This window comes from Rhodoferax sp. SPJ4 (assembly GCF_058216275.1).
The window spans coordinates 1,444,607-1,499,608 of the sequence record NZ_JBYZMN010000001.1 but is presented as its reverse complement, the minus strand read 5'-3'; the positions used below and the strand labels follow the sequence as shown (position 1 = coordinate 1,499,608).

At 67.4% G+C, this 55,002-nt stretch carries 54 protein-coding genes and 1 tRNA gene (2 of these 55 only partly in view); 29 read left to right on the top strand and 26 right to left on the bottom strand.

The window, feature by feature from the left end:
• Positions 1–360 carry the 5' portion of a transcriptional repressor LexA gene (gene lexA / locus AC4BAR_RS07290; RefSeq protein WP_490627213.1) on the bottom strand. It extends 318 nt beyond the left edge of the window, so the window shows 360 of its 678 coding nt (coding positions 1–360); it begins with the start codon at positions 358–360; its stop codon lies beyond the left edge, outside the window.
• 114 nt (positions 361–474) lie between these two features.
• Here lexA and AC4BAR_RS07285 point away from each other — a divergent pair, with 114 nt between their 5' ends.
• Positions 475–1,413 carry an asparaginase gene (locus AC4BAR_RS07285; protein WP_490627138.1) on the top strand — a complete coding sequence of 313 codons (939 nt, stop codon included), beginning with the start codon at positions 475–477 and terminating at the stop codon, positions 1,411–1,413.
• Between the two features lie 63 nt (positions 1,414–1,476).
• Here the strand turns inward: AC4BAR_RS07285 and adk are convergent, their stop codons facing one another.
• From adk to AC4BAR_RS07255, 6 genes are all read right to left on the bottom strand, one after another.
• Positions 1,477–2,133 (bottom strand): adenylate kinase, encoded by a 657-nt coding sequence (gene adk, locus AC4BAR_RS07280; protein ID WP_490627137.1) that lies wholly within the window; start codon positions 2,131–2,133, stop codon positions 1,477–1,479.
• A gap of 143 nt (positions 2,134–2,276) precedes the next feature.
• Positions 2,277–3,038, bottom strand: coding sequence for a 3-deoxy-manno-octulosonate cytidylyltransferase (gene kdsB, locus AC4BAR_RS07275; protein WP_490627136.1), 762 nt, complete (start codon positions 3,036–3,038; stop codon positions 2,277–2,279).
• Positions 3,039–3,040: 2 nt separating this feature from the next.
• Positions 3,041–3,229 carry a Trm112 family protein gene (locus AC4BAR_RS07270; RefSeq protein ID WP_490627135.1) on the bottom strand — a complete coding sequence of 63 codons (189 nt, stop codon included), beginning with the start codon at positions 3,227–3,229 and terminating at the stop codon, positions 3,041–3,043.
• Positions 3,210–4,226 carry a tetraacyldisaccharide 4'-kinase gene (gene lpxK, locus AC4BAR_RS07265; RefSeq protein ID WP_490627212.1) on the bottom strand — a complete coding sequence of 339 codons (1,017 nt, stop codon included), beginning with the start codon at positions 4,224–4,226 and terminating at the stop codon, positions 3,210–3,212. Before lpxK ends, AC4BAR_RS07270 begins: the two co-directional genes overlap by 20 nt.
• Positions 4,227–4,241: 15 nt before the next feature.
• Complete coding sequence (locus AC4BAR_RS07260) at positions 4,242–4,673, bottom strand: ExbD/TolR family protein (protein WP_490627134.1); 432 nt, start codon at positions 4,671–4,673, stop codon at positions 4,242–4,244.
• Positions 4,670–5,302 (bottom strand): MotA/TolQ/ExbB proton channel family protein, encoded by a 633-nt coding sequence (locus AC4BAR_RS07255; RefSeq protein WP_490627133.1) that lies wholly within the window; start codon positions 5,300–5,302, stop codon positions 4,670–4,672. The genes AC4BAR_RS07260 and AC4BAR_RS07255 overlap by 4 nt, the downstream gene beginning before the upstream one ends.
• A 299-nt stretch (positions 5,303–5,601) precedes the next feature.
• On the opposite strand from AC4BAR_RS07255, the gene xseA reads away from it, so the two are divergent.
• The gene (gene xseA / locus AC4BAR_RS07250; RefSeq protein ID WP_490627132.1) at positions 5,602–7,011 is read left to right on the top strand and encodes an exodeoxyribonuclease VII large subunit; all 1,410 of its coding nucleotides are present in this window, start codon (positions 5,602–5,604) and stop codon (positions 7,009–7,011) included.
• A 48-nt stretch (positions 7,012–7,059) separates the two neighbouring features.
• The gene (locus tag AC4BAR_RS07245) at positions 7,060–7,641 is read left to right on the top strand and encodes a superoxide dismutase (RefSeq protein ID WP_490627131.1); all 582 of its coding nucleotides are present in this window, start codon (positions 7,060–7,062) and stop codon (positions 7,639–7,641) included.
• A 64-nt stretch (positions 7,642–7,705) separates the two neighbouring features.
• Here the strand turns inward: AC4BAR_RS07245 and AC4BAR_RS07240 are convergent, their stop codons facing one another.
• Together AC4BAR_RS07240 and AC4BAR_RS07235 are read right to left on the bottom strand one after the other, a co-directional pair.
• Positions 7,706–8,164 (bottom strand): DUF192 domain-containing protein, encoded by a 459-nt coding sequence (locus AC4BAR_RS07240; protein WP_490627130.1) that lies wholly within the window; start codon positions 8,162–8,164, stop codon positions 7,706–7,708.
• An 82-nt stretch (positions 8,165–8,246) separates the two neighbouring features.
• Positions 8,247–8,471: a cell envelope biogenesis protein TolA gene (locus AC4BAR_RS07235; RefSeq protein WP_490627129.1), complete on the bottom strand. Its 225-nt coding sequence runs from the start codon at positions 8,469–8,471 to the stop codon at positions 8,247–8,249.
• Positions 8,472–8,642: 171 nt separating this feature from the next.
• Between AC4BAR_RS07235 and icd the strand changes: the two genes are divergently transcribed.
• The 3 genes from icd (at position 8,643) to clpA (ending at position 12,806) form a co-directional block, all read left to right on the top strand.
• Positions 8,643–9,896 (top strand): NADP-dependent isocitrate dehydrogenase, encoded by a 1,254-nt coding sequence (icd, locus tag AC4BAR_RS07230; RefSeq protein ID WP_490627128.1) that lies wholly within the window; start codon positions 8,643–8,645, stop codon positions 9,894–9,896.
• A gap of 195 nt (positions 9,897–10,091) precedes the next feature.
• A complete protein-coding gene (gene clpS, locus AC4BAR_RS07225) occupies positions 10,092–10,451 on the top strand; it encodes an ATP-dependent Clp protease adapter ClpS (RefSeq protein WP_490627127.1) in 360 nt (119 codons plus the stop codon).
• 42 nt (positions 10,452–10,493) lie between these two features.
• A complete protein-coding gene (gene clpA, locus AC4BAR_RS07220) occupies positions 10,494–12,806 on the top strand; it encodes an ATP-dependent Clp protease ATP-binding subunit ClpA (RefSeq protein WP_490627126.1) in 2,313 nt (770 codons plus the stop codon).
• Positions 12,807–12,887: 81 nt separating this feature from the next.
• On the opposite strand, the gene AC4BAR_RS07215 is transcribed toward clpA, so the two are convergent.
• From AC4BAR_RS07215 to AC4BAR_RS07195, 5 genes are read right to left on the bottom strand one after another with little or no spacing between them, the layout of a single operon-like run.
• Entirely contained in the window at positions 12,888–13,373 is a 486-nt protein-coding gene (locus AC4BAR_RS07215) for a DUF1499 domain-containing protein (protein WP_490627125.1), read from the bottom strand.
• A gap of 10 nt (positions 13,374–13,383) precedes the next feature.
• The gene (locus AC4BAR_RS07210; protein WP_490627124.1) at positions 13,384–14,550 is read right to left on the bottom strand and encodes a HupE/UreJ family protein; all 1,167 of its coding nucleotides are present in this window, start codon (positions 14,548–14,550) and stop codon (positions 13,384–13,386) included.
• Positions 14,547–15,755, bottom strand: coding sequence for a tetratricopeptide repeat protein (locus tag AC4BAR_RS07205; RefSeq protein WP_490627123.1), 1,209 nt, complete (start codon positions 15,753–15,755; stop codon positions 14,547–14,549). Before AC4BAR_RS07205 ends, AC4BAR_RS07210 begins: the two co-directional genes overlap by 4 nt.
• A 29-nt stretch (positions 15,756–15,784) precedes the next feature.
• Positions 15,785–16,219, bottom strand: coding sequence for an EVE domain-containing protein (locus AC4BAR_RS07200; protein WP_490627122.1), 435 nt, complete (start codon positions 16,217–16,219; stop codon positions 15,785–15,787).
• 42 nt (positions 16,220–16,261) lie between these two features.
• Entirely contained in the window at positions 16,262–17,776 is a 1,515-nt protein-coding gene (locus AC4BAR_RS07195; protein WP_490627121.1) for a helicase HerA-like domain-containing protein, read from the bottom strand.
• A gap of 68 nt (positions 17,777–17,844) precedes the next feature.
• On the opposite strand from AC4BAR_RS07195, the gene AC4BAR_RS07190 reads away from it, so the two are divergent.
• The 10 genes from AC4BAR_RS07190 to AC4BAR_RS07145 all read left to right on the top strand — a co-directional run bounded on the left by AC4BAR_RS07190 (position 17,845) and on the right by AC4BAR_RS07145 (position 26,669).
• Positions 17,845–18,564, top strand: coding sequence for a YebC/PmpR family DNA-binding transcriptional regulator (locus tag AC4BAR_RS07190; protein WP_490627120.1), 720 nt, complete (start codon positions 17,845–17,847; stop codon positions 18,562–18,564).
• 66 nt (positions 18,565–18,630) lie between these two features.
• Positions 18,631–19,920, top strand: coding sequence for a phosphoribosylamine--glycine ligase (gene purD / locus AC4BAR_RS07185; protein WP_490627119.1), 1,290 nt, complete (start codon positions 18,631–18,633; stop codon positions 19,918–19,920).
• Positions 19,921–19,930: 10 nt separating this feature from the next.
• Positions 19,931–20,839 carry an oxygen-dependent coproporphyrinogen oxidase gene (gene hemF / locus AC4BAR_RS07180; protein WP_490627118.1) on the top strand — a complete coding sequence of 303 codons (909 nt, stop codon included), beginning with the start codon at positions 19,931–19,933 and terminating at the stop codon, positions 20,837–20,839.
• Positions 20,836–21,459, top strand: a complete 624-nt coding sequence (gene nadD, locus AC4BAR_RS07175) for a nicotinate (nicotinamide) nucleotide adenylyltransferase (protein ID WP_490627117.1) — start codon at positions 20,836–20,838, stop codon at positions 21,457–21,459. Before hemF ends, nadD begins: the two co-directional genes overlap by 4 nt.
• Positions 21,459–22,139, top strand: coding sequence for a ribosome silencing factor (gene rsfS, locus AC4BAR_RS07170; protein ID WP_490627116.1), 681 nt, complete (start codon positions 21,459–21,461; stop codon positions 22,137–22,139). Before nadD ends, rsfS begins: the two co-directional genes overlap by 1 nt.
• A gap of 19 nt (positions 22,140–22,158) precedes the next feature.
• Complete coding sequence (gene rlmH, locus AC4BAR_RS07165) at positions 22,159–22,626, top strand: 23S rRNA (pseudouridine(1915)-N(3))-methyltransferase RlmH (RefSeq protein WP_490627115.1); 468 nt, start codon at positions 22,159–22,161, stop codon at positions 22,624–22,626.
• 58 nt (positions 22,627–22,684) lie between these two features.
• On the top strand, positions 22,685–23,287 hold the full coding sequence (locus AC4BAR_RS07160; protein WP_490627114.1) for a Maf family protein: 603 nt from the start codon (positions 22,685–22,687) through the stop codon (positions 23,285–23,287).
• A 4-nt stretch (positions 23,288–23,291) separates the two neighbouring features.
• A complete protein-coding gene (gene rng / locus AC4BAR_RS07155; RefSeq protein ID WP_490627113.1) occupies positions 23,292–24,779 on the top strand; it encodes a ribonuclease G in 1,488 nt (495 codons plus the stop codon).
• A 17-nt stretch (positions 24,780–24,796) separates the two neighbouring features.
• The gene (locus AC4BAR_RS07150) at positions 24,797–25,567 is read left to right on the top strand and encodes a glycosyltransferase family 2 protein (RefSeq protein ID WP_490627112.1); all 771 of its coding nucleotides are present in this window, start codon (positions 24,797–24,799) and stop codon (positions 25,565–25,567) included.
• Positions 25,557–26,669, top strand: coding sequence for a glycosyltransferase family 9 protein (locus AC4BAR_RS07145; RefSeq protein WP_490627111.1), 1,113 nt, complete (start codon positions 25,557–25,559; stop codon positions 26,667–26,669). Before AC4BAR_RS07150 ends, AC4BAR_RS07145 begins: the two co-directional genes overlap by 11 nt.
• Positions 26,670–26,673: 4 nt before the next feature.
• Here AC4BAR_RS07145 and msbA read toward each other — a convergent pair whose 3' ends face one another.
• Positions 26,674–28,467, bottom strand: a complete 1,794-nt coding sequence (gene msbA / locus AC4BAR_RS07140; RefSeq protein ID WP_490627110.1) for a lipid A export permease/ATP-binding protein MsbA — start codon at positions 28,465–28,467, stop codon at positions 26,674–26,676.
• Positions 28,468–28,699: 232 nt separating this feature from the next.
• On the opposite strand from msbA, the gene tolB reads away from it, so the two are divergent.
• The 7 genes from tolB to AC4BAR_RS07105 all read left to right on the top strand — a co-directional run bounded on the left by tolB (position 28,700) and on the right by AC4BAR_RS07105 (position 33,902).
• Positions 28,700–29,935: a Tol-Pal system beta propeller repeat protein TolB gene (gene tolB, locus AC4BAR_RS07135; RefSeq protein WP_490627211.1), complete on the top strand. Its 1,236-nt coding sequence runs from the start codon at positions 28,700–28,702 to the stop codon at positions 29,933–29,935.
• Positions 29,936–29,965: 30 nt separating this feature from the next.
• Positions 29,966–30,508, top strand: a complete 543-nt coding sequence (locus AC4BAR_RS07130) for an OmpA family protein (protein ID WP_490627109.1) — start codon at positions 29,966–29,968, stop codon at positions 30,506–30,508.
• Between the two features lie 13 nt (positions 30,509–30,521).
• Complete coding sequence (gene ybgF / locus AC4BAR_RS07125; RefSeq protein ID WP_490627108.1) at positions 30,522–31,319, top strand: tol-pal system protein YbgF; 798 nt, start codon at positions 30,522–30,524, stop codon at positions 31,317–31,319.
• A gap of 21 nt (positions 31,320–31,340) precedes the next feature.
• Positions 31,341–32,084: a tRNA threonylcarbamoyladenosine dehydratase gene (locus tag AC4BAR_RS07120; protein ID WP_490627107.1), complete on the top strand. Its 744-nt coding sequence runs from the start codon at positions 31,341–31,343 to the stop codon at positions 32,082–32,084.
• A gap of 67 nt (positions 32,085–32,151) precedes the next feature.
• Positions 32,152–32,227: transfer RNA gene (locus AC4BAR_RS07115), tRNA-Lys, on the top strand.
• 207 nt (positions 32,228–32,434) lie between these two features.
• Positions 32,435–33,556 carry a phosphate ABC transporter substrate-binding protein PstS gene (pstS, locus tag AC4BAR_RS07110; RefSeq protein WP_490627106.1) on the top strand — a complete coding sequence of 374 codons (1,122 nt, stop codon included), beginning with the start codon at positions 32,435–32,437 and terminating at the stop codon, positions 33,554–33,556.
• Positions 33,557–33,692: 136 nt separating this feature from the next.
• Complete coding sequence (locus tag AC4BAR_RS07105; protein ID WP_490627105.1) at positions 33,693–33,902, top strand: hypothetical protein; 210 nt, start codon at positions 33,693–33,695, stop codon at positions 33,900–33,902.
• A gap of 81 nt (positions 33,903–33,983) precedes the next feature.
• Here the strand turns inward: AC4BAR_RS07105 and AC4BAR_RS07100 are convergent, their stop codons facing one another.
• From AC4BAR_RS07100 to dapC, 8 genes are all read right to left on the bottom strand, one after another.
• Entirely contained in the window at positions 33,984–34,787 is an 804-nt protein-coding gene (locus tag AC4BAR_RS07100; protein WP_490627104.1) for an ankyrin repeat domain-containing protein, read from the bottom strand.
• A gap of 96 nt (positions 34,788–34,883) precedes the next feature.
• On the bottom strand, positions 34,884–35,399 hold the full coding sequence (locus AC4BAR_RS07095; protein ID WP_490627103.1) for a hypothetical protein: 516 nt from the start codon (positions 35,397–35,399) through the stop codon (positions 34,884–34,886).
• Positions 35,400–35,430: 31 nt separating this feature from the next.
• Entirely contained in the window at positions 35,431–37,407 is a 1,977-nt protein-coding gene (locus tag AC4BAR_RS07090) for an ABC-F family ATP-binding cassette domain-containing protein (RefSeq protein ID WP_490627102.1), read from the bottom strand.
• A 1-nt stretch (position 37,408) separates the two neighbouring features.
• Positions 37,409–38,293, bottom strand: coding sequence for a 50S ribosomal protein L3 N(5)-glutamine methyltransferase (gene prmB, locus AC4BAR_RS07085; RefSeq protein ID WP_490627101.1), 885 nt, complete (start codon positions 38,291–38,293; stop codon positions 37,409–37,411).
• Positions 38,290–39,474 carry a succinyl-diaminopimelate desuccinylase gene (gene dapE, locus AC4BAR_RS07080; RefSeq protein WP_490627100.1) on the bottom strand — a complete coding sequence of 395 codons (1,185 nt, stop codon included), beginning with the start codon at positions 39,472–39,474 and terminating at the stop codon, positions 38,290–38,292. Before dapE ends, prmB begins: the two co-directional genes overlap by 4 nt.
• Positions 39,474–40,616, bottom strand: coding sequence for a PilT/PilU family type 4a pilus ATPase (locus AC4BAR_RS07075; protein ID WP_490627099.1), 1,143 nt, complete (start codon positions 40,614–40,616; stop codon positions 39,474–39,476). Before AC4BAR_RS07075 ends, dapE begins: the two co-directional genes overlap by 1 nt.
• 115 nt (positions 40,617–40,731) lie before the next feature.
• Entirely contained in the window at positions 40,732–41,556 is an 825-nt protein-coding gene (gene dapD, locus AC4BAR_RS07070) for a 2,3,4,5-tetrahydropyridine-2,6-dicarboxylate N-succinyltransferase (protein ID WP_490627098.1), read from the bottom strand.
• A gap of 16 nt (positions 41,557–41,572) precedes the next feature.
• Complete coding sequence (gene dapC / locus AC4BAR_RS07065; RefSeq protein ID WP_490627097.1) at positions 41,573–42,781, bottom strand: succinyldiaminopimelate transaminase; 1,209 nt, start codon at positions 42,779–42,781, stop codon at positions 41,573–41,575.
• 174 nt (positions 42,782–42,955) lie between these two features.
• On the opposite strand from dapC, the gene smc reads away from it, so the two are divergent.
• The 5 genes from smc to def all read left to right on the top strand — a co-directional run bounded on the left by smc (position 42,956) and on the right by def (position 50,607).
• Entirely contained in the window at positions 42,956–46,474 is a 3,519-nt protein-coding gene (gene smc, locus AC4BAR_RS07060; RefSeq protein WP_490627096.1) for a chromosome segregation protein SMC, read from the top strand.
• A gap of 7 nt (positions 46,475–46,481) precedes the next feature.
• The gene (locus AC4BAR_RS07055; RefSeq protein WP_490627095.1) at positions 46,482–47,561 is read left to right on the top strand and encodes a cell division protein ZipA C-terminal FtsZ-binding domain-containing protein; all 1,080 of its coding nucleotides are present in this window, start codon (positions 46,482–46,484) and stop codon (positions 47,559–47,561) included.
• Between the two features lie 2 nt (positions 47,562–47,563).
• Positions 47,564–49,702 (top strand): NAD-dependent DNA ligase LigA, encoded by a 2,139-nt coding sequence (ligA, locus tag AC4BAR_RS07050; RefSeq protein WP_490627094.1) that lies wholly within the window; start codon positions 47,564–47,566, stop codon positions 49,700–49,702.
• A 108-nt stretch (positions 49,703–49,810) separates the two neighbouring features.
• Complete coding sequence (locus AC4BAR_RS07045) at positions 49,811–50,032, top strand: hypothetical protein (protein WP_490627093.1); 222 nt, start codon at positions 49,811–49,813, stop codon at positions 50,030–50,032.
• Positions 50,033–50,067: 35 nt separating this feature from the next.
• Positions 50,068–50,607 (top strand): peptide deformylase, encoded by a 540-nt coding sequence (def, locus tag AC4BAR_RS07040; protein WP_490627092.1) that lies wholly within the window; start codon positions 50,068–50,070, stop codon positions 50,605–50,607.
• A 77-nt stretch (positions 50,608–50,684) separates the two neighbouring features.
• Here def and AC4BAR_RS07035 read toward each other — a convergent pair whose 3' ends face one another.
• From AC4BAR_RS07035 to map, 3 genes are all read right to left on the bottom strand, one after another.
• Positions 50,685–51,011, bottom strand: a complete 327-nt coding sequence (locus AC4BAR_RS07035; RefSeq protein ID WP_490627091.1) for a hypothetical protein — start codon at positions 51,009–51,011, stop codon at positions 50,685–50,687.
• A gap of 180 nt (positions 51,012–51,191) precedes the next feature.
• Positions 51,192–53,843, bottom strand: a complete 2,652-nt coding sequence (locus tag AC4BAR_RS07030; protein WP_490627090.1) for a [protein-PII] uridylyltransferase — start codon at positions 53,841–53,843, stop codon at positions 51,192–51,194.
• 28 nt (positions 53,844–53,871) lie between these two features.
• Complete coding sequence (gene map, locus AC4BAR_RS07025) at positions 53,872–54,702, bottom strand: type I methionyl aminopeptidase (RefSeq protein ID WP_490627089.1); 831 nt, start codon at positions 54,700–54,702, stop codon at positions 53,872–53,874.
• 112 nt (positions 54,703–54,814) lie between these two features.
• Between map and purL the strand changes: the two genes are divergently transcribed.
• Positions 54,815–55,002, top strand: the beginning of a protein-coding gene (gene purL, locus AC4BAR_RS07020; protein ID WP_490627088.1) for a phosphoribosylformylglycinamidine synthase. The gene runs 3,895 nt beyond the window's last position; 188 of the gene's 4,083 nt are visible here — the first part of the coding sequence; it begins with the start codon at positions 54,815–54,817; the stop codon falls past the right edge of the window.

Below are 55,002 nucleotides of genomic sequence, written 5' to 3'. Positions count from 1 at the left end.
CTGGTCCACATGCTCCTGGGCCAGGATGGGCGAGCCGGCCGCGACCCGGCCGACCAGCGGCAGCGCCAGCTGGGCCAGGCTGGGCAGGGGCAGCGAGAACTGCTTGATGCGCGACTCGTGGATGGCGCGCAAGGTCTCGCCTTGCAGGCGGATGCCACGCGAGGTGCCGCTGACCAGCTCGATGACACCCTTGCGGGCCAGTGCCTGCAAATGCTCCTCGGCCGCGTTGGCCGATTTGAAGCCCAGCTCCGAGGCGATTTCGGCGCGGGTGGGCGGCGCACCGGTGCGGGCGATGGCGCTCTGGATCAGATCCAGAATTTGTTGCTGCCTTGCGGTGAGCTTCACGGGAAAATGCTGCATGTCGGACATGGTGGCTCCTTGGTCGCCTGGGTCGGCCGGCCCGCGTTGGATTAGCGGATCGGCTGTTTGGATATCCAGTAACTGTATTTTTGACCAGTTTTTGAAAGTTTGCAAGTGAACTCTTCCACCGTGCTGGTCTTGGGCACCGGCGGCACCATTGCCGGCGAGGCCGTCGCCGCTGGCGAAGGTGCCACTTACCGTGCCGGCGTGCGCGGCGTGGCGCAGCTGCTGAGCGAGGCCGGCGTGGCGGCGGCGGGTGTGCATGTGGTCAGCGAGCAGCTGGCGCAGATCGACAGCAAGGACCTGGACTTCAGTGTGTGGACCCTGCTGGCCGAGCGCATCACGGCCGGACTGGCCCAGCCCGACACGCAGGCGGTGGTGGTGACCCATGGCACCGACACGGTGGAGGAAACCGCTTACTTCCTGCAGCAGGCCTTGCAGCCCACCAAACCGGTGGTGCTGGTTTGCGCGATGCGGCCGGCCAGCCACCCGGAAGCCGATGGCCCGCAGAACCTGCGTGACGCTCTCACCGTGGCCTGCACCCCCGGCGCCCAGGGGGTGCTGGTGGTGTGTGCCGGGGCGGTGTTTGCGGGGTCCGAGGTGCGCAAGCTGCACCCGACCCGGCTGGACGCCTTTGGTGCTGGCGAGGCCGGACCGCTGGCCCAGGTGGTGGGTGGGCGGCTGGTGCAGAGGCGGCCTTGGCCCTTGGCGGGCCGCGCCGTCTGGCCGGTGGTCGCGCCGGTGGCCGGCCAGGGGGCCTGGCCCTGGGTCGAGGTGCTGATGAGTGGCGCCGGTGCGCGGACCGAGGGTGTGTCGGCGCTGGTGGCGGCTGGGGTGAAGGGGCTGGTGGTGGCCGGCACCGGCAACGGCACGCTGCACCAGGCCTGGGTGGCGGCCCTGCAGCAGGCCGAGACGGCCGGGGTGATTGTGTGGCGCACCACCCGTTGCCCGCTGGGTCAGGTGGTGGCCGAGGCCGGCGCCTGGCCACCCGCGGTGGCCTTGCCCCCGGCCCAGGCCCGGGTGGCCTTGATGCTGGCGCTGATGGCCGGTTGAGGCCCGCGAGCAGCCACAAAAAAGCGGGCCCGCAGCCCGCTTTCAGAGGGGCGTGATGCCCGCTCAGTTGGCCAGTGCGGCGAAGGCGCGGGCCTTGATCTCGTCCACGCTGCCGGTGCCGGAAATGGCGCGGTACTTGGGGGCGCCGGCGGCATCGGCCTGGGCCCAGCTGGAGTAGTAGTCGACCAGCGGACGGGTCTGGGCGCTGTAGACCTCCAGGCGCTTCTTGACGGTTTCTTCCTTGTCGTCGTCGCGCTGGATCAGCGGTTCGCCGGTCACGTCGTCCACACCGGCCACCTTGGGCGGGTTGAAGCTGACATGGTAGGTGCGGCCCGAGGCCGGGTGGGAGCGGCGGCCGCTCATGCGCTCGACGATGGCGTCGAAGGGCACGTCGATTTCCAGCACGTAGTCGAGCTTGACGCCAGCGGCCTTCATCGCGTCGGCCTGCGGGATGGTGCGGGGGAAGCCGTCAAACAAAAAGCCCTTGGCACAGTCGGACTGGGCGATGCGCTCTTTCACCAGGTTGATGATCAGGTCGTCGCTGACCAGACCACCTGAGTCCATGACCTTCTTGGCTTCGATGCCCAGCGGCGTGCCGGCCTTGACGGCGGCGCGCAGCATGTCGCCGGTGGAGATCTGGGGAATGCCGTACTTCTGGCAGATGAAGGTGGCCTGGGTGCCCTTGCCTGCACCGGGTGCGCCCAACAGAATCAGTCTCATGGGGAAATCCTCGTCTGGTGTTTGAAATTCGTCGCACGGGCGAGCCGGTCCGGCGAACCCCAGAGCCCCATCTCCCCCGTGTATTTTGGGGTCGAGAATAGCATGGGCACCGCCCTGGCCGCCTGACAGCCGGGCCAGCCCGCTCAGTCCTTGGGGGTGAACAGGGCACGCACCCGGGCCAGGTCTTCCGGTGTGTCGACGCCGGGGCCGGGCGCCTGGCCGCACACATGCACCGCGATGCGGTGGCCATGCCACAGGGCACGCAGCTGTTCCAGCGCCTCAATCACCTCCAGCGGCGCCTGCAGCAGGCGGGGGAACAAGCGCAAAAAACCCACCCGGTAGGCATACAGGCCGATGTGGCGCAGCGGCGCCGGCTCGGGCAGGCGGGCCACGCCGTCGGCAAAGCCGTCGCGCCACCAGGGCATGGGGGCGCGGCTGAAATACAGCGCCTGCTGGCGGGCGTCCAGCACCACCTTGACCACGTTGGGGTTGGTGAACTCGGTCACCGAGGCCAGCGGGTGGGCGGCGGTGGCCATGGCGGCGTCGGGTTGGGCGGCCAGCAAGGCCGCCACCGCGTCCACCAGGGCGGGGTCGATCAGCGGCTCGTCGCCCTGCACATTGACCACCACATCGGCGTCGTCCAGACCCAGCAGGTCGCAGGCCTCGGCCAAGCGGTCGCTGCCGGAGGGGTGGTCGGTGCGGGTCAGCAGAGCCGTCACGCCATGTTCAGCGCAGGCGGCCACGATGTCGGCATGGTCGGCCGCTACCACCACCCGCCGGGCGGTGGACAGGGCCGCACGTTCGGCCACCCGCACCACCATGGGTTTGCCGGCGATGTCGGCCAGCGGCTTGTTGGGCAGCCGGGTCGAGGCAAGCCGCGCCGGGATCAATACGGTGAAGGCCATGCTCAGCGCGGTGCGTCGATCTCTTCGTCGGTCAACGTGCGCGCCTCGTTCTCCAGCAGCACCGGGATGCCGTCGCGCACCGGGTAGGCCAGGCGGGCCGAACGCGACACCAGTTCCTGGCGTTCACGGTCGTAGTCCAGCGGCCCTTTGGTGACCGGGCAAACCAGCAATTCAAGCAGTCTTGTGTCCATGCGGCGATGATAACTTTGCGTCCACCAGGCCATTGAGGCGGGCCCAAAAGCCGTCGGGCAGCGCCAGTTCCAGCGGCACGGCCAGCGCGTCGGGCCGGTGGCGCCACAGCTTGACCGCGTCTTTTTCGGTGCACAGCAGCGGCGTGCCGGTGGCCGCCAGGCCGGGCCATTGGGCAAAATCGCAGTGGTCGGGCAGGGCTTCGGCGTGGGCCAGGCGCAGGCCTTGGGCGCGCAGCATCGCAAAAAAACGTTCGGGCTGGCCAATGCCGGCCAGCGCGTGCAGCGGCTGGCCACGCAGCGCGGCCAGCGGCGTGCGCCGGCCTTGCGCGTCCACTGCCGCCAAGGCCAGCTGGCGCTGGACCGGCCAGGCCCCGGTGCTGTGCGGCACCGGTGTGGCGCCCAGCACCACCAGGTCGGCTGGCCGGGGCCAGGGTTCACGCAGCGGGCCGGCGGGCAGCAGCCAGCCGTTGCCCAGCCCGCCATCGCCGAACACGCAGACCTCGATGTCGCGTCCCAAGGCCAGGTGCTGTAGGCCGTCGTCGCACACCAGGATCTGGGTCGCCGGGTGGCGCTGCAGGGCGGCGCGGGCCGCTTCCACGCGGCGCGCCGCCACAAAAACCGGGGCGCCGGTGCGCCGGTGCAGCAGCAGCGGCTCGTCACCGACCTCGCTGGCCAGGCTGTCGGGCTGCACCTCGCGGCAGATGGTGTCGGTCCGGCCATGGCCGCGCGAAACCACGGCCACCTGCAGGCCGCGCTGCTGCAAATGGCTCACCAGCGCCAGCACCACCGGGGTTTTGCCGCTGCCGCCGGCCACCACATTGCCCACCACCAGCACCGGCACCGGCAGGCGCTCGGCCTGCCACCAGCCCCACCGGTACAGGGCACGCCGCAGCGCGGCCAGCGCACCGAACAGCCAGGACAGCGGCCACAGCGCCCATGCCAGCGGGCCGCGGCGCTGCCAGGCTTGCTGCAAAAGGGTGTCGGTGCGCACGGCCAGGACGGCGGCGGGCGGTTACTGCCCGCTGCGCTGGGCGGCGAAGGTGATCTGGCTCAGGCCACTGCGCTGTGCGGCTTCCATCACGCTGATCACCGCCTGGTGCGGCGCGGTGCCGTCGGCGCTGATGATGACCACGCTGTCTTTGCCGGCCTTGGCGGCGGCCGTCAGTGCGGCCGACAGGCCGGCCACGCTGCGGTCGGCCACCGCCTGCTTGTTGATGACGTAGCGGCCGTCGGCCCCAATGCCCACCACCACTTCTTTGGGGTGGTCGCGCTGGGCGTCGGCGTTGGCCACCGGCAGCTTGAGCTGCAGCTCGGTGAACTTGCTGTAGGTGGTGGACAGCATCAGAAAGATCAGCACCACCAGCAGCACGTCGATGAAGGGGATCAGGTTGATCTCGGGCTCGCTGCTGGCCCCGTCGTGGCCCCGGTGGTGGCGGAAATTCATGAGCGGCGGAACTGCAACAAATGGCGCACCATGCGCTCGGCGGCCAGCTCCAGTGCCAGCACCAGCTCGTCGACCCGGGCCCGGAAATAGCGCCAGAAGATCAGCGTGGGGATGGCGATGATCAAACCAAAAGCGGTGTTGTACAGCGCGATCGAGATGCCCTGGGCCAGCTGGGCCGGGTTGCCGCCGGTGGCGCCGCCGGCCGAGGTTTGCGAGCCGAAGATTTCGATCATGCCGATCACCGTGCCCAGCAGGCCCAGCAGCGGGGCGGCCGAGGCGATGGTGGCCAGCGCAGTCAAATAGCGCTCCAGCTTGTGCACCGCCTGGCGACCGGCCCCTTCCACGCTGGCGCGCAGGTCAGCCTCGCTGCAACGGGGGTTGGCATTCAGTGCCCGGAAGCCGCTGGCCAGCACCGCGCCCAGCACCGAGTCTTGTTCCAGCTTGCCGATCACTTCGGATTTGGGCACGCCGTTGCGCGACACCGACAGCGCCTCGTCCAGCAATTTGGGGGGCACGGTCTTGGCCGCTTTGAGGCTCAGAAAGCGCTCAATGACCAAGGCCAGCGCCAGCACGGAACACGCAATCAGCGGCCAGATGGGCCAACCGGCGGCTTGTATGATGGAAAACAAAGACAACCCTCCGAGCGCAAACAGGTGGCCGATTATGGCGCACCGCCGGGCGCCATCGGCCGGCGGCGGTGATCCCCGGAACCGGCCTGTCCATGCACAAAATATGTGGATAACTTTGTGAAGAACTGGCCCCCGGACCGCCGCAAACCCACGATTCACGGGCCTTGTGACAGTTCGATGTCAAAACAGGCAGACAAATTCCCAATGAAATCAAGCACTTGCACCACAGAATCAGGCGCTCCGCCGGCCTGGGGCCGGCACCGGCTTGCCGCGGTGCAGCACTTTCGCCGGTGCAAAGCATGAGCGCGGTTCGCGTCTGGGACGTGGGCACGCTGTGCCACGCCATCGCCGACACGCTGGAGGCGCGCTTCAACCCGGTGTCGGTGCGGGGCGAGCTGTCGGGGTTTTCGCGGGCCGCCAGCGGGCACTGCTATTTCTCGCTGCGCGACGACCAGGGCCAACTGCGCTGCGCGATGTTCCGCCGCGCCGCCGGCCTGCTGGACTTTGCACCGCGCGACGGCGAGCGTGTGGAGGTGCGTGGCCGGCTGGGGGTGTACGAGCCGCGCGGCGATTTGCAGTTGATCGTCGAGAGCATGAGCCGGGCCGGGGCCGGTGCGCTGTTCGAAGACTTTCTGAGGCTCAAGGCCCAGTTGGAGGCCGAGGGCCTGTTTGACACCGCCCGCAAGCGGCCGCTGCCGCCCCTGCCGCGTGGCCTGGGTCTGGTGACCTCGCTGGGCGCGGCGGCCTTGCACGACGTGGTGACCGCGCTGCGGCGCCGGGTGCCGCATGTGCCTGTGCTGCTGGCGCCGGCGGCGGTGCAGGGCGCCAGCGCGCCCGCCGAACTGGTGGCCGCGCTGGAGGCGCTGTACGCCCAGGTCAAGCAGGGGACCGCGCCCATCGACGCCATCCTGCTGGTGCGCGGTGGCGGCGCGCTGGAAGACCTGTGGGCCTTCAACGACGAGGCACTGGCCCGTTGCATCGCCCGCAGCCCGGTGCCGGTGGTCTGCGGCGTCGGCCATGAGACCGACTTCACCATCGCCGACTTCGTGGCCGACCTGCGGGCCCCGACGCCCACGGCCGCGGCCGAACTGGTGGCGCAGCCGACCTCCGCGCTGCGGACCGATCTGGACCTGCTGGCCGGCCGGCTGGCCGACGCCGCCCAGCGACAGCTGGACTGGGGCGCCCAGCGGCTGGACCGCGCCAGCGCCCGGCTGGGCCGGCCGTCGGAGTTGCTGGCCGGCCAGCGGCAGCGCCTGGCCCACCTGGCCCAGCAACTGCGGTTTGCGGCGCGGACCGGTCTGGCGCAGCAGTATGAGGCCTTGCGGCGCGACCAGGCCCGTTTGCCCCAAGGCCTGTGGGCCCGCCTGGCCGACAGCCGCCACCGGCTGGACACGCTGGCGCCCCGGCTGCGTTTCGACGCGCTGTCCCTGTTGCGGCAACGGCGCGAGCACGCCCAGAGGCTGGCCGCCGAGGTGGCGCAGAAATACCCGGCCGCGCTGGCCCGCAACCGGCACCGGCTGGAGCGGGCCGAGCTGCGCCTGCAGGCGCTGGACCCGCAGCGGGTGCTGCAGCGTGGCTACGCCTTGCTGAGCGATGCCCAGGGTTTGCCGGTCACCCGGGTCGGCCAGGTCCAGCCGGGCCAGGACTTGCGTGCCACGCTGGCCGACGGCCAGATCGGTCTGACAGCGCACGACGTGCGCCGCGTTTAGTTTTTACAATGCGTTGGTTTACCAACCCACCAACCCGAAGGAAACACCATGGAACACACCCTGCCGGCACTGCCGTACGCCATCGACGCACTGGCACCCCACTATTCGCAGGAAACCCTTGAGTTCCACCACGGCAAGCACCACAACGCCTACGTGGTCAACCTGAACAACCTGCAAAAGGGCACCGAGTTCGAGAGCAAGACCCTGGAAGAGATCATCAAGACCTCCAGCGGCGGCATCTACAACAACTCGGCCCAGATCTGGAACCACACCTTCTTCTGGAACTGCATGAAGCCCGCCGGCGGCGGCGAACCCTCGGGCGCGCTGGCCGCGGCCATCACCGCCAAGTGGGGCAGCTACGCCGCTTTCAAGGAAGCCTTTGTCAAGAGCGCCGTGGGCAACTTTGGCTCCGGCTGGACCTGGCTGGTGAAAAAGGCCGACGGTTCGGTCGACATCGTCAACACCGGCGCTGCCGGCACGCCGCTGACCACCGCCGACAAGGCCTTGCTGACGGTGGACGTGTGGGAGCACGCTTACTACATCGACTACCGCAACATGCGTCCCAAGTTCGTCGAGACCTTCCTCGACAAGCTGGTGAACTGGGGCTTTGCCGAAGCCAACTTCGCCTGACCCTCGCTCAGGCAGCCAACAAAAAGCCACCCTCGGGTGGCTTTTTTCATGGCTGGGCCAGACTTCAGCGACCGGCTTCGAACGGGCCGCCGCCCAGCCGGGTGCCGGCTTTGAAGCCGCGTTTGGCAAACCAGCCGCGGTTCATTTCCAGCACAAAGCGCACCGGCTTGGTCGAGCAGTGGGAATCCAGGGTTTGTGGCTTCATGTCGGCCAGGTTGACGATGGTGCCGTCGTCGGCAATGAAGGCGGCGGTGAGTGGCAACAAGGTGTTTTTCATCCAGAAACACTGCACGCCGGGCTGCTCGAACACGAACAGCATGCCTTCTTGCTCCGGCATCTGGCGGCGTTGCATCAGGCCGATGGACCGCTGGTCCGGGGTGGCCGCCACTTGGCTGTCGATGCGGTACATGCCGGCGGTCAGCGCCACGCGGGGCAGGTCGGTCTGGGGGGCGTCCTGCGCCATGGCCGCGCTGCTCAGGATCAGCAGAACGGCTGCCAATGATCGAAAAGAGTGAAACGTCATACAAACCATCCGTGTAAACCCGAGTGGGTGCACCAAAAAAAATGCCCGCACGAGGCGGGCATTTTGTACCGAAAGTAAAAAATTACTTGGCGGCGGGAGCCATTTCCGACTTGGCCTTCTTGGCCTTCTTGGCCTTCTTGGCAGCCTTCTTCTCGGCAGCAGCAGGCTTGGCATCGGCAGCGGGGGCGGCCGGGGTGGCTGCCACAGCGGGGGTGGCGGGGGTGGCCGGTGCAGCGGCGTGACCAGCGGCGAAAGCGGTGGACACGGCGAACAACGAAGCGATCAGGGTGGCGAGAATCTTGCTCATGGAGTGTTCCTGGATAACGTTAAAAATGAACCCATCCAGGTTGTGGGATTGGATGGTGAAGCTACAACGCGGACCGTTTCAGGTCGGTTGACAGCCAGTGGCAAGTTTTTTTCAGCATAATCCTCCCGTTACTTACCCCGCTGACCACAGCGTACTTGGAGACAGCTTCTTATGTATCAGCACATCAAAGTGCCGGCCGAAGGCCAAAAAATCACAGTCAACGCCGACATGTCGCTGAACGTGCCCGACCAGCCCATCATTCCCTTCATCGAGGGTGACGGCACCGGTGCTGACATCACCCCGGTGATGCTGAAGGTGGTGGACGCGGCCGTGGCCAAGGCCTACGGCGGAAAAAAGAAGATCCACTGGATGGAGGTCTACGCCGGCGAGAAGTCCACCAACGTGTATGGCCCCGACGTCTGGCTGCCCGAAGAAACCCTGCACGCGGTGCGCGACTATGTGGTGTCCATCAAGGGCCCGCTGACCACCCCTGTCGGCGGTGGCATCCGTTCGCTGAACGTGGCCCTGCGCCAGGAACTGGACCTCTATGTCTGCCTGCGCCCCATCCAGTACTTTGACGGCGTGCCCAGCCCGGTCAAAGAGCCCCACAAGACCAACATGGTGATCTTCCGCGAAAACTCGGAAGACATCTACGCCGGCATCGAGTTCGAAGCCGAGAGCGAAAAAGCCAAGAAGCTGATCAAGATTCTTCAAGACGACTTCGGCGTCAAGAAGATCCGTTTCCCCGCCACCTCGGGCATCGGCATCAAGCCGGTCTCGCGCGAAGGCACGGAGCGCCTGGTGCGCAAGGCCATCCAGTACGCCATCGACAACGACAAGCCCAGCGTGACCATCGTGCACAAGGGCAACATCATGAAGTTCACCGAAGGTGGCTTCCGTGACTGGTCTTACGGCCTGGCCGCCAAGGAATTCGGCGCCGAACTGATCGACGGCGGCCCTTGGATGAAGTTCAAGAACCCCAAGACCGGCAAGGAAATCACGGTCAAGGACAGCATCGCCGACGCCTTCCTGCAGCAAATCCTGCTGCGACCGGCCGAGTACAGCGTGATCGCCACGCTGAACCTGAATGGCGACTATGTGTCCGACGCCCTGGCCGCGCAGGTGGGCGGCATCGGCATTGCCCCTGGCGCCAACCTGAGCGACACCGTCGCCATGTTCGAAGCCACCCACGGCACCGCACCCAAGTACGCCGGCAAGGACTATGTGAACCCCGGTTCCGAAATCCTGTCCGCCGAAATGATGCTGCGCCACATGGGCTGGAAGGAAGCCGCCGACCTGATCATCAGCTCGATGAAGAAGTCCATCAACAGCAAAAAGGTCACCTACGACTTCGCCCGCCTGATGGAGGGCGCGACCCAGGTGTCCTGCTCCGGCTTTGGTCAGGTGATGATCGACCACATGTGATCCAGGCCCCAGCCTGACATGCGAGCCGCCGGGTTTCCGGCGGCTTTTTTTATTTCTGGCCCTGAACTTGCATTTGTGGGCGGACTCACCACATGCACAACAAGGGCGTTTGTGGGGGCCGGAGGCCGGCGCCAGCGACCGCGGGCAGGGGCCGAATGGCCATCAGGGTGAAAGGACTGATTCGGGCTGGATAGAATGAATTCCATGGCAACAACTCCCCCCAAACCTGCGGTTCCGCCGGTGACCCCGGACGACAGCGGATCGGTGGTGCTGGAGCGGCGAACCCAGCGGGTTCAGCCGCCGCAAATGCACCAGGTGCTTCTGCTGAACGACGACTACACCCCGATGGAGTTTGTAGTGGCAGTTATCCAGGAGTATTTCAACAAAGACCGGGAAACAGCGACCCAGATAATGCTCAAAGTCCATCTCGATGGGCGTGGCGTCTGTGGTGTTTACACCAAGGACGTGGCGGCCACCAAAGTGGACCAGGTGCGTGAAGCGGCAGCGCGGGCCGGGCATCCGCTGCAGTGTGTGAGTGAACCGGTGGCCTCGTGAGCGAATGCGCTCACCCACAGGACCCATTTCAAAAGGAAGATCATGATTGCCCAAGAACTTGAAGTCAGCCTGCACATGGCCTTTGTCGAGGCCCGGCAGCAGCGTCACGAATTCATCACCGTCGAGCACCTGCTGCTGGCCTTGCTGGACAACCCCAGCGCCGCCGAGGTGCTGCGCGCCTGCTCGGCCAACATCGATGAGCTGCGCAAATCGCTGACCCACTTCATCAAGGACAACACGCCACAGGTCTCGGGTACCGAGGACGTGGACACCCAGCCCACGCTGGGCTTTCAGCGGGTGATCCAGCGCGCCATCATGCATGTGCAGAGCACCGGCAATGGCAAGAAGGAAGTCACGGGCGCCAATGTGCTGGTGGCGATCTTTGGCGAGAAGGATTCGCACGCGGTGTACTACCTCCACCAGCAGGGCGTCACGCGCCTGGACGTGGTGAACTTCATCGCCCACGGCATCAAGAAAAGCGATCCGCCGGAGCCGACCAAGGCCGCCGAGAGCCAGGCCGAGAACGAAGATGGCGGCGAGAAGAACGAGAAGGCCTCACCGCTGGAGCAGTTCACCCAGAACCTGAACCAGCTGGCCAAGGACGGCAAGATCGACCCGCTGATCGGCCGCGAGTACGAGGTTGAGCGCACCATCCAGATCCTGTGCCGCCGCCGCAAGAACAACCCGCTGCTGGTGGGTGAGGCCGGTGTGGGCAAGACGGCCATCGCCGAGGGCCTGGCCTGGCGCATCACCCAAAAAGACGTGCCAGAAATCCTGGCCGACGCCCAGGTCTACTCGCTGGACATGGGCGCGCTGCTGGCCGGCACCAAGTACCGCGGTGATTTTGAGCAGCGCCTGAAGGGCGTGCTCAAGTCGCTGAAGGACCGGCCCAAGGCGATTCTGTTCATCGACGAAATCCACACGCTGATCGGTGCCGGTGCGGCCTCGGGCGGCACGCTGGACGCGTCTAATTTGCTCAAGCCGGCGCTGTCCAGCGGCCAGCTGAAGTGCATTGGCGCCACCACCTTCACCGAATACCGCGGCATCTTCGAGAAGGACGCGGCCCTGTCGCGGCGCTTCCAGAAGGTCGACGTGGTCGAGCCATCGGTGGAAGAAACGGTGGAAATCCTCAAGGGCCTGAAGTCGCGCTTCGAGGAACACCATGGCGTGAAGTACGGCGTGGCCGCGCTGCAGGCCGCCGCCGAGCTGAGCGCCAAGTACATCAACGACCGGCACCTGCCGGACAAGGCCATCGACGTCATCGACGAGGCCGGTGCCGCCCAGCGCATCCTGCCGCCGAGCAAGCGCAAGAAGACCATTTCCAAGACCGAGGTCGAGGAAATCGTCGCCAAGATCGCCCGCATTCCGCCGGCCAACGTCTCCAACGACGACCGCGGCAAGCTGAAGACCCTGGAGCGTGACCTCAAAAGCGTGGTGTTCGGCCAGGACAAGGCGCTGGACGTGCTGGCCTCGGCCGTCAAGATGGCGCGTTCCGGCCTGGGCCGCAACGACAAGCCGATCGGCTCCTTCTTGTTCAGCGGCCCCACCGGGGTCGGCAAGACCGAAGCCGCCAAGCAGCTGGCCTACATCATGGGCATTGAGCTGATGCGCTTCGACATGTCGGAGTACATGGAGCGCCATGCGGTGAGCCGGCTGATCGGTGCGCCTCCGGGCTATGTGGGCTTCGACCAGGGTGGACTGTTGACCGAGGCCGTCACCAAGAAGCCGCACGCGGTGCTGCTGCTCGACGAGATCGAGAAGGCCCACCCGGACATCTTCAACGTGCTGCTGCAGGTCATGGACCACGGCACGCTGACCGACAACAACGGGCGCAAGGCCGACTTCCGCAACATCATCATCATCATGACGACCAATGCGGGCGCCGAGACGATGAACAAGGCCACCATCGGCTTCACCAACCCGCGCGAAGCCGGCGACGAGATGGCCGACATCAAGCGCTTGTTCACGCCGGAGTTCCGCAACCGCCTCGATGCGATGGTGAGCTTCAAGGCGCTGGACGAGACCGTCATCCTGCGGGTGGTGGACAAGTTCCTGCTGCAGCTGGAAACCCAGCTGGCCGAGAAGAAGGTGGAAGTGACCTTCACAGACAAGCTGCGCAAGCACCTGGCCAAGAAGGGCTTCGATCCGCTGATGGGCGCCCGGCCGATGCAGCGTTTGATTCAGGACACCATCCGCCGCGCGCTGGCCGACGAGCTGCTGTTCGGCCGCTTGGTCGACGGCGGTCGCCTGACGGTGGACCTGGACGACAAAGACGAGGTCCAGCTGGACATCCAGCCGCTGCCCAAGAAAGAGGGCAAGGCCAAGCCGGAGCCGGAAGAAGCCACCGCCGGTTGATCGTCGTCAAGCGGCGAAAAAAAGCCCCTGGGTCGTCAGACCCCGGGGCTTTTTGCTGTGCGGTGCGCTGCGGGTGGCCGGTCAGGGCCCGCTCTGGAAGCCGGCGCGGATGGCGTCCACCCGGGCCCGGTTGGCGCCCAGGTCGCTGTAGCCCAGCCGGCTGGCCGAGCGCACCTGGATGGCCTGGGCCGGCGCGTCGAGCAGAAACTCCACGTCGTCGGTGAAGCCCAGCAGCGCGGTGGAACATTCGGCGCGCAGGTAGCCCGGCGCGCGCTCGGTGATGCGGGTGCGTGGCCAGGCCGTCATCAGCCGGTCCAGCCGCGCCATGGCGGCGGCCGCGTCACCGGTGTAACGCAGCGGGTCGACCTGCGCGCTGCCGCTGCGCGGGTGGTCCGGGTACAGCCCGGCCTGGCTGGACACGCTGTTGGGGGTGCTGGACGGCGGTGCCAGCCGGCCGTTGCGTACCCCCAGGTCGCTGGGCGGCGAGCCGGCCAGCAGACCGGTCTGGCAACCCGCCAGCGCGGCGATCATGGCACTCAAACCGACGATTTTGCGCCAAAGGGTCATGGGATGCTCCTTAAAGATCAAACATGCGTTGGACCAGCCAGTAGCTGGCCAGCAATGCCACCAGCACCGAGCCGATGCGGAACACGCCGGTGCGGTAGAAGGTGGTGTCGCGCAGCACAAAGGCCAGCGGCAAAAACACCGACACGATGGCCAGTTGCCCCAGCTCCACACCCACGTTGAAGCCGACCAGTGCCAGCACCAGCGCGCCCTGGGGCAGGCCCAGGTCGGCCAGCACCGAGGCGAAGCCAAAGCCGTGGATCAGGCCGAAGGCAAAGGCCATCACCCAGCGCCGCGACTCTTCCTTGCCACGCAGGTTGTTCAGCGCCGCAATCACCACCGACGCGGCAATGGCGGATTCCACCAGCCGCGACGGCAGGCTGATCAGGCCCAGCGCGGCCAGGCTCAGCGTGATCGAATGGGCCAGCGTGAAGGCGGTCACCACCTTCAGCACCTCGGTGATGGCACGACGGAAGCTGGCCACGCCCTGCCAGCGGTTGTCGCGCCGCACCAGCACCGCCGGCAGCAGCAGCGCCAGCAGGAACAGGATGTGGTCGTAGCCGATCCAGATGTGCCAGGTGCCGTCGACCACGTACTGGCGCAGCGTTTGCCAGGCGCTGGGTGGTGCGAAGCGCAGCGACTGCTCGGCCGACTCGGTGCCAAAGATCAGCGCCTGCGAGGCGCTGGCCCCCGGCGCGATCCACTGCACCAGGCCGCGGTGCGAGGGGTCCACATCAAACAGCAGGTCGTAGCGCACCGTCAGCTGCTCGCTCAAGGCCGGACAACTGGCGGCCAGGCTCAGCACCGCGTAGGTGCCGTCGCTGTGTTTGTCCAGCATCAGCGGCGCGGCGGTGCGCCAGGCGCAGGCGGCCTGGCCGGAGCTGAGCTTCAGGTGGCCGGTGGCGTAGGCGGTGATGTCGTCGGCCCGCTGCCGCACCTCGCCCCAGGTCAGGGCGCCGTTGTTGTCGCGGTCGAGCTGCATCACGTAGTCGAGGTCGCGCAGGGCGATGTCCCAACGCACTGTCACCTCGGCGCTGCCGGTCTCGGCGCGCAGCGTCAGGTAGCTGTCGCTGGGCTTGTGGGCCTGGGCCACGGTGGCAGCACAGGCCAGGGCCAGCAGCAGGGCGGCTTGGCGTGTGGCCAGGGCCAGCCAGCGCGGCCAGAAGCGGGTGCCGCTCATGGCTTGCCTCCGGCGCGCTGCAGTTGCTGGGCCAGCTCGGTGAGGTGGCTGTCTTCGTAGCGGCTGTCGCGCAACCAGTCCAGCGCCGGTTGTGCCATGGCCGGCTTGCCGGCGGCCAGTGCGCTGCGCATCAGGATTTCGGCGTCGCGCGGCTCGCGTTGGTTCTTGTAGTTCAAGGCGGCGCTCTCGGCGGCGGTGCGGGGGTTGTTCTCCACTTCCAGCTCGAAGCGGGCGGCTTCCTGCTCGTGCAGCCGGGCACCCTGGCGCTCGCCGGCGGCGGCAAAACGCTCGCGCATCTGGCGCACCCAGTCTTTGGCCCGGCTGTCGCCGCTGGCCTGGCCGGCCAGCGCCAGCCGCAGCAGCAAGACGTCGGAGCGCTCCCAGTCGGCCAGCAGCGCCATCACCTCGGCCGGCCGCTTCTGGGCCAGCAGAAAATCAGCGTAGGCGGCCAGCAGGAACTGGTCGTTGAGACCCAGCGCCAGCGCCCGTTTGAAGTAGCGTTCGGTGGCGGCGGGCGTGTCGGTCCGGTGGGCCATTTCGGCCAGGCGCGTCAGGGCCCACAGCGCCAGTTCGGGCGGCGTGTCGCGGTGGGCGTCCAGCGCCTGCTTCAGGCTGGCGTAGGCCGCGGCCAGCTCGCCGGTGGACGAGCGCACATAGGCCATGCAGCCGGCGGCAAACACCGGGTGAACCTTGGGCGCCATGCGTTCACATTCGGCCCGGGCCAGGTCGTAACGGGCCTGCACCATGTAGATGGCCGAGCGCCAGGCCATGGGCTCGATGGCCTCGGGGTCGATCTGGCTGGCCTTGGCCAGGCTTTGCAGCGCGGTCTCGAAGTCATGGCTGTACTGCTGCACCATGGCCTGCAACAGCCAGTAGGCGGCGTTGGCCTGGCCTTTGGCCGGCATCGGGGCGATGGCGGCGGCGGCATAACCCACGTAGCGCGGGTCGCCCTGGGCCATGGAGAGGTTGAAGTAGCGGCGCGCGATCTCGATGCGCAACGCGGCGTCGTCGGGTTTGGCCGCCAGCTGCTTGCGCAGCGAATCGACCCGGCGGATCGACGGGTCGGTGGCGCTGAGCGGCAGTTTTTCCACCACCTCGCCGTCGCTGCTCGGGGTGAAGGGAGCGGCCAGGCCCAGGCTGGCGGTGGCCGCCAGACTCAAGCCCGCCAGGCCCCGGCGCCAGGGCGCGGTGCGGTGGGAAAACATCGGAAATCCTCAGGTTGGGTGACCGGACTCTACCCGACGATGGCTTGCCAGTGCCGGGCGTCCACCGGCGTGATCGACAGCCGGTTGCCCCGTTGGAGCACCCGCAGGTCACTCAGTTCCGGCCGGGCGCGCAATTCAGTCAGGGTCAGGGTGGGGATTTTGCGCAGAACCTGCACATCCACCAGCAGCCAGCGGGGCGCATCGGCTTTGGCGGCGGGGTCGAAATAGGGCGAGGCCGGATCGAACTGCGTGGGGTCGGGCCGGCAGCCGGAGGCCACCCGGGCGATGCCGACGATGCCGGGCTGGTCACAACTGGAGTGGTAGAACAGCACGCCGTCGCCCCGCTGCATGGCGTCGCGCATGAAGTTGCGCGCCTGGTAGTTGCGCACGCCCACCCAGGGCACAGTGGCTTGGGGTGCGGCCAACGCGTCGTCGACTGAGCACTCGCTGGGCTCGGATTTCATCAACCAGTACGCCATGCGGACGGCCTGCCGACGGTGGAAGGTTCAACGCCGGCGGCCGCCGAGCAGGCTGCCCAGCACGCCGCGGATGATTTCCCGGCCCACGGCGGAGCCCATGGTGCGCACCGCCGATTTGGCCATGGAGGTGGCCAGACCGTCGTGGCGGCCACCGCGCGGGCCGGTGCTGCCGAACAGCACATCGCTCAGGCCCCCCAGCACCCCGCCGCCCTGGTCCGGCGCCGCCACGCCCGGCTTGGCCGCCGGCGGCGCCGCATCGGCCGAGGCCTGGGCCCGGGCGGTCAGCTTCTCGTAGGCCGACTCGCGGTCCACGGCCTTCTCATAGACACCGGCCACCAGCGAGCCCTGCAACAACGCCTGGCGCTGGACTGGGGTGATGGGGCCGATCTGGCTGCCGGGCGGCAGCACGTAGACCCGCTCGGTCTCGCAGGGCCGACCCTTGGCGTCGAGGAAGCTGATCAGCGCCTCGCCCACCGCCAGTTCGGTGATGGCCTGTTCGATGTCCAGGCCGGCCTTTTGGCGCATGGTCTGGGCCGTGGCTTTGACGGCCTTCTGGTCGCGTGGGGTGAAGGCGCGCAGCGCGTGCTGCACCCGGTTGCCCAGCTGGGCCAGCACCGAGTCGGGAATGTCCAGCGGGTTCTGGGTGACGAAGTACACGCCCACGCCCTTGGAGCGCACCAGGCGCACCACCAGCTCGATGCGCTCCACCAGCACCTTGGGGGCCTCGTTGAACAGCAGATGGGCCTCGTCGAAGAAGAACACCAGTTTGGGCTGCTCGGGGTCACCGATCTCTGGGAGTTGCTCGAACAGCTCGGACAGCATCCACAGCAAAAAGGTGGCGTACAGCCGCGGCGAGTTCATTAGCTTGTCGGCCGCCAGCACGTTGATGACGCCCTGGCCATCGACGGTCTGCATGAAGTCGTTGATGTTGAGCATGGGCTCGCCAAAGAACTTGTCGCCGCCCTGGGTCTCGATCTGCAGCAGCCCGCGCTGGATGGCGCCCACGCTGGCGGCGCTGATGTTGCCGTAGCTGGTCTGGAATTCGCTGGCGTTGTCGCCCAGGTACTGCAGCATGGCGCGCAGGTCTTTCAGGTCCAGCAGCAGCAGGCCGTTGTCGTCGGCGATCTTGAACACCAGGTTCATCACGCCGGCCTGGGTCTCGTTGAGGTTGAGCATGCGGCCCAGCAGCAGCGGCCCCATGTCGGAGATGGTGGCGCGCACGGGGTGGCCCTGGTCGCCAAAAACGTCCCACAGCTGCACTGGGCAGGCGCCGGGCGTGGGCAGGTCCAGCCCGCGGTCTTTCAGCACCGCGGCCAGCTTGTCGGCGATGTGGCCGGTCTGGCTGATGCCGGTCAGGTCGCCCTTGACGTCGGCCATGAAGACTGGCACGCCGATGCGGGAGAAGTTTTCGGCCAGGGTTTGCAGCGTGACGGTCTTGCCGGTGCCGGTGGCGCCGGTGATCAGGCCATGCCGGTTGGCCAGGCCGGGCAGCAGAGCGCATTCGGTGGCGGCGTTCTTGGCAATCAGCAGCGGGTCGGGCATGGTGGGGTGTCCCTGAGGGTGGAAAAGTAAAATCTCGGAGTAGATTAAATCAATCAGAGGGATTTTTCGTGGCCGGACACAGCAAATGGGCGAATATTCAGCACCGCAAGGGCCGCCAGGACGAGAAGCGCGGCAAGATCTGGACCCGCATCATCCGTGAGATCACCGTGGCCGCCCGTGCCGGTGGCGGCGACCTGAGCGCCAACCCGCGGCTGCGCCTGGCGGTGGACAAGGCCAAGGCGGCCAACATGCCGGCCGACCGCGTCAAGTACAACATCGACAAGGCCACCGGCAATGCCGAGGGTGTGCATTACGAGGAAATCCGCTACGAAGGTTATGGCATCGGCGGCGCCGCGATCGTGGTGGACACCATGACCGACAACCATGTGCGCACCGTGGCCGAGGTGCGCCACGCCTTCAACAAGCACGGCGGCAACATGGGCACCAACGGCTCGGTGGCCTTCCAGTTCAAACACTGCGGCCAGCTGGTGTTTGCCCCTGGCACCGACGAAGACAAGCTGATGGAGCTGGCGCTGGAAGCCGGCGCCGACGACGTGGTGAGCCATGCCGACGGCGCCATCGAGGTGCTGACCTCGCCGGCCGACTTCGAGGCAGTGAAAAACGCCTTGCAGGCCGCTGGCCTGACGCCAGAAGTGGCCGAAGTGACCATGCGTCCGGAAAACGAAATCGAACTCAGCGGCGACGACGCCGCGAAAATGCAAAAAATCCTCGATGCGCTGGAAGAACTGGACGACGTGCAAAACGTCTTCCACAACGCCGCCCTGTGATGAAGCCCCACGCGCCGCATGGCGCCTCGGTGCCGGTCTTAATTTTGAACAGTTGAAAGAAATTTGATGAAAGTATTGGTCATTGGCGGCGGCGGCCGGGAGCATGCGCTGGCCTGGAAGCTCAGCCAGTCGCCCAAGGTGCAGTCGGTCTCTGTGGCGCCTGGCAACGGTGGCACGGCGCTGGACGACCGGCTGGAAAACATCCCCATCACCGATGTGCAGGCGCTGCGGGCCTGGGCCCAGGAGCACAAGATCGCGCTGACCGTGGTCGGTCCCGAGCAGCCGCTGGCCGCCGGTGTGGTGGACGAGTTCCGCGCCCATGGCCTGCGCATCTTCGGCCCGACCAAGGCCGCCGCCCAGCTGGAAAGTTCCAAAGCCTTCTCCAAGGCCTTCATGAAGCGCCACGCCATCCCCACCGCCGAGTACGAGACCTTCACCGACCCGGTGGCCGCCCACGCCTATGTGGAGAAGATGGGCGCGCCCATCGTCGTCAAGGCCGACGGCCTGGCCGCCGGCAAGGGCGTGGTGGTGGCGATGACGCTGGCCGAGGCCCACGAGGCGGTGGACTTCATGCTGGTCGACAACACCCTGGGCGTGCAGCACAACGACGGCGGCGCGCGGGTGGTGATCGAGGAGTTTTTGCAGGGCGAGGAAGCCAGCTTCATCGTGCTGTGTGACGGCAAGAACGTCGCCGCGCTGGCCACCAGCCAGGACCACAAGCGCCTGCTCGACGGCGACCAGGGCCCCAACACCGGTGGCATGGGCGCCTACTCGCCAGCGCCGGTGGTCACTCCCGACGTGCACGCCCGCGCGATGCGCGAAATCATCCTGCCCACCATCAAGGGCATGGAAAAAGACGGCATTCCCTATTCGGGCTTTCTGTACGCCGGCCTGATGATCGACGCCCAGGGCCGGCCCAAAACGCTGGAGTTCAACTGCCGCATGGGCGACCCGGAAACCCAGCCCATCATGATGCGGCTGAAGTCCGACCTGTTCGACCTGCTGTGGGCCGCCACCGAAACCGGCCCCCATGGCCGCATCGACGACATCGAGCTGCAATGGGACCGCCATGTGGCGCTGGGCGTGGTGATGGCCGCCCACGGCTACCCCTTGAGCCCGCGCAAGGGCGACCCCATCACCGGCCTGCCCAAGGACAGCGACGACGCGGTGGTTTTCCATGCCGGCACCGCGCAGGACGGCGACACGGTGCGCACCACCGGCGGCCGGGTGCTGTGTGTCACCGTGCTGGCCGAGTCGGTCAAGGCGGCGCAGCAAAAGGCCAACGAGCTGGCCGCCGCCATCCATTTCGACGGCGCCCAGTACCGCCACGACATCGGCCACCGCGCCGTCAAGTGAGTCAGCACCCATGAGCGTTGATGTGGTTCGCGCCTACCTGCTGGGCCTGCAGCAAAGCATCGTCGACGGCATTGCCGCGGTCGACGGTGGCCGGTTCACCGCCGACCCCTGGCAAAAGCCGCCGGGCGAGGTCTTGCAGGGCAACGGCGTCACGCAAATCCTGGAGGGCGGGGCGGTGTTCGAGCGGGCCGGCTGCGGCTTCTCGCATGTCACCGGGCCCCGCCTGCCGCCTTCGGCCACCCAGCACCGGCCCGAGCTGTCGGGCGCGCCGTTTGAGGCCATGGGCGTGTCGCTGGTGTTTCACCCGCGCAACCCCTATGTGCCCACGGTGCACATGAACGTGCGCATGCTGGCTGCCAAGCCCGAGGGCAGGAAGGTGGTGTGCTGGTTCGGCGGTGGCATGGACCTGACGCCTTACTACGGCTTTGACGAGGATGCCACCCATTTCCATCGCGTGTGCCAGCAGACCCTGGCCCCGTTTGGCGACGACAAATACCCGCGCTTCAAGGCCTGGTGCGACGAGTATTTTTTCCTCAAGCACCGCAACGAGCCGCGCGGCGTGGGCGGGGTGTTTTTCGACGACTTTTCCGAGCTGGGCTTCGAGCGCAGCCTGGCCATGATGCAGGCGGTGGGCTCGTCGCTGCTGGACGCCTACCTGCCCATCGTGGCCCGTCGCAAAGACACCCCCTACGGCGAGCGCGAGCGCGAGTTCCAGCTCTACCGGCGTGGCCGCTATGTGGAGTTCAACCTGGTCTGGGACCGGGGCACGCATTTCGGCCTGCAATCGGGTGGCCGTACCGAGTCCATCCTGCTGTCCATGCCGCCGCTGGCCAGCTGGTCGTACAGCCGCCAGAACGCGCCGGACTCGGCCGAGGCCCGGCTGTACAGCCATTTCCTGCAGGCGCGGGACTGGGTTTGACCCGCACCAGCGCGGTCGCCGCCAGCCCCCGTGTGGGTCTGTTCGGCGGCGCCTTCGACCCGCCGCATCGGGCCCATGTGGCGCTGGCCCGGGTCGCGCGTGACCAGCTGGCGCTGGACGTTTTGCATGTCTTGCCGACCGGTCAGGCCTGGCACAAGGCTCGCATATTGACCGCCGCCGCGCACCGGCTGGCCATGGCCCAACTGGCCTTTGCCGACCTGCCCCGCGTGGTGGTGGACGACCGCGAACTGCGCCGCACCGGCCCCAGCTACACCATCGACACGCTGCACGAACTGCAGGCCCAGCACCCCGGAGCGCAGTTCTTTCTGGTGCTGGGCGCCGACCAGGCGCGGGCCCTGCCAACCTGGCGGGCGTGGCAGGAGATTCTGCAGATTGCTAGCATTTCAATAGCTGAACGCGAAGACTCGACGCCGGGAAACGACCCGTTTGATGCTATAAACGAGGCCTCTGGCCGTTTCGAACGGCTGCACCTGCCCCTCACGCCCCTGAGCGCCACCGACATCCGGCAGCGCCTGGCCCACGGCCAGGGCATTGCGCATCTGGTGCCTGCACCGGTTGCGCGCTATATTGACCTCCATCACCTCTACCGACCCGCCTGATGACCACAGAAGCCGCTGCCAAGAAAAACACCCAGAAACTCCAGCGGGCGATCGTCGATGGCCTGGAAGACGTGAAGGCCCAGGATATCCAGGTTTTCAACACCGAGCATTTGTCGGCCTTGTTCGAGCGGGTCATCGTGGCGTCGGGCACCTCCAACCGGCAAACCCGGGCGCTGGCCGCCAGCGTGCGCGACGCGGTGCGCGAGGCCGGTTTTCACAAGCCGCGCATCGAGGGTGAAGACAACGGCGAGTGGATCATCGTCGACTGTGGCGCGGCCGTGGTGCATGTCATGCAACCCACCATCCGCCAGTACTACCACCTGGAAGAGCTGTGGGGCGACACCCCGGTGCGGCTGAAGCTGGGCGCGGCCAAGCCGGCCCTGCCGGAAAAGGCCCCGGCCAAGAAGGCAGCGCCCAAGGCCGAGCCCACGCTGCGCCGCAGCAGCGCGGCCAAGTCCGCGGTGAAGGCGGCCGAGCAGGCCGCCCGCGAGGCCAAGGCCCCGGCCAAGCGGGCCCGGCCGGGTGCCAAGTCAGCCGCCAAACCTGCCGCCAAAACACCCGCCAGCAAGGCCCCCATCAAGACCGTGGTGGTGAAGCCCGCTGCCAAGAAAGCGCCGGCCAAGAAGGCCGTGGCAGCGAAGAAGGCCCCGGCCAAGAAGGCGCCCGCCCGCAAGGCATGAGCACCGGCGCGGGGTCGGTGTGAAACTCTTTGTGGTGGCGGTGGGCCAGCGGGTGCCCGACTGGGCCCAGACCGCCTGGGACGACTACGCCAAACGCTTCCCGCCCGAGCTGCGGGTGGAGCTGAAAGCCGTCAAGACCGAGGCGCGCGGTTCCAAAACCCTGGAGCAGCTGTACGCGGCCGAGCGCGAACGCATCGAGGCCGCCATTCCCCGTGGCACCCGCATCGTGGCGCTGGACGAGCGCGGCACGGCGCTGACCACGGTGGCGCTGGCCAGCCGGCTCAAGGGCTGGCAGCTGGAAAGCGACGACGTGGCCCTGGTGATTGGCGGGCCCGACGGCCTGGACCCGGCCTTCAAACAGGCCGCCCACGAACGCATCCGCTTGTCCGACCTGACCCTGCCCCATGCCATGGTGCGGGTGCTGCTGGTGGAGCAGCTGTACCGCGCCTGGTCGGTCAACGCCGGTCACCCCTACCATCGAGAATGATGGCCCGCGCCGGCCACGGCGTGTGCGGCGCTGCCCCCTTTTGCCGTTGAGAGCCCGCATGACCGATTTCATTTACCTTGCCTCGCAAAGCCCGCGCCGCCGCCAGCTGCTGGAGCAACTGGGCGTGGCCCACCAGCTGCTGCTGGCCGACGCCAGCGAAGACGCCGAAGCGCTGGAGGCTGTGCATGGCCAGGAGGCGCCATTGGCTTATGTGAAACGGGTCACCGGGCTCAAGCTGGACGCGGCGGTGGCCCGACTGGCCGCACGAGGCCTGCCGGCCGCACCGGTGCTGTGTTCCGACACCACGGTGGCGCTGGGCCGGCGTATCTACGGCAAGCCGCACGATGCACGCGACGCCGCCCGCATGCTGCGTGAACTGTCGGGCCAAACCCACCAGGTGCTGACCGCGGTGGCGGTGCAGCACGGCCGGCAGCGTGCCCTGGTGGTGAGCCGCTCGCAGGTGCAGTTCAGCGCGCTGAGCCCGGCCGAGATCCGCCGCTACGTGGCCAGCGGCGAGCCGCTGGGCAAGGCCGGCGCCTACGCGGTGCAGGGCAGGGCGGCGGCCTTCATCGCCCGCATTAGCGGCAGCTACTCTGGCATCATGGGCCTGCCCCTGTTCGAGACCGCCGCGCTGCTGCGCTCGCTGGGCCTGAAATTCTGACGCCATGAACCAAGACATCCTGATCAACTGGTCGCCCCAGGAAACCCGCGTCGCCGTGGTCGAGTACGGCGCGGTGCAGGAGTTGCACCTGGAACGCACCCTGGAGCGGGGCCGGGTGGGCAACGTCTACCTGGGCAAGGTTGCGCGGGTGCTGCCAGGCATGCAGTCGGCCTTCATCGACATCGGCCTGGACCGGGCCGCTTTTTTGCATGTGGCCGACCTGGTGAACAACGGCACCACACCGCGCCATGCCGAGGCCGACAAGGCTTCGGGTGCGCCCGCAGCCCCGGTGGTGCCCATCGAGCGCCAGGTGTTCGAGGGCCAGGCGCTGATGGTGCAGGTCATCAAGGACCCGATCGGCAGCAAGGGCGCCCGGCTGTCCACGCAAATCAGCATCGCCGGCCGCATGCTGGTGTTTCTGCCGCAGGACAACCACCTGGGTGTGTCGCAAAAAATCCCGTTCGAGCAGCGCCAGGCGCTGAAGGAGCGACTGGCCGCGCTGGCCAGCGAGGGCGGCGGCGGCTTCATCCTGCGCACCAATGGCGAAGACGCGACCGACGCCGAATTGGCGCAGGACATCGCCTATTTGCGCAAGACCTGGGCCCGCATCAAGGACGCGGCGCTCAAGCAACCGCCCAAATCGCTGCTGCACCAGGACCTGAGCCTGCTGCAACGGGTGCTGCGCGACCTGACCGGCGAGGACACGCAGTCGGTGCGCCTCGACTCGCGCGAGCAGTTCGAGGTGTTGCAGGCCTTTGGCCAGGAGTTCATGCCCGACACCGTGGGCAAGGTGCAGCTGTACAAGGGCGAGCGGCCGATCTTTGATCTGTTTTCCATCGACGAGGAAATCGCCAAGGCCCTGGGCCGGCGGGTCGAGCTGAAGTCGGGCGGCTATTTGATCGTCGACCAGACCGAGGCCTTGACCACGGTGGATGTGAACACCGGCGGCTTCGTCGGCGCCCGCAATTTCGACGACACCATTTTCAAGACCAACCTGGAGGCCGCGCAGGCGATTGCACGCCAGCTGCGTTTGCGCAACCTGGGCGGCATCATCATCGTGGACTTCATCGACATGACGCGCGAAGACCACCGTGAGGCGGTGCTGGCCGAGCTGCGCAAACAACTGGGACGGGACCGGGTGAAAACCACCGCCGGCGGCTTCTCGCAGCTGGGGCTGGTGGAGATGACGCGCAAACGCACCCGCGAGTCGCTGGTGCATTTGCTGTGCGAGTCCTGCCCGGTGTGCGACGGCAAAGGCGTGGTGAAAACGCCGCGCAGCGTGGTCTACGACATCCTGCGCGAAATCCTGCGCGAGGCCCGGCAGTTCAGCCCGCGCGAGTTCCGGGTCGTGGCCTCACCGCAGGTGGTGGAGCTGTTGCTGGACGAAGAGAGCACCCACCTGGCCGGCCTGAGCGACTTCATCGGCAAGCCGATCTCGCTGCAGACCGAGGGTGCGATGGGGCAGGAACAGTACGATATCGTGCTGCTGTGAGCGCCACCCCGAGTCCCATGAGCCTGTCCGTCATCCTCATCACCAAAAACGAGGCCGCCAACCTGCCCGGTTGCCTGGCCTCGGTGGCCTTTGCCGACGAGCTCATCGTGGTCGACAGTGGCAGCACCGACGCCACCGTCGCCATCGCCCAGGCCCATGGTGCCCGGGTGTTGCAAACCCCCGACTGGCCCGGCTTTGGCCTGCAGAAAAACCGGGCGCTGGACATGGCCACCGGCGACTGGGTGCTGTCCATCGACGCCGACGAACGCATCACCCCTGCGCTGCAACAGCAGATTCTGGACGCGGTGGCCTCGGGCCGCGCCGACGCCTTCGAGATCCCGCGGCTGACGCGCTTTTGTGGCCAGTGGATCCACCATTGCGGCTGGACCCCCGACCATGTGCTGCGGCTGTTCCGGCGCGGCACCGCCCGCTTCAGCGACGACCTGGTGCACGAGCGGGTGGTGGCCAGCGGCGGCGCACCGGCCCGGCTGAGCCAGGTGATGCTGCACGACAGCTACCCCACCCCCGCCCACTACTGGCGCAAGCTGGAGTCCTACAGCCTGGCCTGGGCCCAGCAGCGGCACGCCGCCGGCCGGCAGACCAGCATGCTGCGCGCCGCGCTGGCCGGTGCGGTGGCCTTTGTCCGCAGCTACGTGTTCCGGCTGGGTTTTCTCGACGGCGCCCTGGGCTTTGCGGTCTGCACCATGCAGGCCCAGGCCTCGTTCGGCAAGTACTTCACCCTTTACTGCCTGAACCGGCAGGCCAGCGACCACCCCCATGCCCCGTGAGCCCGCAGCACCCCGGCGGGTGCTGGTTGTTTCGCTGCGTTTCCTCGGTGACCTGCTGATCAGCACGCTGATTGCCGACGGCGTCAAGCGGCGCTGGCCCGGTTGCCAGGTCGATTACCTGGTGTACGAGGGCATGGAGGGCGTGCTCAAGGGCAACGGCTGTGTCGACCGGGTGCTGACCCTGCCGCCGCGCGCCAAGCCCAAGTTGCGGCTGGCCATGCTGCGCCAGGTGTGGCGCCGCTACGACCTGGCGCTGACCACCCATTCCGGCGACTACCCCCATCTGGTGTTGTGGGCGGCCGCGCCCGAACGCGTGGGCGCGCTGCCGCTGCGTGCCGCCCATGCCTGGTGGAAGCGCTGGCTGGCGCCGCGCAGCGTGGCCGAGATGCCTGGCGCACCGATTGCCGCGCTGTGCGCCCAAATCGCCGAGGCGGCGGGCGTGCAGGGTTTGCTGCAGATGCGGCCACCGCAGGCCCCCAGGCTGTGGGCGCCGGTGCAGGCGCTGCGGGAGGCCGGCCAGCCCTATGCCGTGCTCAACCCCAGCCCGCGCTGGAACTACAAGCGCTGGCACACGGCCGGCTGGCGAGCGCTGGTGGCCCATTTGCAGGCCGCCGGTCTGGCGGTGGTGGTCACTGGCAGCCAGGCCGCCGAAGAGCAGGCCTACCTGGACAAGCTGTTCGAGGGCTGCAGCGGCCTGCTGCGGGCCGACGCCTCGGTGGACTTTGCCCAGGCCGGCTCGGTGATCGCCGGCGCCCGGCTGTTTGTCGGCCCCGACACCTTCACCACCCATCTGGCGGCGAGCTGCGGCGTGCCCACGGTGACGCTGTTTGGCCCCACCGATCCGCGCATCTGGGGCCCGATCAGCCAGGCTTCGGCGGGTGAGGGGGGGGTGGTGCCGGGCTTCGCCGCCGCCGAGCGGGTGCAGCGCCGCGCCAACGTTTGGCTGCTGCAAAACCCCGAGCCCGCCTGCATGCCCTGCCAGCAGGAGGGCTGTGAGCGGCACCTCCAAAGCCACAGCCGCTGCCTGGACGAGTTGCCCAGCGCCCAGGTGCTGGCGGTGGTGGACACCCTCCTGCAGGGCCGGGCGAACCCGCCAGCCTGAGGGCTCAGGCCGGCGTGTCGGGCGCCAGGGCCGCCGGCGAGCGCGCCGCCTGGGCCTGCAACCGGCTGTAGGTGCCACCCTGGCGCAGCAGCTCGGCGTGCGTGCCTTGTTCCACGATGCGGCCTTGCGCCATCACCACCACCCGGTCGGCGTGTTCGATGGTGCTCAGGCGGTGGGCAATGACCAGCGTGGTGCGCCCGGTCATCAGCCGCTGCAAGGCGTCCTGCACCAGGCGCTCGGACTCGGTGTCCAGCGCCGAGGTGGCTTCGTCCAGGATCAGGATGGGCGCGTCCTTGTACAGCGCCCGGGCAATCGCCAGCCGTTGCCGCTGGCCACCCGAGAGCTGGGCGGCGTTGTGACCGGTCACGGTGTCCATGCCCAGTGGCAGGCCCTTGACGAAGTCGCCCAGGTTGGCGGCTTGCAGGCATTGCGACACACGGCCGCGGTCCAGCGGCCGGCCCAGGGCCACGTTGTCGGCCAGCGAGGCGTTGAGCATCACCACATCCTGGCTCACCATGGCGAACTGCTCGCGCAGCGCGCTCAGCCGCCAGCTGGCCAGGTCGTGGCCGTCCAGCAGCACCCGGCCGCCGCTGGGCAGCACAAAGCGCGGCAGCAAATTGGCCAGCGTGGTTTTGCCCGAGCCCGACGGTCCGACCAGGGCCACCACCTCGCCGGGCTGGATGGCCAGCGTCACGCCGTGCAGGGCCGGCTCGGCCGCGCTGTCGTACTGCACCACCACCTGCTCGAAGGCGATGCGCCCGCTGGCACGGGGCAGGGCGTGTTCACCTTCGGGCTCGGCGGGCACCTGCTCGATCAGCGACAGGCCACGCTCCAGCGCGGCCAGGCCACGGGTGATGGGGCTGGCGATTTCCGACAGGTGCTTGATGGGCGCCACCAGCATCAGCATCGCGGTGACAAAGGCCACGAAGCTGCCCACCGTGACGCCGGTGGTGCTGCTTTGCCACAGCGCCACCGTGATTACCGCTGACAGCGCCAGCGCCGCCATCATCTGCGTCAGCGGTGTCATGGCCGAGGAGGCGATGGTGGACTTCATGGCCAGGCGGCGCATGCCCTGGCTGAGCTGCTCGAAACGCTCGGCCTGGGCCGGCTGGGCGGCGTGCAGGCGCACCATGCGGTGGGCCAGCACGTTTTCTTCCACCACATAGGCCAGGTTGTCGGTGGCCGACTGACTGGCCTTGGTGATGCGGTACAGCCGCCGGGACAGGGTGCGCATCACCAGCGCCACCGCCGGGAACAGCAGGGCCACGATCAGCGTCAGCTTCCAGTTCAGGAAAAACAGATACCCCAGCAAGGCCAGCAGCGTCAGGCCGTCGCGGGCCAGGCTCAGCAGCGCGCTCACCAGCAGCTGCGAGCCGGTCTGCACCTCATAGACCACAGTGTTGGACAGCGCGCTGGCCGATTGCCGGGTGAACAAGGCCATGTCAGCGTTCAGCAGCCGCTCGAACAGCGCCCGCCGCAGCAGCAGCATGCCGTCGTTGGCCACCTTGGCCAGCGCCACCTGGGCCAGAAAACCGCTCAGGCCCCGCACACCGAACAGCCCCAGCAGCGCCACAGGCACCAGCCACAGGCTGAAAGATCCCTGCTGGAAGCCGCGGTCCAGCAGCGGCTGCAACAAGGCGGGAATCATGGGCTCGGTGGCCGAGCCGACGATGGTGGCCAGCACTGCCAGCAGCCAGGCGGTACGGGCCCCGCCAAAAAACGGCTGCAGGCGCTTCAGTCCCTGCAGGGTGACAGGCACCTTGCGGGGCGGGGGTGTGGGGGGGGCGGTTTCGGCCATGGAGTGAGGTCGCTGAATGTGCCAAGGTTCATCGGCGGCCAGGCCGGGAAGGGGGTGGGCCAAGGGCGGTGTTGGTCCCTGCCATTGCCCGTGTGAATTTGCCGGTTCTGTATTTTGACAGCGGCGAGGACTGTTAAAGTACTTGCTTCCTTTTCCACTATTTTCCATGAATATGTGTGCAACCAAGTCGGTCAGCGGCGGCCTGATCAAAAGCGTGTGTTTGTTCTTCGCGATGCTGGTCGCCCAGACCGGCTTTGCGCAGGTCAAGGTGGACGTGACGGGGGTGGGCCTGACCCAGCTGCCGATTGCCATCGTGCCCTTCAAGGGCAACGAGCTGGCTCCCCAACCGGTGGGCGGCATCGTGCAGGCCGACCTGGAACGCAGCGGCCAGTTCCGCGCCATTGACGGCGCGGGCAATGTGCTGGACGAGTTGTCGCGCCCCGACATGGCGCCGTGGCGCCAAAAGGGCGCCGACTCGCTGGTGACCGGCAGCGTGCGCCGTCTCAGCAACGGCCGCTACGACGTGCGTTTCCGCCTGTGGGATGCGGTGCGCAACGCCGACCTCGGTGGCCAGAGCTTCTCGGTGGCCGAGGTGGACCTGCGTCTGGCGGCCCACCGCATTGCCGACTACGTGTATGAAAAGCTCACCGGCGAGAAGGGCATCTTCTCGACCCGCCTGGCCTACGTCACCCGCTCCGGCAACCGCTACAACCTGTGGGTGGCCGATGCCGACGGCGAAGGTGCGCAGAGCGCGCTGGCCAGCTCCGAGCCCATCATCTCGCCGGCCTGGTCGCCCAACGGCGACCAGCTGGCCTATGTGTCTTTCGAGACCCGCAAGCCCATCGTTTATGTGCACGACGTGGCCACCGGCAAGCGCCGCCTGCTGGCCAGCTTCCGTGGCTCCAACAGCGCACCGGCCTGGGCGCCGGACGGCAAGGCGCTGGCCGTCACGCTGAGCCGCGACGGTGGTTCGCAGCTGTTCAGCATCGACGCGGCGGGCGGTGAGCCACGCCGCCTGGTGCAGTCGCCCAGCATTGACACCGAAGCCACCTACTCGCCCAATGGCGACTCGATCTACTTTGTCAGCGACCGCGGCGGCCAGCCGCAGATCTACCGCATGCCGTCCAGCGGCAGCGGTGCCATCACCCGCGTGACCTTCAACGGCAGCTACAACATCTCGCCCGCCATCAGCCCGGATGGCCGCTGGATGGCCTATGTGTCGCGCGAAGGCGGTGGCTACAAGCTCAAGCTGATGGACCTGGGCAGCGGCAACGTCACCACGCTGACCGACACCACCGCCGATGAAAGCCCCAGCTTCTCGCCCAACAGCCGATTGGTCATTTACGCCACCGTGCAAGGCGGCCGTGATTCGCTGATGACGACCACGCTGGACGGCAAGGTCAAGTCCCGCCTGACCGGCGCACCCGGCGATCTGCGGGAACCTGCCTGGGGCCCCTTCCTCAAATAAGGCCTGTTCTTTTCCTTTGTTGTCGACTCCATGATCAAGTTTTTTCTCGCCAGTGCAGCGATGGTGCTGGCCGCTGGCTGTGCCTCCAGTGTCAACCTGAACGACGTGCCGGTGGAAGACCGACAAGGTGCACCGGTCGCCGCCCCCGCCGACGGTGGGGCTGCCGCCGGCCAAGTGGCCGCGCGCTCGGGTGTCGAAGGTGTGGGGCTGGAGTCGCCCGCCGAGCGCGCCACCAAGGCCCTGGCCAACACCTCGCCGGTGATTTATTTCGACTATGACAGTGCCGCGCTGAAGCCCGAGTTTTTGCCGACGGTGGAAGCCTATGCGGGCCAGCTGAAGCAGGATGGTCGGCGTACGCTGCAGGTCGAAGGGCACACCGACGATGCCGGCGGCCGCGAGTACAACCTGGCGCTGGGCCAGCGCCGTGCCGATGTGGTGCGCCAGGCGCTGGTGCGGGCAGGTGCCCTGGAGAGCCAGGTGGAAACCGTGAGCTATGGCAAGGAAAAACCGGCCGCCTCTGGCAGCGACGACGCCAGCCGGGCGCAAAACCGCCGTGCGGTGATCATTTACTGAGCGATTGAAAACCATGAACCACTCTGTTCTCCGCCTGTCCCGCATTGCCGCCGTGGCCTTTGCCGGCTTTTGCGCCCTGCAGGCCCATGCCCAGTTTTTTGACGACCGCGATGCGCGCAAAGCCATCCTGGAGTTGCGCCAACGCCTGGATGCCGAGAAGGCCGCGTCCAATGCCAGCCAGCTGCGACTGACCGAAGAGGTCACCCGGGCGGTGGACACCAGCAACTCGCTGCGTGGCATCGTGCTGGATATGCAGAGCCAGGTGGAAGCGCTGCGCGGTGAAATCGCCCGCCTGCGGGCCCAGAACGACCAGGTGACACGCGACTTTGCCGAGTCCCAGAAGCGCCAGCAGTCCGGTCTGCAGGGCTACGAAGACCGTCTGCGCAAGCTCGAGCCGTTCAAGGTCAGCGTCGACGGCCGTGAGTTCCTGGCCGAAGCCCAGGAAAAGCGCGACTTCGAAGGCGGTCTGGCCCTGTTCCGCAAGGGTGACTTTGCCGGTGCGTCGGCAGCCTTTGGCGATTTCGTGCGCCGGTACCAGGGCAGCGGCTTCATTCCCTCGGCCCGCTTCTGGCTGGGCAATGCGCAGTACGCCACGCAGGACTACAAGAATGCGGTGGCCAACCTGAAGGCCATGGTGGCCGAGGCGCCCGACCATCCGCGTGCCGCCGATGCGGTGCTGGCCACCGCCAACAGCCAGCTGGAGTTGAATGACAACGCCGGTGCCCGCCAGTCGCTGCAGGAAGTGGTGCGCGCCTACCCGCAGTCGGATGCCGCCGCCCAGGCCCGTGACCGGCTGGCCAAGCTGAAGTAAACACCCGTTCAGTCCGTGCCGATGGATGTTGAGCGCCGTTTTGGCGGGCTCGCACGGCTGTACGGCGTGGCCGGTGCCCAGCGCATCCGTCAGGCCCATGTGGCGGTGGTGGGCCTCGGCGGTGTCGGGTCTTGGGTGGCCGAGGGCCTGGCCCGCAGCGGCGTGGGTCAGCTGACGCTGATCGACCTGGACCATGTGGCCGAGTCCAACATCAACCGGCAGGTCCAAGCCCTAGACGCGACGCTGGGCCAGGCCAAGGTGCTGGCCATGCAAGACCGCATTGCCCAGATCAACCCTGACTGCCAGGTGAACGCCATCGAGGCCTTTGTCGAGCCCGACAACTGGCCGGCCTTGTTGCAGGCACCGGTGGACGGGCTGGTCGATGCCTGCGACCAGATGGCCGCCAAGCTGGCCCTGGCGCAATGGGCCCGTGGCCAGCGCCTGCCCTTCATCACCGTGGGGGCTGCCGGCGGCAAGCGGCTGGCCCACCAGGTGGCCATCGACGACCTGGCCCACACCACCCACGACCCGCTGCTGGCCCAATTGCGCTACCGCCTGCGCAAGCACCATGGGGCGGCGCGCAAGGGACGCATCGGCGTGGCCTGCGTGTTCAGTCCCGAGGCGGTCAAGCAGGCCGACGCGTCTTGTGAAACCGGCAACGACGGCAGCCTCAACTGCCATGGCTATGGTTCGGTGGTCAGCGTCACCGCCAGTTTCGGCTTGTGTGCCGCCGGCTGGGTGCTGGATCAACTGAGTGCCGGCTAGAAGCGCTCGAATCACGTTATAATCGAAGGCTTGATTGGGCAGTACAGCAATGCATTGACCGTCACGTGGGACGTTAGCTCAGTTGGTAGAGCAGCGGACTTTTAATCCGTTTGTCACTGGTTCGACCCCAGTACGTCCTACCAAGATTTCCCTTTAAGGGGACTGAAAAGCCCGCTACAGAAAATGTAGCGGGCTTTTTCTTTGCGGAAGCGCCTGGGTGATGCTTTGCCAAGGCCGCCCATGGTGCGCACCGTGACCGCTGTGTGCGGGGTGGGCATGGCCCGAACCATTGACATGTGCACGCAGTAACATCCCAGCCCCGATCCCGCCATCTGTTTCCTGCCTTCGCCATGGTTGAAGGTGCAGCTGGCGGCGGCAAATCCCGACGCACCCATCTCATGTTGAAAAATATTCTCCTCACGCTCACCGCCACACTGTCACTGTCAACGGCTTGGGCTGCTGGGGACGCCTCTGTCACCGGTGCAGGTTCGACGGCCGCCGCGCCGATCTACCAAAGCTGGGCCCGTGAATACCAGAAAGTGAGCAAGGTCAGCCTGAGCTACGAGGCCATTGGCTCGTCTGCCGGGCTGAGAAAAATCAAGCTGGGCGAGGTCGGCTTCGGGGCTTCGGATGTCGCACCGCCAGAGGCCGAACTCGCCCGCGATGGCTTGACCTTGTTTCCCGTTGCCATCACCGGCATCGCGCCCGTCGTCAACCTTCCCAAGATCACCGATGGCCAGATCAAGCTCACCGGTGACCTCCTGGCGAAGATTTTCATGGGGGAAGTCAGCCAGTGGAACGCAGCCGAGATTGCCCAGCTCAATCCCGGCTTGGCCTTGCCCCGGCTTGCGATCCGGGTGGTGGTGCGGGGCGACGGCTCCGGCACCACCCACAACTGGGCCGACTACCTGGCCAAGGTGAATCCGGACTGGTCAAGAAAAATGGGGGTGAAGGCCAGCCTGGCATGGCCGGATGAATTCATTCTGGCCAAAGGCAGTGACGGGGTGGTGAAAGCCGTCAAGGGCACGGAGGGGGCCATTGGTTATGTGGATTTCGGCTATGTCTCTGTGAACAAGCTCACCACGGTGCAAGTCAAAAACCTGGATGGTCGGTTCGTGTCGCCCTCCAACATCGGGTTTCAGGCGGCCTTGGCCAACAGCGACTGGGTGAGCAAGGCCTTGTTCACCAGCCCTTTGACAAACCGTCCCGGCAGCGTGACCTGGCCCATCACCATGGGAACCTTTGCCGTGCTGCCTCGCACAGCAGACAAACCGGAGATGACACTGCAGGCGTTGAAATTCCTGGTGTGGGCATTTCTCAATGGCGATGCCCTGGTTCAGGAAAACAACTTCGTTCGCGTTCCTGACCAGGTCCAGGCCAAGGCGTTCAAGGTCCTGCTCTCCATCAAGGACAAAGCCGGCAATCGGATCGGCGTCCATTTGCTCAATGCCAGCGGGAAGGCTGGCTCCTGAGGACGTGGAGGCCGAACCAGGGCTGGTGGCTGTGAGGCTGGAATTGCGCCAGATGGATTGACCGGCGAGAAATCCCCTGCAGAAGCCGGCTTTTTCCAGCGATTTGCCATGGGTGTGCTCCCACAGAATGAAGGCCATGAACAGAAAAAATGGCCCGTTCGAGCCGACGCCTTCGATGTCCAGTGTGTTTGCCGCCGAGCCTCCCACTGGCATGGAGGTGACTGAGGGCAGCGGCAGCGACGAGGAATGGGCTTTGTGGAATGCCGTGGTCAGTGGCCTGACATCGGAGGCCAAGACCGCCGATCCGCCGGCCAGTGGCCGTGCACCCCCCAAGGCGCGCGATTGATGGGGGTTCGGCGCCCCCGTGCTGCCGCAATCCCTGAAGGCCGTGGCGCCGGCATTCAGCCGAGCGCGCTTTCCATGAATGTCAGCGCGGCGCGCCCTTGCTGAGCAGCAGGCTCACGATCTCCGGCCGGTTGGCCTTTTCAGCCAGCGTCAGTGCGGTTTCGTTTTTCCGGGTTCTCGCCGTCAGGTCGGCACCCCGCTCGATCAGCATCTCGGCGATGCCGATGGTGCCGCCCGACAAGGCCAGCAGCAAAGGGGTGTAGCCCAGCGCGTCACGCACGTTGATGTGGGCGCCGCGTTTGATCAATCCTTCGGCGACTACCTCGTAGCCGACGGTCGGTTTGCCGCAGCAAACCATCAGCGGCAACAGGCCCAGCCGGTCTTTTTCGTTGACGTCGGCACCCCCGTTCAGCAGGATTTTGGCAACGATGGTGTAGCCCTTTTTCAGGGCGTAAAGCAAGGGCGGCGTGCCGTTGTCATCGGTGGTGTGGATGTTGAAGTTGGACCGGACGAACAAGTCCACCGCAGCACGGTCACCCGCCTCGACCGCGCCGAGAAAACCGGTGCGGGTGAAGGGGATGCCGCGGTCCTGCAATTCCTGCGCCGCCGCCGCTGCACTTTCGGCCGCGCGCAGCGTTTCCCTTTGCCGGAATTCCCGCATGGCGTTGATTTCCCCGATCGCCTCCGGCGCGAAGCCGCGTCGGCCGCCCCGTTTGTCGATCAGCAGATCGCCCAGGTAGTCGTCGATGGCCGGTGTGTCCCACAGCGCGTCAACCTTCTGCAGGATGTGCGGGTGGTGTTGCTCGATGTAGCTGGGGTAGTCCGCACCCATGTCTTCCAGCAAAGGGTGCTGGGTGGGACAACTGATGGAATCGGAGAAGGCCATGTGACCCATTGTGCGAAGCCTGGGTCCCGTCATTCCGCTGAAAAAGCGGGTGGGGGCCGGTCATTTCTGAGCCAGCAGCACGGCACAGGGGTCGGGTCAGGCCTCGGGCGCCGGCAGCAGCCCGGCCAGCACCTGCGACACCCGCACACAGTCCTGCACATGCTGTTCGCCCAGGTGGCGCACCGCGGCGTAGCCGATCAGGGCCGACAGCGCCTGGCCGGCCAGCGGTACGTATTTCACTGCCTGCTGGGTGGTCAGCCGCAGGCCCAGGGTTTTGGCCACCCGCAGCACCAGGCCCTGGGTGACGACCTTGCCGATGAACATCGAGCCCACCCCGACCACCGCTTTTTGCACCCGCAGGCGTTTTTCGGGGTCGAGCCGCTCGATCTGTTCCGGCGTCAGGCCGAACTGGGCATTGATTTCGGGGATGAGTTTGGACAGCAGCGCGGCGTCCACCAGCCAGTCCAGCCCGGGCACCGGGGCGGCGCCGGCGGCGGCGGCCACCAGCGCGCGTTTGTGCAGCAGCTGGCGGCTGCGCTGCACCGCGGCGCTGAGCACCGGGTCGCCAGCGGCCAGTTGCACCGACTTGGGTTTTTTCAGCAAGGAGGCCATGGCCCCACTGTAGCCATTCCGGCGGGGGCCGTCAGGCCGCCGGGGTTTCCAGCGCCTCGCCGAGCTCCAGCCAGCGGGCCTCCACCGTGCCCAGCTCGCTCTGGATGGCCTTGAGCCGGCGGCCCAGGTCGGCCATGTCGCTGGCGTTCAGCGGGTGGGTCAGCCGGTTTTCGATCTGGCCTTGCTCGGCCGTCAGCTCGGCCAGTCGGCGCTCGACCTTTTCCATTTCGCGCTTCAGCGGCTTGAGCTGTTCGTTGCGCTGCTGCTGGCCCTGGGCGCCCTGCTTGCGCTGCTCCTTGCCCGAGGACTTGGCTTCCTTCTTGGCCACCGACTTGGACGCGTTGAGGTCGTCGCGCAAGGCCTCGCGCTGGCGCTTGGCCTCGTCCAGCAGGTAGCGCTGGTAGTCGTCGAGGTCGCCGTCGAAGGGCGCGATGCCGCCGCGCGAAACCAGCCAGAACTCGTCGCAGACCGCACGCAGCAGCGCCCGGTCGTGGCTGACCAGCATCACCGTGCCCTCGAACTCGTTGAGCGCCACGCTCAGCGCTTCGCGGGTGGCCAGGTCCAGGTGGTTGGTGGGCTCGTCCAGCAGCAGCAGGTTGGGGCGCTGCCAGACGATCATGCACAGCACCAGCCGTGCCTTTTCGCCGCCGCTCATGCTGCCCACGGCCTGCTTGACCATGTCGCCGCTGAAATTGAAGATGCCCAGGAAGCTGCGCAAGTCCTGCTCGCGTGTGCCCTGGCCGTGGTTCAGCCCTGAGGCGGTGGCCTCCTTGGCCAACCGGATCATGTGCTCCAGCGGGGTGTCGGCCGGGCGCAGCACGTCCAGCTCCTGCTGGGCAAAGTAGCCGATGTTCAGGCCCCGGCCTTCGGTGATGTCACCGTCAATGGCCTTCAGCGCCCGGGCCACGGTTTTCACCACGGTGGACTTGCCCTGGCCGTTGGCGCCCAGGATGCCGATGCGCTGGCCAGCCAGTACCGAGCGGTTGACGTTTTGCACAATCACCGTGGGTGGCGTGCCCTCGGGCGCGTCTTCCGGCGCCGGGTAGCCGAAGCTGGCGTTCTGCATCGCCAGCATGGGGTTGGGCAGGTTCAGCGGTTCCTTGAACTCGAAGCTGAAGTCGGCATCGGCCAGCACCGGTGCGATTTTTTCCATGCGCTCCAGCGCCTTGACGCGGCTTTGCGCCTGCTTGGCCTTGCTGGCCTTTGCCTTGAAGCGGTCGATGAACTTCTGCAGGTGGGCCATCTTGTCCTGCTGGCGCGCGAACGCGCTCTGCTGCAGCGACAGCTGTTCGGCCCGCATGTCTTCGAACTTGCTGTAGTTGCCACCGTAGCGCACCAGCTTGGCGGCGTCGATGTGCAGCGTGACATCGGTCACCGCGTCCAGGAATTCGCGGTCATGGCTGATCACCACCATGGTGCCGGGGTAACGCTTGAGCCAGGCCTCCAGCCAGACCAGGGCGTCCAAGTCCAGGTGGTTGGTGGGCTCGTCGAGCAGCAGCAGTTCGCTGGGGCACATCAGAGCCCGCGCCAGTTGCAGCCGCATGCGCCAGCCGCCAGAGAAGCTGTTGACCGGCTGCTCCAGCTCGGTGGTCTTGAAACCCAGGCCCAGAATCAGCGCTTGCGCGCGGGCCGGTGCATCGTGCGCGCCGGCGTCGTGCAGCGCCATGTAGGCATGGGCCATGCGGTCGCCGTCGTCGCTGGCCTCGGCCGCAGCCACTTCCTGCTGGGCGGCCACCAGCGTGACGTCGCCTTCGATGACGAACTCGGTGGCCGACTGGCTGGTCTCGGGCATGTCCTGCGCCACCTGGGCCATGCGCCACTGCGGCGGAATGAAGACATCGCCGCCGTCTTCGTGCAGGCTGCCGTTGAGCAGCGCAAACAGGGTGGATTTGCCGGCCCCGTTGCGGCCGACCAGGCCGACTTTTTCGCCGGGGTTGATGGTGACGGAGGCGTTGTCGAGCAGCACCTTGGCGCTGCGGCGCAGCACCAGATTTTTGAGGGTGATCATGTCAGAGGGAAGGGTGGGCCGCGGCGGCGCGCAAGGCGTCCACCGTGACCAGCAGCACCTGGTCTTCGCCGGCGCTCGTGTCGAGCCAGCAGACTTCCAGTGTGGGAAAGGCGGTTTCAAAATGGGCGCGCTCGTTGCCGATTTCCAGCACCAGCACGCCGTCGTCGCTCAGGTGCTCGGGCGCATCGCGCAGCAGCCGGCGCACAAAGTCCATGCCGTCACTGCCACCGGCCAGGGCCAGCACCGGCTCGGCCTGGTACTCGGCGGGCAGGGCGGCCATGCTGGCGGCATTGACGTAGGGCGGGTTGCACAGAATCAGGTCGTACGGGCCTTCCTGGGCCGGCAGGCCGTCGGCCTGCAGCAAGCGCACCCGGTCGGCCAGCGCATGGCGGTCGACATTGATGCGGGCCACCGCCAGCGCATCGGGCGAGAGGTCGCTGCCGTCCACCGTCACATCGGGGTAGGCCATGGCGGCCAGCACGGCCAGGCTGCCGTTGCCGGTGCACAGGTCCAGCACCCGCTGGGTGGCCGGGCTCAGCCAGGGGTCGATGCTGCCGTCGGCCAGCAGCTCGGCAATGAAGCTGCGCGGCACGATGGCGCGTTCGTCCACGTAGAACGGAATGCCTTGCAGCCAGGCCTCGCGGGTCAGGTAGGCGGCGGGCTGGCGGCTGGTGATGCGGCGCTCGATCAGCGCCGCCACCTGGGCCTGGGCCTCGGCGCCCACCGGTGGGTTTTCGCTGCCCACATCGGTGTCCAGCGGCAGGCCCAGTTGCCACAGCACCAGCCAGGCGGCCTCGTCGCGGGCATTGGCCGTGCCATGGCCAAAGGCCACGCCACTGGCCTGCAGACGCGCCGCACTGGCGGCGATCAACTCTTTGAGCGTCATGTGGCCACCGCGCGGGCGTTGAGGTTTTCCAGCACCCGGCGGTAGATGTTCTTGAGCGGCTCGATGTCGGCCACCGCCACATGCTCGTCGACCTTGTGGATGGTGGCGTTGGGCGGGCCCAGCTCGATCACCTGCGGGCAGATCTGTGCAATGAAGCGGCCGTCGCTGGTGCCCCCGGTGGTGGACAGCTCGGTGGTCAGACCGGTCTCTGCCTCGATGGCGTTCTGCACCGCCTGCACCAGCGTGCCGGGCGGCGTGAGAAAGGGGCGGCCGCCCAGCGTCCATTCGATGTCGAACGCCAGGCCATGCGCCTGCAGCACCGCTTGCAGCCGCTGCTGCAGGCCCTCGGGCGTTGACTCGGTGCTGAAACGGAAATTGAAATCGATCACCACGGTGCCGGGAATGACATTGGTCGCACCCGTGCCGCCATGGATGTTGCTGACCTGCCAGCTGGTGGCCGGGAAAAAAGCGTTGCCCTGGTCCCAGACCATGCCGGCCAGTTCGGTCAGCGCCGGTGCGGCCAGGTGGATGGGGTTTTGGGCCAGGTGGGGGTAGGCGATGTGGCCTTGCACGCCTTTGACGGTGAGCTTGCCGCTGAGCGAGCCGCGGCGGCCGTTCTTGATCATGTCACCGGTGCGTTCCACCGAGGTGGGTTCGCCAACGATGCAGTAGTCCAGCTTTTCGCCCCGGGCGCTCAGCCATTCGCAGACCTTGACCGTGCCGTCGTTGGCCGGGCCTTCCTCGTCGCTGGTCAGCAAAAAGGCCAGGCCCAACGCCGGCTGCGGGTGGGCGGCGAGGAACTCCTCCACCGCCACCACCATGGCCGCCAGCGAGGTCTTCATGTCGCTGGTGCCACGGCCGTAGAGCTTGCCGTCGCGGTGGGTGGGCACAAAGGGGTCGCTGGACCAGGCCGGCAACGGGCCGGTGGGCACGACGTCTGTGTGGCCGGCAAACACCAACAGCTCCGACGCCTTCCAGGCGCTGCCGGCCGGTGCGGGCAAGGGCTTGCGCACCGCCCACAGGTTGGCCACCCGAAAGTCATCGGGGCCGCTGGGCAGGGCGTGGCAGGCAAAGCCCAGGGCTTGCAGGCGTTCGGCAATCAGGTCCTGGCAGCCGGCGTCGTGGGGGGTGACCGAGGCGCGGGAGACCAGCGCTTCGGCCAGGTGCAGGGTGCGCGACATCAGTACTTGACGTCCAGGCTGATGTCGGTGAAGGTGGGCAGGTCGTCCGTGTCCTTGGGCAGCTCGGCCTTGACCGGTTTTTTCTGGGCATTCTCCAGCCGCCACATCAGGTTGGTGGGCGAGTCGGCAAAAGACAGGCCTTCTTCCCGCGTGACCCGGCCTTCGGTGATCAGCCGGGCGATGTCTTCCTCGAAGGTCTGCGAGCCATCGGCCAGCGATTTTTCCATCGCCTCCTTGACGCCCGACAGGTCGCCTTTTTCGATCAGCTCGGCAATCAGCTTGGTGTTGAGCATGATTTCCGCCGCCGGTGCCAGCCCCTGGTCCACGGTGCGCAGCAGGCGCTGCGACACCACCGCCTGCAGCGCGGAAGCCAAGTCGTTCAGCAGCGTGGGGCGCACCTCGACCGGGTAGAAGCTCAGCACCCGGTTCAGGGCCTGGTAGCTGTTGTTGGCATGCATGGTGGCCAGGCACAAATGGCCGGACTGGGCGTAGGCCACGGCGGCCGACATGGTCTCGCGGTCGCGGATTTCGCCGATCATGATCACGTCGGGCGCCTGGCGCAGCGCGTTCTTCAGGCCGATCTGCAGCGAGGCGGTGTCGTTGCCCACCTCGCGCTGGTTGACCACCGATTTCTTGTTTTTGAACAGGTACTCGATCGGGTCTTCGATGGTCAGGATGTGGCCGGCCATGCGCTCGTTGCGGTGGTCCAGCATGGACGCCAGCGTGGTGCTTTTGCCCGCGCCGGTGGAGCCCACCATCAGGATCAGGCCACGCTTGCGGGTGATCAGGTTGGCCAGCATCGGCGGCAGGTTCAGGGTTTCGAGCTTGGGAATGTCGAAGTTGATGCAGCGCACCACCGCCGCATAGGTACCGCGCTGGCGCAGACCGCTGAAGCGGAAGCGGCCCACACCCGCCAGGGAATGGGCCATGTTCAGCTCACCGGTTTCCTGCAGCTCTTCGATGTACTTGGCGGGCAGAATTTCCGCCAACAGGGCCAGCGGTGCCTCGGGCGGCAACACCTGCGAGTTGATCGGGATGCTTTGCCCCTTGATCTTCATCATCGCTGGCGTGTTGGCCGTCAGGTACAGGTCCGAGGCGTGACGCTCGGCCATCAACCGCAGAATGCGTTCCATCGTGCTCATAGGGGCCTCTTTCGCCAAAAGGATGGACTTGCCGCCGCGCCGGGCCGCCCCAAGCAAGGCAGCGCCCCCTTGGGGGGCAGCGCCGTACGCGAAGCGACAAGCGTGGGGGCCATGTTCAATCGCGCAGCAGGTCGTTCAGGCTGGTCTTGGCGCGGGTTTGCGCGTCGACGCGCTTGACGATCACCGCGCAGTACAGGCTGTACTTGCCGTCGGCACTCGGCAGGTTGCCCGACACCACCACCGAGCCGGACGGGATGCGGCCATAGGTCACGGTGCCGGTGGCGCGGTCATAAATCTTGGTGCTTTGGCCGATGTACACGCCCATGGAGATCACCGAGTTCTCCTCGACGATCACGCCTTCCACCACTTCCGAGCGGGCGCCAATGAAGCAGTTGTCCTCGATGATGGTGGGGTTGGCCTGCAGCGGCTCCAGCACGCCGCCCAGGCCCACGCCGCCGGACAGGTGCACGTTCTTGCCCACCTGGCAGCAGCTGCCCACCGTGGCCCAGGTGTCGACCATGGTGCCTTCGCCCACGTAGGCGCCGATGTTCACGTAGCTGGGCATCAGGATCGCGCCCTTGGCGATGAAGCTGCCGCGCCGGGCCACCGCCGGTGGCACCACACGCACGCCGGCTTCCTGCAGCTGGGCCGCGTCCATGTGGGCGAACTTGGTCTGCACCTTGTCGTAAAAGCCCAGGTCGCCGGCCTTCACCACCTCGTTGTCCTTCAGGCGGAAGCTCAGCAGCACGGCCTTCTTGATCCACTGGTGGGTGGTCCACTGGCCCACCGCCTCACGGGTGGCCACGCGCAGCCGGCCGGCGTTGAGTTCGCCGATGACATGCTCGACCGCATCGGCCACTTCCTTGGGCGCGCTCTTGGGGCTGAGGTTGGCGCGGTCGTCCCACGCGGCGTCGATGATCTGTTGGAGTTGTTGGGTCATGGCTCAGGGTCTCAGGTCAGGATGGAGATTGGGTGTAGGCAAGGATGCGGCGGGCGGCTTCCACACATTCGGCGGTGTCGGCCACCAGCGCCATGCGGATGCGGCCCCGGCCGGGGTTGTGGCCATGGGCGTCGCGCGCCAGGTAGCTGCCCGGAAGCACAATCACATTGTATTGAGCCAGCAGGCCACGGGCGAAGGCCTGGTCGTCGCCCCCGGGCACGCCGGCCCACAGGTAGAAGCCGGCGTCGGGCAGGGCCAGGTCCAGCACCGGCGCCAGGATGGGGGTGACCTGCTCGAACTTGGCCCGGTACAGCGCCCGGTTGTCGGCCACATGGGCCTCGTCGTACCAGGCCGCGGCGCTGGCAGCCTGCACCACCGGGCTCATGGCGCTGCCATGGTAGGTGCGGTAGAGCAAAAAGGCCTTCAGCAGCGCGGCGTCACCGGCCACAAAGCCGCTGCGCAGGCCGGGCACGTTGCTGCGCTTCGAAAGGCTGGTGAAGGCCACCAGGTTCTTGAAATCGCTGCGGCCCAGCTGGGCGGCCGCCTGCAATCCACCCAGCGGCGGCTCGTCGCGGAAATAGATCTCGCTGTAGCACTCGTCGGAGGCGATCACAAAGCCATGGCGGTCGCTCAAGGCAAACAGACGGGCCCATTCGTCCAGCGGCATCACCGCACCGGTGGGGTTGCCGGGCGAGCAGACAAACAGCACCTGGGTGCGGGCCCAGACCGCTTCGGGCACCGCGTCCCAATCCACCGCGAAGTTGCGCGCCGGGTCGGACGGCGCGTAAAACGGCTCGGCGCCGGCCAGCAGCGCTGCACCTTCGTAGATTTGGTAGAAGGGGTTTGGACACACCACCACCGGCCCCTGGCCCTGGGCGTCGCGCCGGGTGGGGTCGAGCACGGTCTGCACAAAGGCGAACAAGGCCTCGCGTGAGCCGTTCACCGGCAGCACCTGGGTGGCCGGGTTGACCGCCAGGCCGTAGCGCCGTTGCAGCCAGCGGCAACAGGCCTCGCGCAGCCGGGGCTCGCCCAGCGTGGCCGGGTAGCTGGCCAGACCGGCCAGCGCGCCGCTCAGCGCGGTTTTGATGAACTCGGGCGTGGGGTGGCGGGGCTCGCCGATGCCCAGGCTGATGGCCGGGTAAGCCGGGTTGGGGGTGATGTCGGCAAACAGGGCCCGCAGCCGCTCGAAAGGGTAGGGCTGCAGGCGGGAAAGCAGGGGATTCATCGCCGGGATTATCGGTGCTCGCTGTCCGGGTGGCCCTGCGCGGGCCGGGGGCGGGGCCCACGGCGGGCGGCGGCGGGGCCTGCTCAGGTAACATTTGCGCTGATCCCAAGGGTTTCCCCTGGATCTGTGGCGTCGCCCCTGGCCGATTCGTCCCCCTCCCAACACAGGTTCGCCGTGCGTCTTTCGTCGATCAAGCTTTCCGGCTTCAAGTCCTTTGTGGAGCCCACCAACTTCCTGCTGCCCGGCCAACTGGTCGGTGTGGTGGGGCCGAACGGCTGCGGCAAGTCCAACATCATGGACGCGGTGCGCTGGGTGCTGGGCGAAAGCAAGGCCAGCGAGCTGCGCGGCGAGTCCATGCAGGACGTGATCTTCAACGGCAGCAATTTGCGCAAGCCGGCCAGCCGGGCCAGCGTGGAGCTGGTGTTCGACAACGCCGACCACCGCGCCGGCGGGCAATGGGCGCAGTTCCCCGAGATCGCCGTCAAACGGGTGCTGACCCGCGACGGCACCTCCAGCTACTACATCAACAACCAGCCGGTGCGTCGGCGCGACGTGCAGGACGTGTTCCTGGGCACCGGCCTGGGGCCGCGGGCCTACGCCATCATCGGCCAGGGCACGATCAGCCGCATCATCGAGTCCAAACCCGAAGAACTGCGGCTGTTCCTCGAAGAGGCCGCCGGTGTCTCCAAATACAAGGAGCGCCGCCGCGAAACCGAACACCGTCTGTCCGACACCCGCGAGAACCTGACCCGGGTCGAAGACATCCTGCGCGAGCTCAACGCCAACCTGGAGCGGCTGGAAAAGCAGGCCGAGGTGGCCCAGGCCTACAACACGCTGCAGGCCAGCGTGACGCTGAAGCAGCAGCAGCTGTGGTTTCTGAAGCGGCGCGAGGCCGAGAGCGAGCAGGCCCGCATCAAGACCGAGGCCAACCAGGCCTTGAACGACCTGGAGTCGCGCATCGCCGACCTGCGGCACGTGGAAGCCGAGCTGGAAACCATACGCCAGGCCCATTACGCCGCCGGTGACCAGGTCAACCAGGCCCAGGGCGCGCTGTACGAGGCCAGCGCCGAGGTCGGCCGGCTGGAGTCGGAAATCCGCTTTGTGGTGGAGGGCCGGGCCCGGGTCGAGCAGCGGCTGGTCACGCTCAAAGAGCAGGCCGCGCAATGGGCCCAGCGCGGCGACGAGGCCAGCGCCGAGCTGAACACCCTGATGGAAGACGACGCCACCGCCGCCGACCGGGCCGAGTTGCTGGCCGCCCAGGTGGAAGAGCAGGCCCGCCAGCTGCCCGACCTGGAAGACGGGCTGCGCCAGGCCCAGGGCCGGGCCAACGCCCAGCGCAGCACGGTGGGCCAGGTGCAGCAGCAAATCCAGGTGCTGGCTGCCGAGCAGCGCAGCATCGAAGAGCAGTCACGGAATTTGAATGCCCGCCGCGAACGGCTGCAGGCCGATCGCAACGCGCTGGCCGCGCCCGACGAGGCCCGACTGGCCGGCCTGCAGGCCGAGCTGCAGCTGGCCCAGGAAGAATCGGCCGCCTCCGAGGGCCGCCTGCACGAGCTGCAGGACAGCGTGCCCCAGCTCGACGACGAGCGGCGCAGCCGGCAGCAGCATGTCAACACCGAGGCCCGCCAGCTGGCCGACCTGTCGGCCCGGTTGGAGGCGCTGAAGGCGCTGCAGGACAAGGTCAAGACCGACGGCAAGCTCAAACCCTGGTTGACCCGCCACGGCCTGGAGGGCATGGCCGGTTTCTGGAACCGCATTCACATCGAGTCCGGCTGGGAAAACGCCCTGGAGGCCGCGCTGCGCGAGCGCCTGGGCGCGCTGGAGGTCAGCCGGCTGGAGACGGTGCGGGCCTTTGGCAACGACGCGCCGCCGGCCAAGCTGGCCTTTTTCAGCCCGCCGCCCGCGGCCCTGCCCACGCCGGCGCGCGAGGGCCTGTCGCCGCTGCTGGGCCTGCTGCGCCTGAACGACGCCAGCCACCAGGCTTTGCTGACGGAGTGGCTGCACGGCTGTTTCACCGCCGCCAGCTTTGACGAGGCCCTGACCGCGCGCAGCCAGTTGCTGCCCGGCGAGGCCATCTACCTGGCCTCGGGCCACACCGTCACCGCCCACAGCGTCAGCCTGTACGCCCCAGACTCCGAGCAGGCCGGCCTGCTGGCCCGGGCCCAGGAGATCGAGAATCTCGACAAACAGCTGCGCGCCCAGTCCCTCATTGCCGAAGAATCCCGCGCCGCTCTGGTGCGCGCCGAGGCCGCCTACGCCGACGCCTCGCAGCGCCTGGTGGCGGTGCGCCGCGAGGCCAGCCTGGGACAAAGCCGGGCCCATGAATTGCAGGTGGAAACGCTGCGCCTGGAGCAGCTGGCCGAGCAGGCCCGTGCCCGCAGCGCCCAGCTGGGTGCCGACCTGGGCGAGATCGAGGCCCAGCTCGACGAGCTGCAGGAGCGTCGCGTCACCGCCGAGGCCCGTTTTGAAGAACTGGACATGCAGCTGGCCGACAGCCAGGAGCGTCATGCCCAGCTCGACGAGCTGGTGATGGGCGCCGAGCGCCAGTTGTCCGACTGCCGCGAGCAGCAGCGCCGGCTGGAGCGCGAGGCCCAGGAGGCCACCTTTGCCCAGCGCAGCCTGCAGGCCCGCCAGGCCGAGCTGAGCCGGGCCATGGACACCGCAGCCCAGCAAAGCCGCTCACTGGCCGATGAAACCACCCGGGCCCATGACGAGCTGGCCCGGCTGTCGGACGCCGCCGCCCAGGGCGGCCTGCAGTCGGCGCTGGCCTTGAAGCTGGAGCGCGAGGCGGCCCTGGGCGCCCAGCGCAGCGCCTACGACGACCTGACCGCCAAGCTGCGCGCCAGCGACGAGCGCCGGCTGTCGCTGGAGCGGGCGCTGGACCCGCTGCGCCAGCGCATCACCGATTTCCAGCTCAAGGAGCAGGCCGCCCGCCTGGGTCTGGAGCAGTACACCCAGCTGCTGGCCGACGCCGGCGCCGACCTGGAGGCCGTGGGCCAGTCGGTGGCCGAGGGCCAGGTGCGACTGGCCGGCCTGCAGGGCGAGATCGACCGGCTGAACCGCGAGATCGCCGCGTTGGGTGCGGTGAATCTGGCGGCGCTGGACGAGCTGGCCTCGGCCCGGGAACGCAAGCAGTTCCTCGACGCCCAGTCGGCCGACCTGGTGGAGGCCATGACCACGCTGGAAGACGCCATTCGGAAGATCGACGCCGAAACCCGCGAGCTGCTGTCGGGCACCTTCAACGCGGTCAACGAGCACTTTGGCCGCATGTTCCCCGAGCTGTTCGGCGGCGGCAATGCCAAGCTGATGATCACCGGCGACGAAATCCTCGACTCCGGCGTGCAGGTCATGGCCCAGCCGCCGGGCAAGAAAAACCAGACCATCCATTTGCTGTCGGGTGGCGAGAAGGCACTCACCGCCATCGCGCTGGTGTTCGCCATCTTCCAGCTGAACCCGGCCCCGTTCTGTTTGCTGGACGAGGTGGACGCGCCGCTGGACGACGCCAACACCGAGCGCTACGCCAAGCTGGTGCGCAGCATGAGCAAGGACACCCAGTTTTTGTTCATCAGCCACAACAAGATCGCGATGGAAATGGCCGAGCAACTGATTGGCGTGACCATGCAGGAGCAGGGTGTGTCCCGCATCGTCGCGGTGGACATGGAGTCCGCCGTCGGCCTGGCAGAAACGGCATGAGCATCAGATGAGCAATTTCACCGTTGGATTGGCGATCATTGGCGGCCTGGTGCTGGCCGGCGTGATCGCCCACAGCACCTGGACCTCGCGGCGCAACGCGCCCAAGCTGGCCCAGCCGGATTCGGTGCCCGGCGAAGACGCCGCCCCGCCACAGATCGAACCCACGCTGGACGGTGTGCCCCATCCGCCCCCCGCCTTGCTGGACGAGGCGCTGGATGCGGTGGCGCTGGACGGCCCGGCTTCGTCGCTGGCCCAGGCCGACAAACGCCCGGGGCTGGATGCGCTGATCGACGTCATCGTGCCGGTCACGCTGGAGGGCCCGGTGTCGGGCGACGCGGTGATTGCCGCGCTGCCGGCCACCCGGCGCGCCGGCAGCAAACCCTTTGCGGTGGAGGGCCAGCACGAGGCCTCGCGGCAATGGGAAGCCCCGCAGGCGGGCCGGCGCTACAGCGCCTTGCAGATCGGCCTGCAGCTGGCCAACCGCACCGGCGCGCTGAACGAGATCGAGTTTTCCGAATTCGTCGTCAAGGCCCAGGCCTTTGTCGACACCGTCAACGGCCTGCCCGAGTTTCCCGACATGCTGGACGCGGTGGCCCGGGGTCGCGAGCTGGACCAGTTTGCCAGCGGCCATGACGCCCAGCTGAGCTTCACGCTGCGGGCCCGCCACGCGGCCTGGAGCCCGGGTTATGTGCAGCAGCATGCCGCCCGGCTGGGTTTTGTGGCCGGCGCCATTCCCGGCCGCATGGTGCTGGTGTCGGGCGGGGCGTCGCCGTCGCCGCTGCTGGTGCTGAGCTTTGACACCCAGGCCGCCTTGTCCGACGACCCGGCCCAGTCGGCCATCCGCGAGGTCTCGCTGACGCTGGACGTGCCCCATGTGGACCGGGCGGAGGCGCCGTTCGAGCGCATGCGTGGCGCCGCCATGGCGCTGGCCGCGGCCATGGACGGCAGCATGGTGGACGACGACGGCCAGGCCATCCGGCCCGAGGCGCTGGACGGCATCGCCACCGACCTGGAACAGCTCTACGACGCGCTGGACGGCCGCGACCTGTCGGCCGGCTCGCCGGTGGCCCGGCGTTTGTTTTCCTGAGCATGGACAGCCCAAACACCACAGCGACCGACGCTGAGCGCGAGCGCGCGGCCGAATTGCGCGCGCTGCTGCACCACCATGCCCACCGGTATTACGTGCTGGACGACCCCGAGCTGCCCGACGCCGAGTACGACCGCTTGTTCCAGGAGTTGCAGTCGCTGGAGGCGGCCCACCCCGAACTGCTGACCGACGATTCGCCCACGCAGCGCGTGCTGGGGGCGGTGATGGACGGCCTCACACCGGTGCGGCACCGTGTGCCCATGCTCAGCATCCGGACGGAAACCGACACCACGCAAGCCGGGGCTGAAAACTTCGAGCTGCAAATTCGCAATTACCTGGCTTCAGAGCAGCGGCGCACGGAACTCAAACCGACGGAGCCGCGCTACCGCGCCGAGCCCCTGTGTGCCGAGGCGCTGGCGGTGTTGTCCGGCCAGCCGATTGAGTTCGTGGCGGAGCCCAAGTTCGACGGCCTGGCCATGAGCCTGCGCTATGAACAGGGCCTGCTGGTGCAGGCCGCCACGCGGGGCGATGGCGAGGTGGGTGAGGAGGTGACCCACAACATCCGCACCATCCGGCAGATCCCGCTGCGGTTGTCGAGTGATGGGCGGGCCCCGCCGGTGCTGGAGGTGCGGGGCGAGGTCTACATGCGCCGTGCCGATTTCGACCGGCTCAACGAGCGCCAGCGCGAGGCCGATGGCAAGACCTTTGTGAACCCGCGCAATGCGGCGGCCGGTGCGGTGCGCCAGCTCGACTCGGGCATCACGGCGCAGCGGCCGCTGTCGTTTTTTGCCTATGGCCTGGGCGAAGTCACGCCGGCCAGCGCGGGCGGGCCGGATTTCGCCACCCACCACGAGATGCTGCAGCGGCTCAAGGCCTGGGGTTTCCCGGTGGCCTCGCAGGTGCGCATCGCGCATGGGGCGGCCGAGCTGGTGGCGTTCCACCAGCAGATTGGCGCTGAGCGCGATGCCTTGCCCTACGACATCGACGGTGTGGTTTACAAGGTCAACAGCCTGGCCTTGCAGCGCGAGCTGGGCTTTGTGACCCGTGAGCCACGCTGGGCGGTGGCGCACAAGTACCCGGCGCAGGAGCAGCTCACCACGGTGGTGGCCATCGAGGTGCAGGTGGGCCGCACCGGCAAGCTCACGCCGGTGGCCAAGCTGGCGCCGGTGTTTGTGGGCGGTGTCACCGTCACCAACGCCACGCTGCACAACGAGGACGAGGCCCGCCGCAAGGACGTGCGGGTGGGCGACACCGTCATCGTGCGCCGGGCCGGCGACGTGATTCCCGAGGTGGTGGCGGTGCTGCCCGACAAGCGGCTGCAGGATGCGCAGCTGTTCACCATGCCGCGCCATTGCCCGGTCTGTGGTTCGGACGCGGTGCGCGAGGAGGACGAGGCCGATTACCGCTGCACCGGGGGCCTGTTCTGCGCGGCCCAGCGCAAGCAGGCCCTGCTGCACTTCGCCCAGCGCCGGGCGGTGGAGGTCGACGGCCTGGGCGACAAGCTGGTCGAGCAGATGGTGGACGCCGGCATCGTGCACACCCTGCCCGATTTGTACCGCCTGGGTTTTGCCGCGCTGGCGGCACTGGACCGCATGGCCGAGAAATCGGCGCAAAACCTGCTGGCTGCGCTGGAGGCGTCCAAACAAACCACCTTGCCGCGCTTTCTGTTCGGCCTGGGCATTCGCCATGTGGGCGAGGCCACGGCCAAGGCCCTGGCCCGCCATTTCGGCCGGCTGGACGCCATCATGGACGCCACGCCCGAGCAGCTGCTGGAAGTGGCCGACGTGGGGCCGGTGGTGGCGCAAAGCATCCGCACCTTCTTTGACCAGGCCCACAACCGCGAGGTGGTGGAGCAGCTGCGTGCCTGTGGGCTGAGCTGGCCCGAGGGCGAGCCCGAGGCCGGCGCCCCTTTGCCGCTGGCCGGCCAAACCTATGTCATCACCGGCACCCTGCCCACGCTGGGCCGCGAGGAGGCCAAGGCCATGCTGGAAGCGGCTGGTGCCAAGGTGGCCGGTTCGGTCAGCAAGAAGACCACCGCGGTGGTGGCGGGCGCCGAGGCCGGCAGCAAGCTGGACAAGGCGCGCGAACTGGGCCTGCCGGTGCTCGACGAAGCCGGCCTGCGGGCCTTGCTCGGCGCCTGAGTCCCCGGGCCGTTGGCCGTTACACAGGCTTACCCGGCGACACGCGCCAGAGGTCAGTCCCGCGGTTTGGTGGCGCGTTGAGAGTGCATGACCCAAGGAGACTTTCCCATGCGTGCACCCCGTTTTCTGGTGGCCACCGCCACCGTTGGCCTGATCACCCTGTTGTCCGGCTGTGTGGTGGTGCCGCTCGGCTCGCCCTATGGCCGTCACCATGGCGGCTACTACCAAGGTGGGGTGGTGGTGGAGCAGCCGGTGGTGGTGGCCCCTGCACCGCGTTACGGCGGCTACGGCTATCGCCGCGATGGCGGTGACCGCCGCGACTGGCGCTGAGCCCGCTTTCGCCAAGGCCGGCGCGATAATCGCGCATGGCTTTGCATGAGATTCTGAAAATGGGCGACCCGCGGCTGCTGCGGGTCGCCCAACCCGTCACCGCCTTCGACACCGACGGCCTGCACCGCCTGGTGGCCGACCTGCTGGACACCATGGCCGCCGCCAACGGGGCCGGGTTGGCCGCGCCGCAGATCGGCGTTGACCTGCAGGTGGTGGTGTTCGGCACCGACGCCCCCAACCCCCGCTACCCCGACGCCCCGGTGGTGCCCCGCACCGTGCTGGTCAACCCCGTCATCACCCCGCTGAGCGACGCCCAGGAAGACGGCTGGGAGGGCTGTTTGTCGGTGCCCGGGCTGCGCGGCCTGGTGCCACGCTTCAGCCGCATCCGCTACACCGGCTTTGACCTCTATGGGGACCCGATAGACCGCACGGTGGACGGCTTCCACGCCCGGGTGGTGCAGCACGAGTGCGACCACCTGATCGGCCGGCTTTACCCGACCCGCATGCGCGACCTCACCCAGCTTGGCTTCACCGAGGTGCTGTTCCCCGGACTGGACCCGGCGCAGGACGACTGAATTCCCGACGGGGGATGGCAAGACAAACACAAAGGGCCTGCAATGCAGGCCCTTTGTGCGGGAGAGAAGCCGAAGGCTTACTTGGCGGCAGGCTTGGTGTCGGCCTTGACATCCACCTTGGCATCGGCCTTCACCGCGGGCACGGCGGGCACAGCAGGCGTCGCGGCCTTGGCGGCGCCGACAGCGCCCTTGGCAGTGTCTGCTGCCGCAGCCTTGGCCGGCTCAGCCGACTTGGCGGCGGCCTTGGCGTCCACCTTGGCATCGGCCTTCATTTCGGCCTTGGCCGCAGCGGAGGCGGCCGGGCTGGCGGGGGTGGCCGGGGCGGCGGCATGGCCAGCGGCGAAGCTGTGGCCGGCCAGCAGCAGGGCGGAAGAAGCGAGCAGGGTGGCGAGGACTTTGTTCATCAGAGAGACTCCATTTTGTTCAAGTTCACGTCGAACTGACGTCTACCTTCAACGGGCGGGCCGGTGAAGCGATGACCGTTTTTTCGGGTCTTACAGAGGCTTACGACTTTCTAACCGGGTGACGGCGCCAAGGTCCACCGAAAGCCATTTGGCGCGTTATGCGTGGCCTGCCGGCCGGGGTCAGTTGGCCAGCGCTTCGAGCAGCTCGGTCTCGATGGCGATCTGCGCCTTGTTTTGCTGCAACTCGGGGCCATCGATCAGAAAGGTGTCTTCGACCCGTTCGCCCAGCGTCGCCACCTTGGCCAGCCGCAGGTTGATGTGGTGTTTGGCCAGCACCCGGGCCACGCAGTAAAGCAGGCCCACGCGGTCGCTGGCCGAGATGTTGAGCAGCCAGCTCTGGGCTTTTTCGTCGGGCCGCAGGTCGACCCGCGGCGCGATGGGGAAGCTCTTCACCCGGCGTGACACCCGGCCCCGGCTGGGCGGTGGCAGCGGGCCAGCCTGGGCGATGGTGTGCTCCAGCTCGCTTTCCACCATGCTGATCATCTCGCGGTGGTGTTCGGGCAAAAAGGAGGTCACCACCTGGAAGGTGTCGAGCGCGTAGCCGTTTTGCGCGGTGTGGATCTTGGCGTCCAGGATGCTGAAGCCGGCCTGGTCGAAGTAGCCACAGATGCGGGCAAACAGGTCGGGCGCGTCGGGCGTGTAGACCAGCACCTGCAGGCCTTCACCGACCGGCGAGCGGCGGCTGCGCACAATGGTTCTGGCCTCTGCCGCGGGCTGGCCCGCGGCCACCACATGGCGCGACAGGTGGCGGGCGTGCCAGGCGATGTCGGTGGCGTCGTGGCGCATGAAATAGCCCACGTCCAGCGTGTCCCACAGCCGTTTGTAGGCCTCGAAGGGCTCGGCGTACAGCGCCAGCTGCACCAGCGCCTCGCGTTTGCGGGCCTCCACATCGGCCTGCGGGTCGGCGTCGCGGCCGCCCAGCGTGCGCAGGGTGTAGCGGTACAGGTCTTCCAGCAGCTTGCCTTTCCAGGCGTTCCAGACCTTGGGGCTGGTGCCACGGATGTCGGCCACGGTCAGCAGGTAGAGCGCGGTGAGCCGGCGCTCGTCACCGACCCGTTTGGCAAAGGCGGCAATCACGTCGGGGTCGCTCAGGTCTTCCTTCTGCGCCACCCGGCTCATGGTCAGGTGCTCGCGCACCAGGAACTCGATCAGCCGGGTGTCTTCGCGCCCCTCGGCGCCGCTCAGGCCATGGGCGCGGCAGAACTTGCGCACCTCGTGGCCGCCCAGTTCGGAGTGGTCACCGCCGCGGCCCTTGGCGATGTCATGGAACAGCGCGGCCACGTACAGCACCCAGGGCTTGTCCCAGCCGGCGGCCAGCTGCGAGCAGAACGGGTACTCGTGGGCGTGTTCGGCGATGAAGAAGCGCCGCACATTGCGCAGCACCATCAGGATGTGCTGGTCCACCGTGTAGACGTGGAACAGGTCGTGCTGCATCTGGCCGACGATGCCGCGGAACACCCACAGGTAGCGGCCCAGCACCGAGGTCTGGTTCATCAGCCGCATCGCGTGGGTGATGCCCTTGGGCTCGCGCAGGATGGCCATGAAGGTGGCCCGGTTCACCGGGTCCTGGCGGAAGGCGCCGTTCATCACATGGCGGGCGTTGTACAGCGCCCGCAGCGTGCGGGCCGACAGGCCCTTGACGCCCACCGTTCGCTGGTAAACCAGAAAGGTCTCCAGGATGGCGTGCGGCTCGCGCTGGTACAGGTCGTCGCTGGCCACTTCCAGCATGCCGGCCTTGATGGCAAAACGGGCGTTGATGGGCTCGGGCTCGTGGGTGCTGTCGCCGCGGTCGCGGCCCAGCCGCTCCTCGATGTTGAGCAGCAGGATCTGGTTGAGCTGGGTCACCGCCTTGGCCGCCCAGTAGTAGCGCCGCATTAGCAGCTCGCTGGCCCGCACAAAACTGGGTTTGCCGCCGCCGTCAGGGGTCGGGCCGGTGGTGTGGCTGTAGCCAAACGACTCGGCCACCACCGTTTGCAGGTCGAACACCAGCCGGTCTTCGCGGCGCTGGGCCAGGATGTGCAGCCGGGCCCGGACCAGGCTCAGCAGCGCCTGGTTGCGCTTGATTTGCTTGGCCTCGAAGGCGGTGGTCAGTCCGTGGCGCACCAGCTCGTCCCAGGAGCCGCCGTAGCCGGCCGCCTTGGCCACCCACAGGATGACCTGCAGGTCGCGCAGGCCACCGGGGCTTTCCTTGCAGTTGGGCTCCAGCGCGTAGGGCGTGTTCTCGAACTTGTTGTGGCGCTGGCGCATCTCCAGCGTTTTGGCGACGAAAAAGGCCTGGGGGTCGATTTGGGCCTCGAAGCGCTGGCGGAAGCCTGCGTACAGCGTGCGGTCGCCGGTGACCAGGCGCGACTCCAGCAGCGAGGTCTGCACCGTGACGTCCTTGGCGGCCTCGTCCAGGCATTCGCTGACGGTGCGCACGCTGGAGCCGATTTCCAGCCCGGTGTCCCAGCAGCTGCCGATGAAGGCCTCCAGCCGTGCTTTCAGCGCGGCGTCGGTTTCCGGCGACTGGTTGTCGGGCATCAGCACCAGCACGTCGACGTCGGAGCAGGGGAAGAGTTCGCCACGACCGAAGCCGCCCACGGCCACCAGTGCGAAAGGGGTGCCGAAGCCGGCGGCCTCCCACAGCGCCACCAGGGTCTGGTCGGCCAGTTTGGCCAGTCGCAGCAGGGTGCTGGCCACGCCCCGGGTGGAGGCCCCGGTGGCCCGCAAGGCCTCGACCAGCTGCGCCTTGTCGTGGCGGAAGCTGTCGCGCAGGGCTTTCAGGTCGGCCATGGCCGTCGGTGCGCGGGGCCCGGACCGCTCAGGCGGGCAGGGCGGTGGCAGGGGCCGCGGCGCTGACGAAGGCCGGCGCTGGCGGGCTGCCGGCCGACAGCGTCAGCACCTCGTAGCCGGTCTCGGTGACCAGCACCGTGTGCTCCCACTGGGCTGACAGCGAGTGGTCTTTGGTGACGATGGTCCAGCCGTCGCTCATCGAGCGGATGTCGCGCCGGCCGGCGTTGATCATGGGCTCGATGGTGAAGGTCATGCCGGGCTTGAGCTCGTCCAGCGTGCCCGGCTTGCCGTAGTGCAGCACCTGAGGCTCTTCATGGAAGACTTTGCCGATGCCGTGGCCACAGAACTCGCGCACCACGCTGAAGCCATTGCCTTCGGCGAATTTCTGGATCGCGTGGCCGATGTCACCCAGCCGGGCGCCTGGCTTGACGCGCACGATGCCGTGCCACATGGCCTCGTAGGTGAAGCTGCACAGCCGCTTGGCGGCGATCGAGCTGTCACCCACCACAAACATCCGGCTGGTGTCGCCATGCCAGCCGTCCTTGATGACGGTGACGTCGATGTTGACGATGTCGCCCTTTTTCAGCGGCTTGTCATTGGGGATGCCATGGCAGACCTGGTGGTTGATCGAGGTGCAGATCGACTTGGGGTAGGGGCTGTAGCCGGGTGGCTGGTAGTTCAGCGGCGCCGGAATGGCCTGCTGGACCTGGGTGATGTAGTCGTGGGCGAGCTTGTCCAGGGCGTTGGTGGTGACACCGGGCTTGACGTGCGGCGTGAGGAAATCCAGCACTTCGGAGGCCAGCCGGCCGGCAACACGCATGCCTGCGATGCCCGCCGCGTCTTTGTAGGTGATGCTCATGCCGGAATTATCCCACCGGGCCGGAAATCACGTGGGTGAGGGCGGCTAAAATTGGCGTTTTGACGCAGCCGGCGGCCCATCCAGCGTTGCCGGTCCTACCCAGGCCACCACCGTGACCCACCACCTGACCCCGTTCGAGGGCGGCAGCGCCCTCAGCGACTTCCGCATCCACCAACTCCTCCCGCGCCTGCAAGCGGTGCATGACAAGGTCATCGGCCTGGCCGCCCGCCATGTGCACCTGGTGGCCACCGAGACCGCCATGGACGGCGCGCTGCGCGAACGCCTGGCGGCGCTGCTGAC

Coding starts and splice junctions, on each gene's coding strand:
- adk (WP_490627137.1), bottom strand. CDS start 2,133: ATGAGACTGATTCTGTTGGGCGCACCCGGTGCAGGCAAGGGCACCCAG.
- kdsB (WP_490627136.1), bottom strand. CDS start 3,038: ATGGCCTTCACCGTATTGATCCCGGCGCGGCTTGCCTCGACCCGGCTG.
- AC4BAR_RS07270 (WP_490627135.1), bottom strand. CDS start 3,229: ATGGACACAAGACTGCTTGAATTGCTGGTTTGCCCGGTCACCAAAGGG.
- AC4BAR_RS07260 (WP_490627134.1), bottom strand. CDS start 4,673: ATGAATTTCCGCCACCACCGGGGCCACGACGGGGCCAGCAGCGAGCCC.
- xseA (WP_490627132.1), top strand. CDS start 5,602: ATGAGCGCGGTTCGCGTCTGGGACGTGGGCACGCTGTGCCACGCCATC.
- AC4BAR_RS07245 (WP_490627131.1), top strand. CDS start 7,060: ATGGAACACACCCTGCCGGCACTGCCGTACGCCATCGACGCACTGGCA.
- AC4BAR_RS07240 (WP_490627130.1), bottom strand. CDS start 8,164: ATGACGTTTCACTCTTTTCGATCATTGGCAGCCGTTCTGCTGATCCTG.
- AC4BAR_RS07235 (WP_490627129.1), bottom strand. CDS start 8,471: ATGAGCAAGATTCTCGCCACCCTGATCGCTTCGTTGTTCGCCGTGTCC.
- icd (WP_490627128.1), top strand. CDS start 8,643: ATGTATCAGCACATCAAAGTGCCGGCCGAAGGCCAAAAAATCACAGTC.
- clpS (WP_490627127.1), top strand. CDS start 10,092: ATGAATTCCATGGCAACAACTCCCCCCAAACCTGCGGTTCCGCCGGTG.
- clpA (WP_490627126.1), top strand. CDS start 10,494: ATGATTGCCCAAGAACTTGAAGTCAGCCTGCACATGGCCTTTGTCGAG.
- AC4BAR_RS07215 (WP_490627125.1), bottom strand. CDS start 13,373: ATGACCCTTTGGCGCAAAATCGTCGGTTTGAGTGCCATGATCGCCGCG.
- AC4BAR_RS07210 (WP_490627124.1), bottom strand. CDS start 14,550: ATGAGCGGCACCCGCTTCTGGCCGCGCTGGCTGGCCCTGGCCACACGC.
- AC4BAR_RS07205 (WP_490627123.1), bottom strand. CDS start 15,755: ATGTTTTCCCACCGCACCGCGCCCTGGCGCCGGGGCCTGGCGGGCTTG.
- AC4BAR_RS07200 (WP_490627122.1), bottom strand. CDS start 16,219: ATGAAATCCGAGCCCAGCGAGTGCTCAGTCGACGACGCGTTGGCCGCA.
- AC4BAR_RS07195 (WP_490627121.1), bottom strand. CDS start 17,776: ATGCCCGACCCGCTGCTGATTGCCAAGAACGCCGCCACCGAATGCGCT.
- purD (WP_490627119.1), top strand. CDS start 18,631: ATGAAAGTATTGGTCATTGGCGGCGGCGGCCGGGAGCATGCGCTGGCC.
- hemF (WP_490627118.1), top strand. CDS start 19,931: ATGAGCGTTGATGTGGTTCGCGCCTACCTGCTGGGCCTGCAGCAAAGC.
- rsfS (WP_490627116.1), top strand. CDS start 21,459: ATGACCACAGAAGCCGCTGCCAAGAAAAACACCCAGAAACTCCAGCGG.
- AC4BAR_RS07160 (WP_490627114.1), top strand. CDS start 22,685: ATGACCGATTTCATTTACCTTGCCTCGCAAAGCCCGCGCCGCCGCCAG.
- rng (WP_490627113.1), top strand. CDS start 23,292: ATGAACCAAGACATCCTGATCAACTGGTCGCCCCAGGAAACCCGCGTC.
- AC4BAR_RS07150 (WP_490627112.1), top strand. CDS start 24,797: ATGAGCCTGTCCGTCATCCTCATCACCAAAAACGAGGCCGCCAACCTG.
- AC4BAR_RS07145 (WP_490627111.1), top strand. CDS start 25,557: ATGCCCCGTGAGCCCGCAGCACCCCGGCGGGTGCTGGTTGTTTCGCTG.
- msbA (WP_490627110.1), bottom strand. CDS start 28,467: ATGGCCGAAACCGCCCCCCCCACACCCCCGCCCCGCAAGGTGCCTGTC.
- tolB (WP_490627211.1), top strand. CDS start 28,700: ATGCTGGTCGCCCAGACCGGCTTTGCGCAGGTCAAGGTGGACGTGACG.
- AC4BAR_RS07130 (WP_490627109.1), top strand. CDS start 29,966: ATGATCAAGTTTTTTCTCGCCAGTGCAGCGATGGTGCTGGCCGCTGGC.
- ybgF (WP_490627108.1), top strand. CDS start 30,522: ATGAACCACTCTGTTCTCCGCCTGTCCCGCATTGCCGCCGTGGCCTTT.
- AC4BAR_RS07120 (WP_490627107.1), top strand. CDS start 31,341: ATGGATGTTGAGCGCCGTTTTGGCGGGCTCGCACGGCTGTACGGCGTG.
- pstS (WP_490627106.1), top strand. CDS start 32,435: ATGGTTGAAGGTGCAGCTGGCGGCGGCAAATCCCGACGCACCCATCTC.
- AC4BAR_RS07105 (WP_490627105.1), top strand. CDS start 33,693: ATGAACAGAAAAAATGGCCCGTTCGAGCCGACGCCTTCGATGTCCAGT.
- AC4BAR_RS07100 (WP_490627104.1), bottom strand. CDS start 34,787: ATGGCCTTCTCCGATTCCATCAGTTGTCCCACCCAGCACCCTTTGCTG.
- AC4BAR_RS07095 (WP_490627103.1), bottom strand. CDS start 35,399: ATGGCCTCCTTGCTGAAAAAACCCAAGTCGGTGCAACTGGCCGCTGGC.
- AC4BAR_RS07090 (WP_490627102.1), bottom strand. CDS start 37,407: ATGATCACCCTCAAAAATCTGGTGCTGCGCCGCAGCGCCAAGGTGCTG.
- prmB (WP_490627101.1), bottom strand. CDS start 38,293: ATGACGCTCAAAGAGTTGATCGCCGCCAGTGCGGCGCGTCTGCAGGCC.
- dapE (WP_490627100.1), bottom strand. CDS start 39,474: ATGTCGCGCACCCTGCACCTGGCCGAAGCGCTGGTCTCCCGCGCCTCG.
- AC4BAR_RS07075 (WP_490627099.1), bottom strand. CDS start 40,616: ATGAGCACGATGGAACGCATTCTGCGGTTGATGGCCGAGCGTCACGCC.
- dapD (WP_490627098.1), bottom strand. CDS start 41,556: ATGACCCAACAACTCCAACAGATCATCGACGCCGCGTGGGACGACCGC.
- dapC (WP_490627097.1), bottom strand. CDS start 42,781: ATGAATCCCCTGCTTTCCCGCCTGCAGCCCTACCCTTTCGAGCGGCTG.
- AC4BAR_RS07055 (WP_490627095.1), top strand. CDS start 46,482: ATGAGCAATTTCACCGTTGGATTGGCGATCATTGGCGGCCTGGTGCTG.
- ligA (WP_490627094.1), top strand. CDS start 47,564: ATGGACAGCCCAAACACCACAGCGACCGACGCTGAGCGCGAGCGCGCG.
- AC4BAR_RS07045 (WP_490627093.1), top strand. CDS start 49,811: ATGCGTGCACCCCGTTTTCTGGTGGCCACCGCCACCGTTGGCCTGATC.
- def (WP_490627092.1), top strand. CDS start 50,068: ATGGCTTTGCATGAGATTCTGAAAATGGGCGACCCGCGGCTGCTGCGG.
- AC4BAR_RS07035 (WP_490627091.1), bottom strand. CDS start 51,011: ATGAACAAAGTCCTCGCCACCCTGCTCGCTTCTTCCGCCCTGCTGCTG.
- AC4BAR_RS07030 (WP_490627090.1), bottom strand. CDS start 53,843: ATGGCCGACCTGAAAGCCCTGCGCGACAGCTTCCGCCACGACAAGGCG.
- map (WP_490627089.1), bottom strand. CDS start 54,702: ATGAGCATCACCTACAAAGACGCGGCGGGCATCGCAGGCATGCGTGTT.